This is a genomic window from Bacillus sp. (in: firmicutes), assembly GCA_017656295.1.
GTDB lineage: Bacteria > Bacillota > Bacilli > Bacillales > JACDOC01 > JACDOC01.
In genome coordinates this window covers 57672-115068 of sequence record JACDOC010000004.1, presented here as the reverse complement: position 1 = coordinate 115068, position 57397 = coordinate 57672, and the positions used below count along the sequence as shown (strand labels likewise).

At 37.7% G+C, this 57397-nt stretch carries 68 protein-coding genes, 1 pseudogene and 1 riboswitch (1 of these 70 running past the window's edge); of the genes and pseudogenes, 53 read left to right on the top strand and 16 right to left on the bottom strand.

Translation table 11 applies throughout. From position 1 onward, the window contains the following. Positions 1–227: 227 nt before the first annotated feature. A complete protein-coding gene (gene lexA / locus H0Z31_05940; GenBank protein MBO8176985.1) occupies positions 228–848 on the bottom strand; it encodes a transcriptional repressor LexA in 621 nt (206 codons plus the stop codon). A gap of 148 nt (positions 849–996) precedes the next feature. Here lexA and H0Z31_05935 point away from each other — a divergent pair, with 148 nt between their 5' ends. From H0Z31_05935 to H0Z31_05850, 18 genes are all read left to right on the top strand, one after another. After that, on the top strand, positions 997–1326 hold the full coding sequence (locus tag H0Z31_05935; protein ID MBO8176984.1) for a LysM peptidoglycan-binding domain-containing protein: 330 nt from the start codon (positions 997–999) through the stop codon (positions 1324–1326). A 14-nt stretch (positions 1327–1340) separates the two neighbouring features. Further along, a complete protein-coding gene (locus H0Z31_05930) occupies positions 1341–1988 on the top strand; it encodes a recombinase family protein (protein ID MBO8176983.1) in 648 nt (215 codons plus the stop codon). A gap of 66 nt (positions 1989–2054) precedes the next feature. Further along, positions 2055–2288: a DUF896 domain-containing protein gene (locus tag H0Z31_05925; GenBank protein MBO8176982.1), complete on the top strand. Its 234-nt coding sequence runs from the start codon at positions 2055–2057 to the stop codon at positions 2286–2288. Positions 2289–2498: 210 nt separating this feature from the next. Beyond that, positions 2499–4505 carry a transketolase gene (gene tkt / locus H0Z31_05920; protein ID MBO8176981.1) on the top strand — a complete coding sequence of 669 codons (2007 nt, stop codon included), beginning with the start codon at positions 2499–2501 and terminating at the stop codon, positions 4503–4505. 150 nt (positions 4506–4655) lie between these two features. Further along, on the top strand, positions 4656–5075 hold the full coding sequence (locus H0Z31_05915; protein MBO8176980.1) for a GNAT family N-acetyltransferase: 420 nt from the start codon (positions 4656–4658) through the stop codon (positions 5073–5075). Between the two features lie 79 nt (positions 5076–5154). Further along, a complete protein-coding gene (gene sirA / locus H0Z31_05910; protein ID MBO8176979.1) occupies positions 5155–5601 on the top strand; it encodes a sporulation inhibitor of replication protein SirA in 447 nt (148 codons plus the stop codon). Positions 5602–5681: 80 nt separating this feature from the next. Next, complete coding sequence (locus H0Z31_05905) at positions 5682–5894, top strand: YneF family protein (protein MBO8176978.1); 213 nt, start codon at positions 5682–5684, stop codon at positions 5892–5894. Between the two features lie 188 nt (positions 5895–6082). Next, positions 6083–6535, top strand: coding sequence for a phage integrase SAM-like domain-containing protein (locus H0Z31_05900; protein ID MBO8176977.1), 453 nt, complete (start codon positions 6083–6085; stop codon positions 6533–6535). A gap of 62 nt (positions 6536–6597) precedes the next feature. Continuing rightward, complete coding sequence (locus H0Z31_05895; protein MBO8176976.1) at positions 6598–6783, top strand: helix-turn-helix transcriptional regulator; 186 nt, start codon at positions 6598–6600, stop codon at positions 6781–6783. A 277-nt stretch (positions 6784–7060) separates the two neighbouring features. Then, entirely contained in the window at positions 7061–7399 is a 339-nt protein-coding gene (locus tag H0Z31_05890) for a hypothetical protein (protein ID MBO8176975.1), read from the top strand. Continuing rightward, positions 7396–7827, top strand: a complete 432-nt coding sequence (locus H0Z31_05885; GenBank protein MBO8176974.1) for a hypothetical protein — start codon at positions 7396–7398, stop codon at positions 7825–7827. Before H0Z31_05890 ends, H0Z31_05885 begins: the two co-directional genes overlap by 4 nt. 34 nt (positions 7828–7861) lie before the next feature. Then, positions 7862–8059: a DUF1653 domain-containing protein gene (locus H0Z31_05880; GenBank protein ID MBO8176973.1), complete on the top strand. Its 198-nt coding sequence runs from the start codon at positions 7862–7864 to the stop codon at positions 8057–8059. A 314-nt stretch (positions 8060–8373) separates the two neighbouring features. Then, positions 8374–8727: a n-acetylglutamate synthase gene (locus tag H0Z31_05875; protein MBO8176972.1), complete on the top strand. Its 354-nt coding sequence runs from the start codon at positions 8374–8376 to the stop codon at positions 8725–8727. Between the two features lie 229 nt (positions 8728–8956). Continuing rightward, on the top strand, positions 8957–9166 hold the full coding sequence (locus H0Z31_05870; GenBank protein ID MBO8176971.1) for a hypothetical protein: 210 nt from the start codon (positions 8957–8959) through the stop codon (positions 9164–9166). Positions 9167–9251: 85 nt separating this feature from the next. Continuing rightward, the gene (locus tag H0Z31_05865; protein MBO8176970.1) at positions 9252–9548 is read left to right on the top strand and encodes a helix-turn-helix domain-containing protein; all 297 of its coding nucleotides are present in this window, start codon (positions 9252–9254) and stop codon (positions 9546–9548) included. A gap of 8 nt (positions 9549–9556) precedes the next feature. Next, positions 9557–9937 carry a transposase gene (locus tag H0Z31_05860; GenBank protein ID MBO8176969.1) on the top strand — a complete coding sequence of 127 codons (381 nt, stop codon included), beginning with the start codon at positions 9557–9559 and terminating at the stop codon, positions 9935–9937. After that, positions 9919–10437 (top strand): IS3 family transposase, encoded by a 519-nt coding sequence (locus tag H0Z31_05855; GenBank protein ID MBO8176968.1) that lies wholly within the window; start codon positions 9919–9921, stop codon positions 10435–10437. The genes H0Z31_05860 and H0Z31_05855 overlap by 19 nt, the downstream gene beginning before the upstream one ends. Positions 10438–10537: 100 nt before the next feature. Further along, entirely contained in the window at positions 10538–10900 is a 363-nt protein-coding gene (locus tag H0Z31_05850) for a hypothetical protein (protein MBO8176967.1), read from the top strand. 1 nt (position 10901) lies between these two features. On the opposite strand, the gene H0Z31_05845 is transcribed toward H0Z31_05850, so the two are convergent. Further along, entirely contained in the window at positions 10902–11630 is a 729-nt protein-coding gene (locus H0Z31_05845) for an ISL3 family transposase (GenBank protein MBO8176966.1), read from the bottom strand. A gap of 135 nt (positions 11631–11765) precedes the next feature. Between H0Z31_05845 and H0Z31_05840 the strand changes: the two genes are divergently transcribed. The 3 genes from H0Z31_05840 to H0Z31_05830 all read left to right on the top strand — a co-directional run bounded on the left by H0Z31_05840 (position 11766) and on the right by H0Z31_05830 (position 15838). Further along, positions 11766–13514: an ATP-binding cassette domain-containing protein gene (locus tag H0Z31_05840; GenBank protein ID MBO8176965.1), complete on the top strand. Its 1749-nt coding sequence runs from the start codon at positions 11766–11768 to the stop codon at positions 13512–13514. Between the two features lie 3 nt (positions 13515–13517). Next, entirely contained in the window at positions 13518–15308 is a 1791-nt protein-coding gene (locus H0Z31_05835; GenBank protein ID MBO8176964.1) for an ABC transporter ATP-binding protein, read from the top strand. A gap of 281 nt (positions 15309–15589) precedes the next feature. Next, positions 15590–15838 carry a hypothetical protein gene (locus H0Z31_05830; protein MBO8176963.1) on the top strand — a complete coding sequence of 83 codons (249 nt, stop codon included), beginning with the start codon at positions 15590–15592 and terminating at the stop codon, positions 15836–15838. 114 nt (positions 15839–15952) lie between these two features. Here the strand turns inward: H0Z31_05830 and rsgA are convergent, their stop codons facing one another. Further along, positions 15953–16912, bottom strand: a complete 960-nt coding sequence (gene rsgA / locus H0Z31_05825) for a ribosome small subunit-dependent GTPase A (protein MBO8176962.1) — start codon at positions 16910–16912, stop codon at positions 15953–15955. Between the two features lie 378 nt (positions 16913–17290). After that, positions 17291–17482: an aspartyl-phosphate phosphatase Spo0E family protein gene (locus tag H0Z31_05820; protein ID MBO8176961.1), complete on the bottom strand. Its 192-nt coding sequence runs from the start codon at positions 17480–17482 to the stop codon at positions 17291–17293. A 252-nt stretch (positions 17483–17734) separates the two neighbouring features. Here H0Z31_05820 and H0Z31_05815 point away from each other — a divergent pair, with 252 nt between their 5' ends. The 3 genes from H0Z31_05815 to H0Z31_05805 all read left to right on the top strand — a co-directional run bounded on the left by H0Z31_05815 (position 17735) and on the right by H0Z31_05805 (position 19683). Continuing rightward, positions 17735–18442: a cytochrome c biogenesis protein CcdA gene (locus H0Z31_05815; GenBank protein ID MBO8176960.1), complete on the top strand. Its 708-nt coding sequence runs from the start codon at positions 17735–17737 to the stop codon at positions 18440–18442. Positions 18443–18702: 260 nt separating this feature from the next. Beyond that, a complete protein-coding gene (locus H0Z31_05810; protein ID MBO8176959.1) occupies positions 18703–19062 on the top strand; it encodes a response regulator in 360 nt (119 codons plus the stop codon). 138 nt (positions 19063–19200) lie between these two features. Then, on the top strand, positions 19201–19683 hold the full coding sequence (locus tag H0Z31_05805; GenBank protein MBO8176958.1) for a cytochrome c biogenesis protein CcdC: 483 nt from the start codon (positions 19201–19203) through the stop codon (positions 19681–19683). Positions 19684–19777: 94 nt separating this feature from the next. Here the strand turns inward: H0Z31_05805 and H0Z31_05800 are convergent, their stop codons facing one another. Further along, on the bottom strand, positions 19778–20371 hold the full coding sequence (locus H0Z31_05800) for a DUF202 domain-containing protein (protein ID MBO8176957.1): 594 nt from the start codon (positions 20369–20371) through the stop codon (positions 19778–19780). A 114-nt stretch (positions 20372–20485) separates the two neighbouring features. Next, positions 20486–20911 carry a DUF2621 domain-containing protein gene (locus H0Z31_05795; GenBank protein ID MBO8176956.1) on the bottom strand — a complete coding sequence of 142 codons (426 nt, stop codon included), beginning with the start codon at positions 20909–20911 and terminating at the stop codon, positions 20486–20488. 466 nt (positions 20912–21377) lie between these two features. On the opposite strand from H0Z31_05795, the gene H0Z31_05790 reads away from it, so the two are divergent. Beyond that, entirely contained in the window at positions 21378–21893 is a 516-nt protein-coding gene (locus H0Z31_05790; protein MBO8176955.1) for a hypothetical protein, read from the top strand. Between the two features lie 50 nt (positions 21894–21943). On the opposite strand, the gene H0Z31_05785 is transcribed toward H0Z31_05790, so the two are convergent. Then, a complete protein-coding gene (locus H0Z31_05785; GenBank protein MBO8176954.1) occupies positions 21944–22435 on the bottom strand; it encodes a hypothetical protein in 492 nt (163 codons plus the stop codon). Positions 22436–22826: 391 nt separating this feature from the next. Here H0Z31_05785 and H0Z31_05780 point away from each other — a divergent pair, with 391 nt between their 5' ends. From H0Z31_05780 to H0Z31_05745, 8 genes are all read left to right on the top strand, one after another. After that, the gene (locus H0Z31_05780) at positions 22827–24566 is read left to right on the top strand and encodes a carbon starvation protein A (protein MBO8176953.1); all 1740 of its coding nucleotides are present in this window, start codon (positions 22827–22829) and stop codon (positions 24564–24566) included. Positions 24567–24626: 60 nt separating this feature from the next. Beyond that, positions 24627–24896, top strand: coding sequence for a hypothetical protein (locus H0Z31_05775; GenBank protein MBO8176952.1), 270 nt, complete (start codon positions 24627–24629; stop codon positions 24894–24896). A gap of 12 nt (positions 24897–24908) precedes the next feature. Beyond that, positions 24909–25847, top strand: coding sequence for an ArsA family ATPase (locus H0Z31_05770; GenBank protein MBO8176951.1), 939 nt, complete (start codon positions 24909–24911; stop codon positions 25845–25847). Between the two features lie 442 nt (positions 25848–26289). Beyond that, complete coding sequence (locus tag H0Z31_05765; GenBank protein ID MBO8176950.1) at positions 26290–27114, top strand: protein-glutamine gamma-glutamyltransferase; 825 nt, start codon at positions 26290–26292, stop codon at positions 27112–27114. Between the two features lie 351 nt (positions 27115–27465). After that, entirely contained in the window at positions 27466–27681 is a 216-nt protein-coding gene (locus H0Z31_05760; protein MBO8176949.1) for a DUF1659 domain-containing protein, read from the top strand. Positions 27682–27724: 43 nt separating this feature from the next. Continuing rightward, positions 27725–27943 (top strand): DUF2922 domain-containing protein, encoded by a 219-nt coding sequence (locus H0Z31_05755; GenBank protein MBO8176948.1) that lies wholly within the window; start codon positions 27725–27727, stop codon positions 27941–27943. Between the two features lie 60 nt (positions 27944–28003). Further along, positions 28004–28150 carry a YvrJ family protein gene (locus H0Z31_05750; GenBank protein ID MBO8176947.1) on the top strand — a complete coding sequence of 49 codons (147 nt, stop codon included), beginning with the start codon at positions 28004–28006 and terminating at the stop codon, positions 28148–28150. Between the two features lie 168 nt (positions 28151–28318). Then, positions 28319–28558 carry a hypothetical protein gene (locus tag H0Z31_05745; protein ID MBO8176946.1) on the top strand — a complete coding sequence of 80 codons (240 nt, stop codon included), beginning with the start codon at positions 28319–28321 and terminating at the stop codon, positions 28556–28558. 63 nt (positions 28559–28621) lie between these two features. On the opposite strand, the gene H0Z31_05740 is transcribed toward H0Z31_05745, so the two are convergent. The 3 genes from H0Z31_05740 to H0Z31_05730 all read right to left on the bottom strand — a co-directional run bounded on the left by H0Z31_05740 (position 28622) and on the right by H0Z31_05730 (position 29676). After that, positions 28622–28747: a YjcZ family sporulation protein gene (locus H0Z31_05740; GenBank protein ID MBO8176945.1), complete on the bottom strand. Its 126-nt coding sequence runs from the start codon at positions 28745–28747 to the stop codon at positions 28622–28624. Positions 28748–28780: 33 nt separating this feature from the next. Further along, entirely contained in the window at positions 28781–28891 is a 111-nt protein-coding gene (locus H0Z31_05735) for a YjcZ family sporulation protein (protein ID MBO8176944.1), read from the bottom strand. A 182-nt stretch (positions 28892–29073) separates the two neighbouring features. Then, positions 29074–29676 carry a 1-acyl-sn-glycerol-3-phosphate acyltransferase gene (locus H0Z31_05730; GenBank protein MBO8176943.1) on the bottom strand — a complete coding sequence of 201 codons (603 nt, stop codon included), beginning with the start codon at positions 29674–29676 and terminating at the stop codon, positions 29074–29076. A gap of 196 nt (positions 29677–29872) precedes the next feature. On the opposite strand from H0Z31_05730, the gene H0Z31_05725 reads away from it, so the two are divergent. The 3 genes from H0Z31_05725 to H0Z31_05715 all read left to right on the top strand — a co-directional run bounded on the left by H0Z31_05725 (position 29873) and on the right by H0Z31_05715 (position 34418). After that, complete coding sequence (locus H0Z31_05725) at positions 29873–31015, top strand: exonuclease SbcCD subunit D (GenBank protein MBO8176942.1); 1143 nt, start codon at positions 29873–29875, stop codon at positions 31013–31015. After that, on the top strand, positions 31012–34143 hold the full coding sequence (locus H0Z31_05720; protein MBO8176941.1) for an SMC family ATPase: 3132 nt from the start codon (positions 31012–31014) through the stop codon (positions 34141–34143). The genes H0Z31_05725 and H0Z31_05720 overlap by 4 nt, the downstream gene beginning before the upstream one ends. 92 nt (positions 34144–34235) lie before the next feature. Further along, positions 34236–34418, top strand: a complete 183-nt coding sequence (locus tag H0Z31_05715; protein ID MBO8176940.1) for a hypothetical protein — start codon at positions 34236–34238, stop codon at positions 34416–34418. Between the two features lie 55 nt (positions 34419–34473). Here the strand turns inward: H0Z31_05715 and H0Z31_05710 are convergent, their stop codons facing one another. Beyond that, positions 34474–34995 carry a GNAT family N-acetyltransferase gene (locus H0Z31_05710; protein MBO8176939.1) on the bottom strand — a complete coding sequence of 174 codons (522 nt, stop codon included), beginning with the start codon at positions 34993–34995 and terminating at the stop codon, positions 34474–34476. A gap of 258 nt (positions 34996–35253) precedes the next feature. On the opposite strand from H0Z31_05710, the pseudogene H0Z31_05705 reads away from it, so the two are divergent. Continuing rightward, a pseudogene (locus H0Z31_05705) lies at positions 35254–35665 on the top strand (TlpA family protein disulfide reductase). A 112-nt stretch (positions 35666–35777) separates the two neighbouring features. Here H0Z31_05705 and H0Z31_05700 read toward each other — a convergent pair. Further along, positions 35778–35960, bottom strand: coding sequence for an H-type small acid-soluble spore protein (locus H0Z31_05700; GenBank protein MBO8176938.1), 183 nt, complete (start codon positions 35958–35960; stop codon positions 35778–35780). A gap of 916 nt (positions 35961–36876) precedes the next feature. Between H0Z31_05700 and map the strand changes: the two genes are divergently transcribed. From map to H0Z31_05670, 6 genes are all read left to right on the top strand, one after another. Next, positions 36877–37620, top strand: a complete 744-nt coding sequence (gene map, locus H0Z31_05695) for a type I methionyl aminopeptidase (protein ID MBO8176937.1) — start codon at positions 36877–36879, stop codon at positions 37618–37620. Positions 37621–37656: 36 nt separating this feature from the next. Continuing rightward, entirely contained in the window at positions 37657–37845 is a 189-nt protein-coding gene (locus H0Z31_05690; protein MBO8176936.1) for a hypothetical protein, read from the top strand. Positions 37846–38138: 293 nt separating this feature from the next. Beyond that, the gene (locus H0Z31_05685; protein MBO8176935.1) at positions 38139–39680 is read left to right on the top strand and encodes a BCCT family transporter; all 1542 of its coding nucleotides are present in this window, start codon (positions 38139–38141) and stop codon (positions 39678–39680) included. 192 nt (positions 39681–39872) lie between these two features. Continuing rightward, positions 39873–40559 (top strand): DUF421 domain-containing protein, encoded by a 687-nt coding sequence (locus tag H0Z31_05680; GenBank protein MBO8176934.1) that lies wholly within the window; start codon positions 39873–39875, stop codon positions 40557–40559. Positions 40560–41038: 479 nt separating this feature from the next. Further along, complete coding sequence (locus tag H0Z31_05675) at positions 41039–42025, top strand: acyltransferase family protein (protein ID MBO8176933.1); 987 nt, start codon at positions 41039–41041, stop codon at positions 42023–42025. A gap of 120 nt (positions 42026–42145) precedes the next feature. Further along, positions 42146–44341, top strand: coding sequence for an AAA family ATPase (locus H0Z31_05670; protein ID MBO8176932.1), 2196 nt, complete (start codon positions 42146–42148; stop codon positions 44339–44341). Between the two features lie 537 nt (positions 44342–44878). Here the strand turns inward: H0Z31_05670 and H0Z31_05665 are convergent. Both H0Z31_05665 and H0Z31_05660 read right to left on the bottom strand, forming a co-directional pair. Then, complete coding sequence (locus H0Z31_05665) at positions 44879–45265, bottom strand: Hsp20/alpha crystallin family protein (GenBank protein MBO8176931.1); 387 nt, start codon at positions 45263–45265, stop codon at positions 44879–44881. A 260-nt stretch (positions 45266–45525) separates the two neighbouring features. Beyond that, entirely contained in the window at positions 45526–46737 is a 1212-nt protein-coding gene (locus H0Z31_05660) for an MFS transporter (GenBank protein MBO8176930.1), read from the bottom strand. A 317-nt stretch (positions 46738–47054) separates the two neighbouring features. After that, positions 47055–47241, top strand: a riboswitch (cobalamin riboswitch). 267 nt (positions 47242–47508) lie between these two features. On the opposite strand from H0Z31_05660, the gene H0Z31_05655 reads away from it, so the two are divergent. Genes H0Z31_05655 through H0Z31_05620 form a run of 8 tightly spaced genes read left to right on the top strand, consistent with a single transcriptional unit; the run spans position 47509 to position 53155 of the window. After that, on the top strand, positions 47509–48069 hold the full coding sequence (locus H0Z31_05655; GenBank protein MBO8176929.1) for a bifunctional adenosylcobinamide kinase/adenosylcobinamide-phosphate guanylyltransferase: 561 nt from the start codon (positions 47509–47511) through the stop codon (positions 48067–48069). Between the two features lie 5 nt (positions 48070–48074). Continuing rightward, positions 48075–49565: a cobyric acid synthase gene (locus H0Z31_05650; GenBank protein ID MBO8176928.1), complete on the top strand. Its 1491-nt coding sequence runs from the start codon at positions 48075–48077 to the stop codon at positions 49563–49565. A 5-nt stretch (positions 49566–49570) separates the two neighbouring features. Further along, positions 49571–50377, top strand: a complete 807-nt coding sequence (cobS, locus tag H0Z31_05645; GenBank protein ID MBO8176927.1) for an adenosylcobinamide-GDP ribazoletransferase — start codon at positions 49571–49573, stop codon at positions 50375–50377. Then, positions 50335–50964 (top strand): histidine phosphatase family protein, encoded by a 630-nt coding sequence (locus H0Z31_05640; GenBank protein MBO8176926.1) that lies wholly within the window; start codon positions 50335–50337, stop codon positions 50962–50964. The genes cobS and H0Z31_05640 overlap by 43 nt, the downstream gene beginning before the upstream one ends. Continuing rightward, the gene (locus H0Z31_05635) at positions 50916–51389 is read left to right on the top strand and encodes a bifunctional adenosylcobinamide kinase/adenosylcobinamide-phosphate guanylyltransferase (GenBank protein ID MBO8176925.1); all 474 of its coding nucleotides are present in this window, start codon (positions 50916–50918) and stop codon (positions 51387–51389) included. The genes H0Z31_05640 and H0Z31_05635 overlap by 49 nt, the downstream gene beginning before the upstream one ends. Then, a complete protein-coding gene (locus H0Z31_05630; GenBank protein MBO8176924.1) occupies positions 51364–51945 on the top strand; it encodes a cob(I)yrinic acid a,c-diamide adenosyltransferase in 582 nt (193 codons plus the stop codon). The genes H0Z31_05635 and H0Z31_05630 overlap by 26 nt, the downstream gene beginning before the upstream one ends. Positions 51946–51947: 2 nt before the next feature. Then, complete coding sequence (locus H0Z31_05625) at positions 51948–52433, top strand: ECF transporter S component (protein MBO8176923.1); 486 nt, start codon at positions 51948–51950, stop codon at positions 52431–52433. Continuing rightward, a complete protein-coding gene (locus tag H0Z31_05620; protein MBO8176922.1) occupies positions 52430–53155 on the top strand; it encodes a hypothetical protein in 726 nt (241 codons plus the stop codon). The genes H0Z31_05625 and H0Z31_05620 overlap by 4 nt, the downstream gene beginning before the upstream one ends. A 367-nt stretch (positions 53156–53522) precedes the next feature. On the opposite strand, the gene H0Z31_05615 is transcribed toward H0Z31_05620, so the two are convergent. Continuing rightward, positions 53523–53666 (bottom strand): small acid-soluble spore protein P, encoded by a 144-nt coding sequence (locus H0Z31_05615; protein ID MBO8176921.1) that lies wholly within the window; start codon positions 53664–53666, stop codon positions 53523–53525. Positions 53667–53782: 116 nt separating this feature from the next. Here H0Z31_05615 and H0Z31_05610 point away from each other — a divergent pair, with 116 nt between their 5' ends. After that, the gene (locus tag H0Z31_05610; GenBank protein ID MBO8176920.1) at positions 53783–54043 is read left to right on the top strand and encodes a hypothetical protein; all 261 of its coding nucleotides are present in this window, start codon (positions 53783–53785) and stop codon (positions 54041–54043) included. 558 nt (positions 54044–54601) lie between these two features. Here the strand turns inward: H0Z31_05610 and H0Z31_05605 are convergent. Then, positions 54602–54751, bottom strand: coding sequence for a small acid-soluble spore protein O (locus H0Z31_05605; GenBank protein MBO8176919.1), 150 nt, complete (start codon positions 54749–54751; stop codon positions 54602–54604). Between the two features lie 329 nt (positions 54752–55080). On the opposite strand from H0Z31_05605, the gene acnA reads away from it, so the two are divergent. Beyond that, a protein-coding gene (acnA, locus tag H0Z31_05600) for an aconitate hydratase AcnA (protein MBO8176918.1) crosses the window boundary here: on the top strand, positions 55081–57397 show its 5' portion. Its footprint extends 398 nt past the window's final position; only the first 2317 of its 2715 coding nucleotides appear in the window; its start codon is at positions 55081–55083; its stop codon lies beyond the right edge, outside the window.

The window sequence follows — 57397 nt, the reverse complement described above, 5'->3', positions numbered from 1 at the left end:
CGCTACGCTCAAGTTTGGGTCTTGCCTGGCTTTTTGTCCCCGCTGGAGTCGCCGCCGTGTGAACAACTGTGCTAAAAATCAACAATGAAATAAAACATCCCTTTACAAAATGTGACGTTTAATGGTTTGTAAGTCCATGAACTACAAAATTGATCCAGTCAGTTATAGAAAATGAAATATCACATAAATAAAGCAAGTTCTTCGGTTAGAAGAACTTGCCATATTAATTAATGAATTTGACGGTATACACCAATCACTTTTCCTAAAATCGTTACATTTCGTAAAAAAATCGGTTCTAATGTTGGGTTTTCTGGTTGAAGGCGAATCATATCTTTTTCTTTAAAGAATCGTTTAACTGTTGCTTCATTATCTTCGGTCATTGCTACCACAATATCTCCGTTATTCGCTGTCTTTTGCTGACGGACAATAACGTAATCGCCGTCTAATATTCCAGCGTCAATCATACTATCTCCCATAACTTCCAGCATAAACACTTGCTCATCAGCTGGAGCCAGCCGTTCTGGAAGTGGAAAGTATTCCTCCACATTTTCAATGGCCGTAATCGGTTGTCCAGCGGTTACTTTACCGACAATAGGGACATTGACTACGTTCTGTTTTGGAATTTGATCTTCCTCTAAGTCGAGAATTTCTATTGCACGAGGCTTCGTCGGATCCCGGCGGATGAGACCTTTGCTCTCTAAGCGAGCTAAATGGCCATGAACGGTTGAACTTGAGGCCAAACCGACAGCTTCACCGATTTCGCGAACGGAAGGTGGGTATCCTTTTTTCCGAACTTCTTCTTTAATAAACTCTAAAATATCTTGTTGTCGCTTCGTTAATTTTTTCATCGTTACGCACCTCGATCTCACTTCTGTTGGTAATATTATAGCATGTCTTTCCAACAAATACAAACATAAGTTCGAGTTTTTTGTTGACACCAAACGGATGTTCGTACTATAATCAAATCGAACAAACATTCGGTTGGAGGGATCATGAATGATCAACCTGTTGTGGAAGAAATATTCTTATGTTATGATTCTATTCATCGTTTCGATGATTTTTGGAATAACGATGCTATTTATGACCGAAGACAAAGATGAATCGTTTATGATAATTGTTGTGAACGAAGGAGATACGCTATGGTCTCTTGCGGAACAATATGCCGAACAGCATCACATGACCAAAACGCAGTTTATTCAATGGGTTCAACAAAAAAATGAATTGAAAACTTCATCTGTCATTCATGCAGGAAATACGTTAGTCATCCCGGTAAAAGCAACAATTGACTCATCCCATCACCAATTTGCCTATGATTCTACTCAATAGACAAGGAGATGCTTATGAACGCGATTCTTTATTGCCGAGTCAGTACAACGAAAGACACCCAAGAAACCTCACTCGAACGGCAAGAAGAAGAATTACGACAGTTAGCAGATAAGTACGGATTTCACATTAAAGCTGTCATTAAAGATCAAGCAAGCGGCTATGAGCTTGACCGCCCTGGAATGATGGAGCTTCTCGATCGAATCAAAGAAGGTTCCATTGATGCCATTCTTATTCAGGATGAAACACGCTTAGGAAGAGGGAATGCGAAAATTGCTCTTCTTCATGTCATTATGAAAGAAGGCGTTAAAGTTTACAGTATGTCCCATCAAGGTGAGCTCCAATTATCGGAATCAGACTCCATGGTTCTACAAATAGTAAGTATGGTGGAAGAATACCAGCGAAAAATACATAATTTAAAAATTAAACGGGGAATGAAACGAGCCGTTGAACGCGGGTATCGACCGGAAAAAAATTTACCGCGTCATTCATCTGGAGGAAGAGATAAGAAGGAACTTCCGATTCAGGAAATTGTTCGTCTCAGGCAAAATGACCTTACATTTGAGGAAATTGCTGCAACACTACGGGGATTTGGCTATGATGTATCGAAAGCGACTGTTCATCGTCGTTATCAAGAGTATATAAAATCATTTCAGGAAAGCTAAACACTTGTCAAATAGCGATGATTTTTGTAAGATGACGATAGTCTAGAAAGGAAAAGGGGCAAAACAATGCTTTCAAAAGAGAAAATCGCTCGAATTAATGAACTTGCCAAAAAAGCAAAATCAGTCGGCTTGACCGAGGAGGAAGCGAAGGAACAAAGTCGCCTTCGTGGAGAATATTTACAAGCTTTCCGTCAATCCATGAAAAAAACGATTGAAAATGTACGCATTTTCGATCCAAATGGGGATGAAGTGACTCCGAAGAAACTTCGTGACATTCAATTGAAGAAAAAATATCATTAATTTTCCAACAAGCTCGAACAGAAAAAAATGGTTCGAGCTTTCTTACTTTTATTAGAGTTTGAACGAATTTAAGCTAATTTTTATTGATCAATAGTCTAAAGCTAACGTTTATATTGGTAAGACGTCTGATTTCTTATTCTTTTCGGTTGTTTTCCGTTGAAAAGGGGATTAATATTATAGAGTAAGGTTATTATAGAAAGGATGTATATCATGTTTGATAAAACGGATCAACTCGCGATTAATACGATTCGTACGTTATCGATTGATGCGATTGAAAAAGCAAATTCTGGACATCCAGGTATGCCTATGGGGGCAGCACCAATGGCATATACGCTATGGACGCGTTTTATGAATCATAACCCAAAAAACCCTCAATGGTTTAACCGCGACCGATTTGTCCTATCTGCTGGTCATGGCTCGATGCTATTATACAGTTTGCTTCATCTATCTGGATATGATGTAACAATGGATGACTTGAAAAACTTCCGTCAATGGGGTTCAAAAACACCAGGGCATCCAGAATTCGGTCATACTCCAGGAGTTGAAGCAACGACTGGTCCACTTGGACAAGGTATTGCTATGGCTGTCGGTATGGCAATGGCGGAGCGCCATTTAGCAAGTGTTTATAACAAAGAAAACTTCCCTGTAATTGACCACTATACATACACCATTTGCGGTGACGGGGATTTAATGGAAGGAGTTTCTCAAGAAGCAGCATCTTTAGCAGGTCACTTAAAACTTGGAAAATTGATCGTTCTTTACGATTCAAACGATATCTCATTAGATGGAGAACTTCATAAGTCTTTCTCTGAAAGTGTGAAAGATCGCTTCTTAGCATACGGATGGCAATATATTCGTGTAGAAGATGGCAATGATCTAAACGCGTTAGCCAAAGCCATTGAAGAAGCGAAAGCTGATCAAACACGCCCAACAATGATTGAGGTCAAAACGGTCATTGGATACGGTTCACCAAATAAAGCTGGTACGTCTGATGTACACGGCGCTCCATTAGGTGCAGACGAACTAAAATTAACGAAAGAAGCGTATAAATGGACATTCGAAGAAGATTTTTATGTACCTGAAGAAGTTTATGCTCGCTTTGAAGAAAAAGTGGTCATTCCTGGTTCTGAAAAAGAAAAAGAATGGAAAGCAATGTTTGCTGAATATAAAAAGGCTTTCCCTGAACTTGGAGAACAATTAGAAAAAGCGATAAAAGGTGAATTACCAGAAGGATGGGATAAAGACATTCCAGTTTACGAGGTTGGAACAAGTTTAGCAAGTCGTGCTTCTTCTGGAGAAGTGTTAAATGCGATTGCGAAAAATCTACCTTCATTCATCGGTGGATCGGCAGACTTAGCGGGATCCAATAAAACGACGATTAAAGGAGATAAAGATTTCTTACCAGGCTCCTATGAAGGTCGTAACATTTGGTTTGGTGTGCGTGAATTTGCGATGGGGGCAGCCATGAACGGGATGGCGTTACATGGTGGATTACATGTCTACGGAGGTACGTTCTTCGTTTTCTCTGATTACTTGCGTCCAGCGATCCGTTTAGCTGCGCTTATGGGACTTCCTGTGACGTATGTATTTACGCATGATAGTATCGCTGTTGGGGAAGATGGTCCGACTCACGAGCCGATTGAACAGCTTCCATCATTACGGGCGATGCCAAACTTGTCTGTTATTCGTCCTGCAGATGCCAATGAAACAGCAGCGGCATGGCGTTTAGCCGTCACTTCCAAGTCCACTCCTACCGCGCTTGTGTTAACACGCCAAAACTTACCAACGCTTGAAGGTACAGCTGAACGTGCACAAGAAGGGGTGGAAAAAGGAGCATATGTAATTTCACCAGCTGCGAAAGAAACAGCGGATGCCTTACTTCTAGCATCTGGTTCAGAAGTAAGCTTAGCCGTGGAAGCTCAAAAAGTTTTACGTGAAGAAGGTATTGAGGTAGCGGTGGTAAGTATGCCTTCTTGGGATCGTTTTGAAGCACAATCGGCAGAATACAAACAATCCGTTTTACCGAAAGAAGTGAAAAAGCGTCTTGCGATCGAAATGGCAGCATCTCTTGGTTGGGAACGCTACGTTGGTGACGAAGGTGATATTTTAGCTATTGATCGTTTTGGAGCATCTGCCCCTGGATCAACAATCATGAAAGAATACGGCTTTACGGTTGAAAACGTTGTAGCTCGTGTAAAGGCATTACTTAATCAATAATGTATTATCCGAGGGCGATTCGTTCGCCCTCTTTTTTTTATTAGGGGATTGGAGGCATACATAATAGCGCTAATAAAAAGACAAGAACTTTCACCATCCGAACGTGAAAAGTATCTCGAACTTTTATTACTTGCAGATGAAGATGAATGGATGGTTCGCTCTTATTTTCGAAAAGGATGGATGTTTCGTTTCACGGTCGAGGATGAAACAATCGGTGTTGCTCATTGTATACCAATAAATGAGACGACAGTCGAATTGAAAAACATAGCCGTCGTCCTGCAGTGTCGCGGAAAAGGATTGGGGAAACTAATGGTTCAAAATCTCTTACACTGGGCACAAGATAAAGGTTTTTGTGTAATGGAAGTTGGAACAGCTAACTCTAGCATAGATAACATCGCTTTTTATCAAAAATGTGGGTTTCGTATGAAAGAGATCAAACGGGATTTTTTTCGTGCGTATTCAAAACCAAATGTCGAATTCGGAATACAAGCACTGGATATGGTTATGTTTTCGTATGACCTCAAACATGAAAAAGTCAACAACTTCGACTACATTCGACAAAAAAAGTGAATCTTTCAAACAGCTTTTGACAACTTCTCCACGTTTCGTTTCGCTATAATAGAAAAAAGTGGACGTGGGGAGGAGAACGATGCGGTGTTATCATATTTATTCCATTTCGGAAGATATAGCGAACTTTTTTTATGGCCGTGAGCGATTGTTCTACAATTTATTTCATGAACACCAATATGCACCAAGTGATTTAAAACAAATTATTGAACAACAAATTCAATATATAACACTTCCCTTTCCTTTATTGCACCTGCATCGAATGATTTCTCAGCGATTGAGTAAACGAAGTGACTATGTTTCAGAAGGAAACGTGTATTGGATTGGTAGGGAAGATGAATCAAATCGAGCACAGTTAGAAATTAATAAACGGAAATTATTGTTATATGCTTGGGGAAGCTATGATGCCGAATCGTTTTTTTTTGAAGCGCTTCGACAAATGGACGGACGATTGTTAGCGATTGATTTGCAAAATGAACGGTATGGTTGGTTAAAACCGTTAAAAGAGAGGAATTATATAATTACTTGAGAAAAATGAATGGAAATATTGTATTATGTTACAAGGTTTAGTACACTGTATGGTAGACAACATGAAGGAGGAAATAGAAGATGTGGGATGTTATTCTAGTCGGTATTCTGGCGTTAATTGCCGGAGTAGCACTAGGATTTTTCATTGCTCGTAAATATATGATGAGCTATTTAAAGAAAAATCCGCCGATTAATGAACAAATGCTAAAAGTAATGATGATGCAAATGGGAATGAAACCATCCCAAAAGAAAATCAACCAAATGATGAATGCGATGAACAAACAAATCAAATAAAAGAAAGGCACTATAACCTTGATATGACAACATTTCTTGAAGGATAGACAGTTTTAAAATATCAGTTTTTCACAAACAATTTTTCAAAATTGGTTTAACTTTCATCACAATAACTGTCTAAATTGGTTTATCCTTCTCAAAAACCACTTTTTCTGTTGAAAGATTCAGCAGGGAAGGTGGTTTTTTTATTGTTTTTACGTGATGTATTAGAAGAATATTACTACTTTTGCACGATCAAAGGTTTTACAGAAAAAACGATGAAAAATAAACGTCAAGAATATAAACAACTAATCAACTTCTTAGAAGAGAAAAGAAGGCTAACAGAGTTAGAAAATATTACTCACTTTGATCTTAGTGCATATATTCGTCAGAAACAAAAACAAGGCTTACAACCTCAAAGTATCGTCTCGATGTATAAAATGATTTCAGCATTTTTTAATTGGTGTGTGAAAGAAAAATATTTGAAAGAAAATCCAATGGCAAAAGTACCTGTTCCAAAAGTTCCGAAAAAAGTTGTAGAAGGTTTAACAAGTGAAGAAGTAAACAAAATGATTAATTCATTTTCTTTTAATACCTATATCGAAGCCAGAAACAAAGCTATTATCGCAATGTCTTTTTGTTTTTCTTTTTTTTGTATGTGAAATTAATTTTTTTAGTTCATGTCATAAATTATCACGATTCAGGGGAGGGGAGTAAATGAAAAATGCGAGGAGATACAATACGCAAGTTGCGAAGATTGCAAGAGCTAAGCCAAGCCGATTTAGCAAAACAAATTGGTATCAGTCAATCATATTTGTCGTATATCGAATCGGGAAAAAGAACATCATCTGAAGAGATTATTAAAAAATTAATCGAGGAGTTTTATCCTTCGTTTAAGTTCATTGATTGACGTTATCGCCAACGTATAGTTGGTGCCCCTGTTTTCTCAGCGTCAAAAAAGAAATGGGAAAACACGTTAAAAACATCAGCAATAGATGTTTACCCATTATTCCTCCTATCACGGACAGGGGCTGTCTTTTAGACAGTCCTTTTTTGTCTGTGAAAAAACAATTCGAGGTGACACGTTTGAAAAAGAGGAAAAGAAATTTTGAAAAGATGCTTCGAAAGTTTTTAAGGGAATCAGATGAAAAACAGAAAAAATTAAAGAAAAGAAGGGAGAAAAGAAAATGAGAACTGTTAAAGATTTAACGGAAAAAGAGTTATACGATTTAGTGTATAGTGCGATCAGACGCTCAAATGGTGAGCTATGGGCTGGTCTGAGAGTGCGGATTAAAGGGATTGAAAATGATTTAGAGTTACTTAAAACGAAATTAGATGAATTAGTGAATGATGTTAAAGAAAAAGAAGAAAAGAAACTTCCGGCTTTAGGTGATATGTTTAAAGATAATTCAGAGTTAAAAGAAAAACTCTTTCCTGAATATGATTTTCCAAAACTTGGTGCACATTTGCATGGGTGGAAACCTGACGTTTCCCTTCCTGAACGTGAAGGAGGGGATACTGAGTGAAGATATATGTGTTCGAACACCAAGATTTTTTTCAATACTACGATGATGATTATTTAAAAGTGTTTTGGGCTGAAAATAAACACGATGCCGTTAAAAAATTAGTACATAACGTATCTAGTGATGAAGCTTATCGAGAATCTTTGCTTAGTGATGATGTGTGTTTGGAGCTTCCCTTTCCCTCCGACGATGAATACGAACGATATTTTGTTGAAAATGATTTACGTTATTGGTCCGTAAAAGAGTACGAAGTTGAGGAAGGGTCACCAGAAAGGAAACGGAGAAAGAGACAAAATATTTTGGATTTGGTTGTTACCTTAATTTGTACACCAGCAATAGGTTATGCTGTAAATATAGAAAACTGGATTATTGTTGGCTTCTTTTCTCTTGTGTTGTTAGCAGTTCAATTATATTTATTGTTTTCCGAATGACTTAGCTTCCCCATACAACAGAGGTGATTATAACGTGGAAAAGAAAAAATATAGGCACTATAAAGGTGACATTTATGAATTAATTTGTATCGCTAAACATACTGAAACTGAAGAAAAATTAGTTGTTTATAAAAATGAGAAAGGTGAAGAATTCGCAAGGCCATATGATATGTTTTTTGAAGAGGTAGAACATGAAGGAAAAATGGTTCCTAGATTTATGGAGATTAATTAAGAAGTTATAGAAACGTCTGTTATTTTTGTGAAAGAAAATTGGCAGAAAAACGGCAGATTTTTGGCAGAAAGAAGGCAGATTATTTCGTGTCAGACATGATACGATGGTATCGTAGATAATTTGTTGAAGCAGGGCGTCACTCCGATCGGGGTGGCGTTTTTATTTTAAATGCTCCATTAAAGAGTGTTGTTGATTTTCGTATTCAATTAAAGGACAGTTTAGTTGAAAAAATGTCGGTAAATTATGTAAAAAATATTCACACCAAGCCTTTTAAGTTGTTATAATTATCAAAAACTTTATTGGGGGAGATTTAATTGATTAACTACAATAATCGGATTTTTGTCTCTGTTGAAAATACCAGTAATGGTGAAGTTTCTTCAAAAACTTATTTTCATTACAAACAAGAGGGAAATATCATTACTGCTACATATTCGGGTGGTGAAATAGTAAGCGGAATGCTTATAGGAATAGTTAATAATGATGGTAGTCTAGAATTTAGATATAATCACGTTAATATCAAAAACGAGATTAGGGGTGGAAAATGTAAATCCATTCCTAAGATTTTGCCTGATGGTAGAATTATGTTATATGAAAAATGGCAATGGTTAGACACTGACTATAGTGAAGGGGAATCAATTGTCGAAGAGATAGAAAAGTTTCCTTCATAAAAATGAAGAACGAATGGAACTTCCATCATCTGTGGTGAAGTTCGCTTCATGGTTGGTTAGCGGGGCAGATTAGATTGATAGGTCCCCCCTTATCGATTTTTATTTTATTGTAAATTTTTTCAAATGAGTTAGAAAGATATGTTAAATTATAAAAGGGTAAATCTGAAAGGAAGATATTGAAGCTGAAATTGAGAACTTAAAATTTATTAGTAACGAAGAAGTAAATTTAGTGTGTGATGAGTTAGACCCTTATTACAAGGGAGAAAAGGATTTATCTGAAATGCCTAATTATAAAGAATTAGAAATGAAGTTAGAAAGAAAAGGGCTTCATAGGGATAAACTTATTTCAATTTTAGAAAACCTTTTTTTGAACGAAAGATATACTGTCGAAATCGAGAAACTAAAAAGCGGGATTAAATTTGCGAAAGAATATGTATAACATTGCACCTTTTGATATGATCCCCTTATAGTAGACAGAAAAAAGAAAGCACATTAATCTGTCTACTATGGAGGGGATTTTTTCTATGGGGAAAATACGAAAAACATATGATGTAAAGTTTAAAAAGAAAGCTGTGGATCTATATAAAAAAGAGGGCATGGGCTACAAATCGGTGGCTAAAGAGTTAGGGATTGATCATACCATGGTACGTCGATGGGTAGAACACTATGACAAAGAAGGAATGAAAGGTCTGGAGGAAAAACGCGGGAAGGCAAAAGGTCCAGGAAAAGGAAGACCGAGAACTCGTCCAGAAGATCCTGAAACGAAAATCAAGCGTCTTGAAGCGGAAGTAGAAATGCTAAAAAAGCTCTTAAAAATGTGAAAGGGGGAATGGAAACCGTACCAACTCATAAGAAGTTCGCCATCATTCATGAAATGGCTGGTAACCATATTTCTATTCAAGAATTATGTAAGATTGCAGGCGTGTCTCGAAGTGGATATTACAATTGGGTAAAACGGCAGAAACACCCTTCTCAAAAGCAATTAGAAGACGAGCAGTTAAAGAAAAAAAACGAGGAGTGCCATAAAAAACTGAAAGGAATCTACGGGTATCGGAGAGTCAAAGTCTGGCTTAAGAGAAAATACAAACTGAATATCAACCATAAACGCATACAAAGGTTGATGAAAGAGATGGGAATTCGTGCGGTGATCGGAAGAAACGGCCTTATTATGGGAAGAAAGAGCCTTATGTCATTTCGGACAATCATCTAAACAGGGAATTTCACGCGTCAAAACCAAACGAGAAGTGGGTGACAGATATTACATATTTGATTTTTAATGGGCAAAAGCTTTATTTGTCTGCCATTAAAGACCTATACAATAATGAAATTGTTGCCTACCATATTAGTCCAAGAAATGACATCAAACTGGTGCTTAATACTCTAAAAAAGGCCATAAAAAAACGTAATGTAAATGGACTCCTCCTGCATAGTGATCAAGGATTCCAGTATACATCCCGTCAATACAACAACTTACTTAAAAGATACAATATAAAAGCCAGTATGTCCAGAAAAGGAAACTGTTTAGACAATGCCAGCATGGAGAACTTCTTCAGCCATTTCAAGGCAGAGTGTTTTAATCTGCACTCTTTTCGCAAAGCCAAAGAGGTCAAGGATGCCGTACACAAATACATTCGTTTTTATAACCACCAACGTTTCCAAAAGAAATTAAATAACCTGAGTCCTTATGAATATAGGACTCAGGCTGCTTAAGTGTGCTTTTTTATTCCTGTCTACTTGACAGGGGTCACTTCAATTTGGGGGAGCTTTAAAGGAGTTAGGATTTGAGGAGGGTACATTCGCATTTAGTCGCTTGTCTTTCTTAATCAAATCAGTCAGTGATTATGAAGCATTTGTTTCTGAGTTTTATGATCGAAACAAAACTCAATTAGAAGACGTTGTTCAATTCCGTCACTGGAAGATTGATCAACTTAACCTTTCATACGAAAAATTTGGAACACTTTATCAAGAAAACAAGAAAAAGGCTCTCGAAACATTGTTCCAAGAGCCAGTTCATAATAGGTATTTAGAAAATATTGATAAAAACATTTTAACTGGGGTTTATACTTTACGTCAATTATTTGATTATGTGAAAGAGTATCATGAATGTATTTGGCTCTCTGTCAATTGTGGTGGTGTAAATATTTCCAATACTCTCTCTTTGGAAGGAATGTAGGTTAACCTACATTCCTTCTGACAAGTTGACGCCACAATATCTTTTTTCGTAATCGCTCAAAGCTTTTTATTCCATAAGACATTCGTTTGATTACCTTGGTTGTATTATTTACACCTTCAATATATCCGTTGTTAAATGGATACATGAAGGATTGTAAAATCTCTTGTTTCCACCTATTAAATGTTTGAACGACTTTTTTAAATGCTTCGTTTCCAGATTCCTCAACTCTCGTCATCCATGCTTCTAAACCTGTTTTGGCATCTTCCATTGTACTTGTTTTAAACCAGACATCTAGTTCATTCTTTAACTCATAGGCTTCCCTCAAGTCCGAATCAAGTGCCAAGAGTTCTTCTACTCGCTCTTTCTCTTTTTGATTGAGCTTAAACGGGGATTTCCATAAAAGCTCTTTATTTCTTTTCATTCGAATACGTTGTTCTTTATATAATTTATGTTGCACTTCTCGTCTTACTTGATCAAATGCCCAATAAGCTTGTCTCATAAAGTGAAATCGATCCGCAATAATAAGAGGATTCCCTAATTGTCTTTGAACAGCTTTCTTAAATGACTTGGATAAATCCATCACCACGATCTGTACATTCCCTGTATCACATTGTTTTAAATAGGTTTCAATCGTTTTTACACGTCGGTCTGGCAGAACATCCAAAACTTCTCGATTTTCTACATCGACAATAATCGTTTGATATTTTTCTCCTCCATGCACTCTGGTCACTCAGAGTGCATTTTTATTTACGTAAAATCTCTTAATTACCAATTCTTCTAATTCTGTAAATCTTTTCTTTTTTAGAAAAGTTTGATAAACTTATGCATTAGTCAGTGAATAATGAAGTATTCGGAGGATTCAACGATGAGAGTTTTTCTCGATTTAATGTGGTTTTTTAAACAAGAAAAAAAGGCATATTTAACGGGTATATTTCTTTTATGTCTTGTCGCTATTTTAGAACTTGTTCCACCGAAAATCATTGGCATGGTCGTAGATTCCATAAAAGAAGGTACATTAACGTTCAAGCAGCTTTTGCAATGGATGGGCATACTTGCGACAGTTGCTTTATGTATGTATGGACTCCGCTATTTTTGGCGAATGATGATCTTCGGTTCAGCGGTAAAATTATCAAAATTGCTCCGTAATCGTTTATATCATCACTTCACTTCGCTAAGTCCATCTTTTTATCAAAGGCGCCGTATCGGTGACTTGATGGCCCATGCGACGAATGATTTACAAGCCATTCAACAAACGGCAGGCGTAGGGGTTTTAACGCTTGTCGACTCGTTAGCGACAGGAGGCTTTGTCATTATCGCCATGGCAACGACCATAAGTTGGAAATTAACTTTGATCAGCTTAATCCCTATGCCTATTATGGCCTTATTAACTAATTATTATGGTACTTTATTACATAAGCGGTTTCACCTGGCCCAGGAGGCTTTTTCCTCTTTAAATGATAAAACACAAGAAAGTATTGCAGGCATTAAAGTCATTAAAACATTTGGTCAAGAAAAAGAAGATATTGAAGCGTTCCGGAAACAATCGGATGATGTGGTTCAAAAAAATATGTCAGTAGCTCGTATTGATTCTTTATTTGATCCGACCATTTCTATTATTGTTGGATTTTCTTTTTTCTTAGCCATTGTATTTGGTGCCCGTTTCGTTCTTCAAGGAGAGTTAACCATTGGGCAACTTGTTTCCTTTACGACCTACTTAGGTCTTCTCATTTGGCCGATGCTTGCTTTTGGCTGGTTATTTAATATTGTGGAACGGGGAAGAGCTTCGTACGACCGTGTCTCTAGCTTATTACAAGAACAACCAGACGTTCAAGACACGCAAAAAGCGATTGATAAGGTTCCGGCAGGGGACATTGAATATCGCTTAACGTCGTTTACCTACCCCAATGATACACAACCCGTCTTGAAAAATATTTATTTTACGTTAAAAAGAGGGGAAACGTTAGGGATTGTTGGAAAAACAGGATCCGGCAAAACGTCTCTAATTAAAGCGTTATTAAGAGAGTTTCCAGGAATGAAAGGAGATATTTTAATTGGCGGTTATTCTATTACGGAATACCAACTAGATGCCTTACGTGAGGCAATCGGATATGTCCCACAAGATCATTTTTTATTTTCGGCATCCATTCGCGACAATATCGCCTTTGCACGTCCACAAGCTAGTCAGAAAGAAATTGAAGAAGCGGCTCGGCTCGCCCATATACATGATGATATTGAGCAGTTTCCGGAAGGATATGATACGGTTGTTGGGGAGCGTGGAGTTTCTTTATCTGGAGGCCAAAAACAACGAATCTCCATTGCCCGAGCCTTGCTAATCAACCCAGAAGTGTTAATATTGGATGACGCGTTATCCGCCGTTGATGCGAAAACGGAAGAGCAAATATTACGTTCCTTAAAAGAAAATCGAGTCGGGAAAACGACCATTATTACCGCGCACCGATTAAGTGCTATTCAGCATGCGAATTTAATAGTAGTTCTTGAAAATGGAATAATCATACAAAAAGGAACGCATGACCAATTAATGAAGGAAGAGGGATGGTATAAAGAGATGTATGTCCGTCAACAGCTGGAAGAACTCGTTGAACATGGAGGGTAAAGGATGGAAAAAGGAACAGTAATGTCGGCGAAAGAACAAAGGAACGTTTTTATTCGTTTAATGAAGTATACCAAACCCCATTGGAAACCGATTGTATTTGCTTTTTTCTTATTAGCTTTATCAACCACAGGGGAAGTTCTTGGTCCGATTCTTGTTAAAATTTTTATCGATGATTACTTAACACCGCAATATTTTCCACAAGGGGCACTTGTGACATTAGCGGTAAGCTATTTAGGAATTCATTTTTTAAAAGTCATTATTTCCTATTTTCAATTGTTAAAATTTCAAGAGATTGCGTTAAAAATTATTCAGCAGCTTCGTATAGATGTGTTTACAAAAGTACAATCACTTGGTATGCGCTATTTCGATAAGACCCCTGCTGGGAGTATCGTTTCTCGTGTCACAAACGATACGGAAGCGATCAAAGAGATGTTTGTCGAAGTGTTAGTGACGTTTATCCAAAGTAGCTTTTTCTTAATCGGTGTGTTCATTGCTATGTTTAGTTTAAATGTGAAATTAGCGCTTTTTTGCACAGCTATTTTACCAATTATTTTCCTTATTATGCGGACATATCGGAAATATAGTTCGACCTTTTATACGGATTTACGCGAACGGTTAAGTCAATTAAATGCAAAGTTAAATGAATCATTACAAGGAATGGCGATCATTCAAGTGTTTCGCCAACAACGCCGTTTACGTGAAGAGTTTGGTGCGATTAATGAAAAACATTATGAAGCGGGCATGCGAAACATTAAATTAGATGGGCTACTGCTTCGTCCAGCGGTGGATGTCGTATATGTTTTTTCTCTAATTCTTATTTTAAGTTATTTCGGTATTACTTCGTTGAATAGTCCAATTGAAATTGGTGTCTTATATGCCTTTGTCAACTATTTAGATCGATTTTTTGAACCCGTCAACCAAATGATGATGAGGCTTTCTATGTTTCAACAAGCGATTGTCGCTTCCTCGCGTGTATTTAAATTGTTAGACGAAAAAGAAATGGAACCAGCGCAACAAGAGCAGCCAATTGAGATTAAACAAGGTGAAATCGAGTTTCGAAATGTTACATTTAGTTATGATGGGAAACGAAATGTATTAAAAAACATCTCTTTTACAGCAAAACCAGGTGAAACAGTTGCCTTAGTTGGTCATACGGGAAGTGGAAAAAGTTCCATCATTAACTTGCTTATGCGCTTTTATGAATTTGAAGAAGGCGATATTTTGATTGATGGACGCTCTATAAAAGCGTATCCGAAAGAAGAGCTACGAAAGAAAATGGGGCTGGTTTTACAAGATCCGTTCCTATTTTTTGGGACCATTAAAGATAATATTCGGCTATATAATGAATCACTTTCCGATGAAGAGGTGACCCAAGCGGCCAAATTTGTGCAAGCCCATCCGTTTATCGAACATTTACCAAATCAATACGACCATCAAGTGGTGGAGAGAGGTTCAACTTTCTCTAGTGGTCAACGTCAGCTGATTGCGTTTGCACGAACGATTGCGACCAATCCAAAAATTTTAGTATTAGATGAAGCAACTGCGAATATTGACACTGAGACAGAAGAGGCCATCGGAATTGCGCTAGAAAAAATGAGAAAAGGACGAACAACGATAGCGATTGCTCATCGGTTATCTACGATTCAAGATGCAGATCAAATTATAGTATTACATCAAGGGGAAATTGTAGAACGCGGAAATCATCAAGAACTACTCGCTATACGAGGGTTGTACTACAAAATGTATCTTCTTCAAAATGGGTTAACGGAGAGTATGGAAAATATCGTTTCTTAATAAATGAGAGCCGGCTCCTAAACGGAACCAGCTCTTTTTTGTTATGGTTCTGTTAAACGATACTGTTGATATTCTTACATTTCGCTTGTGGCAGACGCTTTCCGCGGGCAAGCCGCCCTTCGCTTCGTGTAAAATAACTTGCTAAAAATCAACAATGACATATAACATCGCCTTTGTTATAAATATGGTCCCAAGGATATCCCTCTAGGACAATGTACGGAATAAAGTGAATGGCATAAGTTAGAAATGGAAGAATCATAATTGAAAGGAGAATATGCTCGATGTTTCCATTTCCTGTAGAAGATTCTCGTAATTGGTATTGGGGTAATCCTCATCATCCTTACCATCATTATGATTACCATTACGGACATCCGTTTCATCACCACCAACATCATGATCTTCATCATTATGGATGCCATCATTACCCTTATGAACATCATTATTATCCACATACGCACCATGATGTTCATCAAGAGTATCATTATCATTACCCAATGCATGGGTACGGACAACAACCAACAGGTTTTTAATGGTAATCACCTAATTAAGAATAGAGCAGGGCGTTATAGAGCGAATACAATTATGGATTGCATTTACAGAAATAATAGACGAAAGTCCTATTCGTGGACTTTCGTCTTTACGATTTAATAACGTTTTTTATACTGGCGCATTTCCTTAGATATTGCTTTCCAACGGCGTTTTGAGTTGTGTTGAAGCCTTTCATTTTCTTTCCGAGCCACGTACGCTAACTCTTTTTGCAATTTACGATAGCTTTCTAGACGGTGAGGCGATAAGGAACCTTTTTCGATTGCGTTTCGCACAGCACATTTCGGTTCTGTATTGTGTTGGCAATCGTTAAAATGACAGTATTGTGCTAGTTGAATGATATCTTCAAAAGTTTCATCTAATCCTTCGTTGCTTTCCCATAATGATAATTCCCGCATGCCAGGAGTATCAATTACACAGGCACCCTCTGGAAGATGAAATAGTACCCTGTGTGTGGTTGTATGACGTCCTTTATTATCATTTTGTCTTACTTCTTGAACCGCTTGATATTCTTCTTTTAGCCAATAATTCATAAGGGTTGATTTTCCAACACCTGAAGAACCGACAAGAGCAATCGTTTTTCCTACTTGTAAGTATGCTGATAATTCATCCAATCCTGTTCCTTCGTAACAAGATATTGGATGAACAGGAACTCCTAAAGCTACTGAATGAACTTTTTCCACGTACGTTTCAACATTTGAACATAAGTCAGCCTTCGTTAAAATGATAACCGGATTGGCTCCGCTTTCCCACGCAAGTACTAAATACCGTTCTAAACGCCGCACGTTAAAGTCATTCGTTAGCGCCATGACAAGAAAGATGGTATCAATATTAGCGGCAATGACCTGTCCAGTTGTTTCCTCTCCAGCTACCTTTCGGATAAACTGGCTACGCCGGGGAAGGATTCCTTGAATGAATCCCTTTTTTTCTTTCGGTAATGCTTGAACAATGACCCAATCGCCAACGGCCGGGAATTCATGCCGCTCGCTTGTCATGTATCGAAACTTTCCGGAAAGCTCACATAAATATTCTCCATCGTTTGTTTGTACACGGTACATCCGTTTATGCTCAATGGTTACGCGGCCTGGAATAAATCCTTTTTCTTCCCAAGGAAGAAATTCTTGGTGCCACGTTGTATTCCATCCAAATTGTTCAATAGTCAATCCATATTCCTCCTCTATGATTGATTGGCATCATAGAGGAATCGAAACCTATGAGCGATGTCCTCCTATGATGCGCATAATTAGAAAATAATAGGGTTGTTTGTTCATAACGGCCATATGCATCGCTCCTTTCGATTCGAAAATATACATACATATTATCAATGAAAAATACTGGAAGCAATAGGCGAAGAAATAAAAAAAGACCAATGATATTGGACTTTTTTGGTAATTGGTATCAAGGGTCGATTGATGGAGATGGGGCGTGGCGATTAACTAGTTTACAGTTTGGGCTGAAAGCGAACGTTTTTCCTTTTTCAAATATAGGCGATTGTATACGTTTAATAATGTATCAAGTTCTTGACTATATTGGATGGCAATTGGTGATGATAGACCAGACTTTGCCACCACTTCAAATAATTCGTATCTCTTTTTTTCAATTTTTTCTAGTAACTCTTGTTTCGACACGGTCAGCTGTCCTTTCATTGTTTATTTTCAAATACTATGAAAAAACAGAACTAGAAATAATTGTAACAGAATATAGTTCAAGTATATCGAATAATGTTTCCAATTTCAAAGCAAAAATGTTATTACTTGTATGTTTTTTGTAAATATTGTTTGAGAGAAAGGGTGTCACAAAGTATTCACAATGGTTTTCTTTATGGAATCTATTATTATTTGCTAAAATATGAACATAGATTAAATAAAGGAGTGATTGACGTGACAGACGTCAATGTATGGGTAGCCTTAGGTGCAGGCTTTTTAAGTTTTATTTCTCCATGTTGTCTACCCCTTTATCCTGCATTTCTTTCTTACATTACTGGAATGAGTGTAAATGAAATAAAAGTAGAAAACGGGATGTTACAAAAAAGAAGTTTATTACATACCATTTTCTTTTTGATTGGTTTTTCAAGTATTTTTGTTGCTTTAGGTTTTGGGACGTCATTGATCGGAACATTTTTTATCCAATATAAAGACTTAATTCGGCAATTAGGTGCTATATTTATTGTCGTTTTCGGTTTAATCGTTGCTGGAGTATTCAAGCCGAAATTTTTAATGAAAGATTCCCGTATCCAATTTACGAACCGTCCTTCTGGCTATGTAGGATCCATTTTAATTGGTATGGCGTTTGCAGCTGGGTGGACACCTTGTACCGGTCCAATATTACTTTCTGTTATCGCTCTTGCCGCATCAAACCCTGAATCAGGACTATTGTATATGGTAGCTTATACACTTGGTTTTGCGATTCCGTTTTTCGTCATGTCTTTTTTTATTGGAAGATTGAATTGGATTCGTCGGCATAATGTTGCTATCGTCAAAATCGGTGGTTACTTAATGATCATTATGGGTATTATGCTTTATTTTGACTGGATGACGGACATGATCAGTTTATTGTCAGGCCTATTTGGTGACTTTAAAGGCTTTTAATAGGCGATTTTTGTCGGTAAGTTACCCATTGTATAAAAAGTAGGACCTTTGTTATAATTTTTATAAGTAAATACGATGAAAATATTGTTTATATTGGATATTTTTTGTAATAATACCCCTCGAAAGGAGTAGATGGGCCGTTAGCGAACATTTACAAATTTCGAAGGAACATCCATTTTTTTGAGGGGGAGATCAACATTTTTTTGAGGGGGAGATCAACATTTTTTTGAAATTGTTTAGGTTATTGAGGAGGAACATCGGTGGCAAGAGTGTTAGTAGTGGATGATGCGAAATTTATGAGAATGACGCTAACGAATATGTTAAAAAAAGGAAATCATGAAGTTGTTGGCGAAGCAGAAAACGGAAAAGAAGCGATCGAACGGTATCGGGAATTGCAACCAGATGTAGTGACAATGGATATTACCATGCCGATCATGACAGGGATTGAAGCAGTAAAACATATTTTAGAGGAATTTCCACAAGCCAAAATCATTATATGCTCGGCTATGGGGCAACAAAAGATGGTTGTAGAAGCGATTGAAGCAGGCGCGAAAGATTTTATCGTTAAACCATTCGATGAAACACGGGTCATCGAAGCAGTCAATCGAGTAGTCGGATAATAATTTTAGGGGCAAGAATCGTTCTTGTCCCTTTTTTGTTTGAATGTGGTAACATAGAGCGGTGATAGACATTTGTTGATGATTATGTTATATAGTAAAATTGAAAAATGAATAGTGAAACAGTTAGGATGATTACTTATGAACGTATTGATTTCATCGGTTATCGCCATTTTCATGGGATTTCTCATTTTATTTGTTCGAATGAAAGCTTCTAAAAAACCTGTAAATGCGAAAAAAATTATATTGCCACCGCTTTTTATGAGTACTGGGGCTCTCATGTTTCTTCATCCGATGTTTCGAGTAAGTTTTGCCCAAGTGGTAGAGGCACTCGTTGTTGGAATGATTTTTTCGATTTTCTTGATTAAAACATCTAAGTTTGAAATTAAAGATGGTAACATTTATTTAAAACGATCAAAAGCTTTTATATTTATTTTAATTGGATTGCTGATTATTCGAATCATTGCTAAGTTCATTTTGAGCACTTCCATTGATGTAGGAGAACTTAGTGGAATGTTCTGGATTTTAGCATTTGGTATGATTGTCCCATGGCGCATAGCGATGTATATCCAATACATGAAGCTGCAAAAAAAGAATGACTGGATAGTAGCAACCAAAGGATAAGAATAACGTTTGGTTAAGAGTTACCATTCCTTAACCAAACGTTTTTTTGTTTTTTACCTTTAGGAGAGATGAAGTTTATCGATAGAGAAAATGATTATTTTTTTCCATTGTTGGTTGTTGTAGGGTGAATGACTTTGTCAGAAACAGTGCCGCCTGCTTGCTTGACATGGTAGCGGATGGTTTTTCTTGAGTTGTACACATACCCATCCATGGGTATATCATATTTCCTTTTTGCTTTGGTGTGAAAAACAATCGAATGAGGAAGAGGAGAATGATCTTTCACATTATATACTATATCCATATGTTCAACATCCGACCATGGAATCCATGTTCCTTTCCAATCCGTTGTTTTATTCACATACACGCCATCCCTAGATGCATAGTAATAATCGTTAAAACCAATGAACGCAGTGATCAACGCTCCCAAAATAAGTACCGTGGCAGATCCTCTGCGAATGACCTTTGGAAGAAAAGAAAGGCCAATTAGAATAAAACTAATGCCTAGTAATATTTGGGATAGGGCTATGTAAATGTAAGATAACGATGTCGAACCAAAAAGAAAAACGCCATTTGGACGGAACAAAATACTTTTTATTAACCCTGATAGAAAAAGAGACGTGATAACGGAGGAAAGAATGAAAATAACTCCAAGCGCTATAAAAATGGTACGATTTGTGGGCTTTACCACAATGCCCCTCCTTTTTGTAGTTTTTGTCAAAATTTTACTATTGATAGACAAATAATATATTGATTTTTTTAAAAGTTCAAGTTTTAAAACAAAAAAGCTTGGAGAACCAAGCTTTTAGAATAATTGTTCATACGGTGTTATATCAATTTCTAATTCTTTTAATTTTTTACGTAAAAATTTATGATCTCGTTTCGGGGTAGCTAAAATATACCCTCGTATTACTAAATCTAACGTCATTTGATCGGCTTTTTCTTTTAGGGCAAGTTCTCCTATCTTTCCGGCAATTTTTTGGCGGGCAACATCCCGGAATAATTCAGGTACAGGGCTCACTAATTCCTCTAATAAAGCTTTTAGTTCACTTGTCCAAAGATGGCGCGTTTCTTTTATGTAATATTCTTCCCAGTCTAGATCGGACTTACCGTCGGCTTTTGGTAACCGTTTTAAAAATTTACGAAACATAAAATAGCCACCAATCGCAAAAGAACCAACTAAAATAAAAATCCAAATTAATATAAACCATAAAAACCAGCCTTCAAGCATAAAACAACCTCCAAGTATGATGTAGATCAATGATCCGTATGGTCCATTCTCGTTTTCCATTATAGACAATAGGAAAAAAGTGTTGCAAGAATATGTACTTTTTCAAATAAAATGGCTCTGTTAAACGATACTGTCATTACGCTTGTGGCGGACGCTTTCCGCGGGCAAGCCGCAAGCCGCTTCCCTCGCTACGTTCAAGTATGGGTCTTGCTTGGCTTCTTGTCCCCGCTGAAGTCGCCGCCTTTCGCTCCATGTGAATAGCTTGCTAAAAATCAACAATGACATTTAACGTAGCCAAAAAATAAAAACGAGAACAAAAATATATTCAGATAATTTAATAAATTACAACGAATTTAGAAAAACTTTACATTTTCTTTTTGTTTTGCTAATATTCTTATCGATCGCTTCAAAAAATTAGTATGTTTCATTATTGTGAAAAAATTTTTACTTGTGAGGTGGACGAATGATGAAAAAAATATGGGGGGCTACATTAGCGCTTGCCATTGTTCTTGGAGCTTGTTCCAACGACCAAACAGAAGAACAAAGTGCAAATGAACAACCTACAGAAGAAACTGAAACAGTAGATGCGAAGAAGGCCATGATGAATTTCTATATGGAAATGACGAACACGATTAATGAAAACGATACCGCATTAAATACATATCGTGAAGCGATGGAAAAAGAAAGTTCAGAGGAAATGGCACAGTTAAAAGAAGAAGCGTTAACATCAGCCGAAAAGGTTGTTGAAGCATTGCAAAGCGTCACGATTCCAACTGAACTGAATGCTTATGAAGAAACATTAAAAGAATCACTTGAAACAGTAGTTGGATCGTACGAAATGATCAAGGAAGAATTAACAAAGGAAGCACCATCTTTTGAAGCTGCTGACGCAAAATTTATGGAAGCCGATGAAAAAATTGCTAGCGTACTCGAAGAAGTTGGCTTACATAAGTCAAGCCTATACAATGATGTCAATATGTAAAAAAGTTCCAAGCTGACTCGAGAACCTTTGCCGAGTCAGCTTTTTATATATCAATTATTACTTTTAATGGATTCATTAAAGAAATTGTCAAATGAAGGATTCGTGAACAAGAGGGGGACAACATCAACTGGACCATCTTGTAAGTAAAGGTACGTAAGGCCGAATTCCTTGGAAACATATACATCTTCTTGTAAAAGGTAATGATCGTTTTTCCAAAGCGAACCTGTAATGATTTTGTTCCGGACACTAGGATAACCATTCAATGACATCCAAAAGCAAATGAAACTAGTAACAAAGAGACCCATCGCACTAATGAGTAGAATCAGACGTTTGGAGGACCATACGACTAATCCGATTCCGAAACATAGAAAAGAAAGAACAGAGAAGATATAACCTTGCAGGAGTATTCCGAACGCTGTTTCGTTGGTAAATTGGGCAATAAATATTTTCATAGGAATAATCGTGACAAATGGTAAGACGAAACTTGTGACTATTATTAGCAAGCCAAGTTGTGCTCTTAATCTTAACAAATGCCTTTCCAATTGAATTTTCCACCTCCACTATCTACGAATGCCAAATGGAAAGTACATGAATTTAGTTATACATATGATTAGATGTTGAAGTTATGATTCCTACTTGAGTCGCGATTATCTTTTAACTTGTGAACATCTTAGAAGTGAATCAGTCTTAAAGGTAAAAGGTGGGTGTCATTTTGATAATTTTTAATCAGTCTTAGTCTATTTTTGGAGGAATAGGAAAGTAAGTAGCCTATATAAAAGTAAAAGACGTTGCAAACAAAAATGCCCATTCTGTAGAAGGGGATTGTCGAAATTTATCGAAAATTTATTTCATAGAAAGTTCAGAAAATATTGACAATAGTCCATTTTTTTTCTTATGATTCAATTGAAACAGGTCAAAGAAAGGGGAGAGAAGATGAATTCGATTTGGTTGGCAGTCGCAGGTATGCTTGTGTTCACTTTAGGGTACCGGTATTACTCAAAATTTATTGCCGAAAAGATTTATCGGTTAGACCCGAACTATGTCACTCCAGCTCACAAATATAATGATGGAGTGGACTTTGTTCCGACTAGAAAGGTCGTGTTGTGGGGCCACCATTTCACTTCCGTTGCTGGAGCGGCACCAATTGTTGGACCAGCCATTGCGGTTTATTGGGGATGGCTACCGGCCTTTTTATGGGTTATTTTAGGGACTGTTTTTGCGGCTGGAGTTCATGATTTTGGGACGCTCGTGTTATCTGTACGCCATAAAGGGCAATCGGTCGGAACGATTACCAATCGGTTAATTGGTCGCAGTGCCAAAATGATGTTTTTATTTATTATCCTTATTTTGGTTCTCATGGTAAATGCTGTGTTTGCTTGGGTCATTTCGAATTTGTTTATTAAATTTCCGGCAAGTGTGTTGCCAGTGTTTATCGAAATCCCACTGGCGATTTGGATTGGCTATGCGGTATATAAACGAAAAAAAGAAATGCTTATACCATCAATTATCGCTCTAGTTATTATGTATGGAACAGCTGTACTTACAAGTAAAATTCCAGCCCTTCAAATCGACCTAGTGAAATATTTTGGAGGAGCAGAGAATACCGTATTATTTGGATTAGACGGCGTAGCGATGGCCTTTTTTGTCTGGATTGTTATTTTAATGGTGTATAGCTATTTTGCTTCGACATTACCAGTTTGGAAACTATTACAGCCTCGTGATTACATTAATTCCCATCAATTACTTATTGGGCTACTTATTTTATATTTAGGCCTTGTCTTTTTACAACCAAAAGTAACGGCACCAATGACGAATGCGAACGCCGATGTTTCTTGGTTCCCATTACTATTTATTACCATTGCGTGTGGAGCGATTTCAGGATTCCACGGGTTAGTATCATCGGGAACAAGTTCTAAGCAACTCGATAAAGAAACAGATGCTCGCTTCGTTGGGTATTTAGGTGCGGTAGGTGAAGGTTCGTTAGCCCTTATTACCATTATTGCCGTTACGACGGTATTCGCCACCCAAGGTGAATTTTTGGCTGCTTACTCTTCCTTTCAAGCTGCAAGCCAAGGAGGTCTTGGCAATTTTATTAACGGGGCTGCGTTGTTAGCAACAGGTATTTGGATTCCAGCTGATGTCGCACGTACGATCGTTTCCGTGATTGTTGTAAGTTTTGCCGCTACTACGTTAGATACGTCAGTGCGACTTATGCGGTACATTATTTCAGAGATCGGTGCAGAGTACAACTTAAAACCGCTAACAAAAATGCATGTCGCGACATCGGTTGCAGTTTTATCTAGTTTAGCGTTAGTGTTATTACCGAAAGGACCAAATGGTTTCGGTTCAGGTGGTTACTTATTATGGCCATTGTTTGGAACGAGCAACCAACTGCTTGCAGGAGTAAGCTTACTTTTAATTACCATTTGGTTGAAGCGGCTAGGTAGAAACTATTTATTCACCTTTATTCCGATGGTATTCATTTTCTTTATGACTCTGTGGGCAATGGTTCAACAAGTCGTCTATAAATGGTCATTCGTTGGTAATGATCCGAATATGCTGTTATTCGTTCTCGGTGGACTCATCCTGGTATTTGTTTTCTGGATCATTCTTGTGGCAATTGCTGCTTTTGTTAACCGACGCCCTATCGATCCAATTTCCACAGATATGTAATGTTTGAGGAATAGGGAGAGTTACCCTATTCCTTCTTTACACAAAAAAGGGGGTAGGAAAATGTCGATTCCTTTTTTGAAACAATTGAAAAATGCTATCGAAATTTACGATCAAATGTTAAAACAACCTCATCGTGCACAAATTCTAAGAGAAATTCGCGAGGAAGAAGATTTATTTATGCTGCTTTGTGCATCAGAAATGTTAGGGATTCCAAACCCGGCTTTTTATTATACATTAGAATTATATCCGCTGATAATTGAACGCTTCCATGAATGGCATCTTCGGATGGGAATGGAAAAATCACCACTTGATGGAATCCGATGTTGTTAGGGAGGATAAAAGATGAAACGAAAACTGTATTTTATAGGTGGAAAGGGAGGAGTTGGTAAAAGTACGACAGCAGCTGCTCTTGCCTTTACATGTAGTGAACAAGGATTAAAAACGCTCCTTGTTTCAACGGATCCTGCTCACAATGCGGCGGATTTGTTTCATATCAACGAAACGACACATACATATGTACAAGTTTCAAATCATTTATCCATCATAGAGTTAGATGCCGACATAGAAACTGATCAATATATAAGAGAAGTGAAAAAGAATATGAAAGGGCTTGTCAAAGGGACGATGATAGAAGAAGTGTATCGTCAGCTTGACCTTGTGAAAAGCTCTCCAGGTGCTCAAGAAGCGGCCGTATTCGACCGAATGGCCTCTCTAATTGTTGATGAATCGTCATTTGATGTGATTGTGTTTGATACAGCACCGACAGGACATACACTACGTTTACTTATGTTACCAGAATTAATGGGTGCTTGGATCGATGGGTTACTCCAACGTAGAAAAAATATGAAAGAACAATATTCACAATTCTTGTATGACGGTGATGTACCTGACGATCCGATATACGAAGTGTTAATGAATCGACGGCACAAGTTTACAAAAGTTCGAGATATACTTACGGATCAGGAACAAACGGAATTTGTTTTCGTGTTAAATCCTGAACGGCTTCCTATTGAAGAAACGAAACGAGCAATCGAACAGTTACGCGCCTTTCAGATGGACGTTCGTCATCTTGTCATTAACAAAGTATTACCAAATGAAGGATTGGATTCTTTTTGGGAACAACGAAAACAGGTTGAACAAGAATATTTACAAATAATAAAAGAAACGTTTGACAAAGTTCAAATGACGTTTATTCCTCTTTTTCCACATGATATTCGTTCGTTGGAAGATATCCGAAATTTCAGTGCCCAAATGAACCTCTCCCGCCTACACATTGTTTAGAGGTAGGGAGACTTCTCGGTTAACATGTTAAATAATTTCCGTTACAGGACATGTTGTACATAGATAGGGAACACCAATTTCCTTTTTATTTTTTTGTATTCATTGTCATACTCCACTGTTGGTTGCAAATCCAAGTAAAGTAGAGTCTCGTTTTTGTAGTTAACTTTACTAAAATGATTTGAGGATATTTGTTCAATATAAGGACATATATCCTCTCTTTTCTTACATAAGTAAATTTTTATTTTAAAATCGAAAATTAGTCTATTATTTATACAATGTACGAAACATATGTTTCAAAAAATTATCAGAGGATACCCCGTGTTCAAATTTGGTCATTTTACTTTAATTAATCATATAATTATTTATTAAACAGTATTTGGATTGCTGCAATTCTCTATAATCAATTTTAATCTCATTACCTAAAAAAGGGGAAAGATCATAAGTGATAAAAATTAATCAAAAATTGATAGATGTTAGTCAAATCAACCACGAAAATTTATCGTATGAAAAAACTAAAATCCTTGAATTAATGGGGAAATACAACAAGATTTATGAGTATGAAACAATAGAGCAGCTGGAATTCGAACTGTCGGTTAGGCTTCAAATCATTCAAGCAGCTGTTTTGTTAAATAATAGTGGAGTCCAATTTGCAACCTATAGTACATCTACCTGCAACGAAAACTATTGGAAACTTGAGAAAAATGGAGCCTTTGTCCTTAAACCAAATGTTTTACCTCGAACTGCGATTGAAGATATCTTCCTTAATGGAAGCAAGTATGCATTTGAATGTGCTACAGCCATGGTGATCATATTTTATAAGGCTGTTTTAGAATCGATTAATAAAGAGCAATTTAATCGCCTTTTTTCAGGTCTTTATTTATACAATTGGGTATATGACCAGGATCTTAATCTTCGTACTCATGAAGGAACGGATTTTCTACCCGGAGATTGCGTTTACTTCAAAAACCCTGAACATGACCCTAAAACTTCACAATGGCAAGGTGAAAATGCGATTATCTTAGATGAGAATCTCTATTATGGACATGGAATTGGAATTACAACGAGTCAAATCATTATTAATTTTTTAAATACAAAAAGAAAGAAAAATTCCAATAAGTCAGCATATCTTACAAATCATATTACACGTTTAAATTTTGATTATTTAAGCCCTTTTAGATTAAAAATATTCCGTGAAAGCCCCCTTATATATCAGCAGTTTTCCAATCTGATCATTTCTAAAATTGGTTCAACAACTTATTTTTTATAACACCTAAGATGTGGTATGGAAACGTCCTTTAGACATGGAATATGTATTCTCCTTTTTTTATCATTCGGGTCTGGATAAAACGTTGAGGAGTCTTTTTTTATTTTTTGGCTCTGTTAAATGATACTGTTGATATTTATACATTTCGCTTGTGTCGGACGCTTTCCGCGGGCAAGCCGCTTCCCTCGCTACGCTCAAGTATGGGTCTTGCGGCTTCTTGTTCCCGCAGGAGTCGCCGCCGTGTGAACAACTTGCTAAAATTCAACAATGAAATATAACATAGCCTACTTTTTAAGAAAAATGGTAACCAATCCTCTACCTTCTCCCTATATAAAAGGCGAAGGGGGTGAAGATATGGCACAAGCATTACTAGAAAATACGAAGCTTCGTCTCGTATTTGAGGCGGGAACGGATGAAGAAGGGAACGTCATTTATAAAACAAAAACGTATGCCAATGTCAATGAAGCGGCTACTGCTGACCAATTGTTTCAAGCAGCCAATGCCATTAGTGCTCTTTCAACTCGTCCGCTTGTCGGCATCAATCGAGAAGATCGCTACAACATCGTTTAATTATTAAAGAATAATAGGTAAATAGAAAGAGAGGAGGATAAAGATGGCTAAATCTTTAGAACTACAATTTTTAACTAGCGAAGGAAAAAAGGTGACGATATCAGTAGATGAACCAATTGAACCCGTCGACTCCATTCAAGTGAAACAGTCGATGGATCAAATTATTCAATCGGATGCCTTTTTAACACCGTCTGGTCCGCTCGCTTCCATAGAAGGCGCCCGCGTTGTCGAACGCAATGTGACAGAAGTAACGGTGGAATAATCATAGAAGGGACAAGGCGAATCCTGCTTTGTCCCTTTTGTCTCATAGGAGGGAGTATCGATGAACGAATGGATGAATATTATAAGTGAAGTGAGTTTTCCGATTTTTGTCAGTTTTTATTTGCTGTATCGTATTGAAACGAAACTTGAAGCTGTGAATCAATCGATTCAAAGTTTACCTGATCGTTTAAAAGGGATATGGAATTAAATACATGTTCAATGACTAAAAATCGTATTAAATGGACAAATTCCGCGAATGACTTTGTCCAAATACGTACCTGTCACATAGTTTATTAAAGAGGTGGTTAATTTTTATAAGGGAGTGTTTCTCGTGTCACAATATTATCATCATCTTTGTGCAAGAAATATCGGCAGGATGGTACAAATTCGGGATCGGTTTGGACGAGTTCATCGAGGAGTGATTCATCGGGTAAGTCGTACACACGTGTTTATTCGTCCTATTCGACCTGCTGTGCCAAGAGGTTTCGGTTATGGGTTAGGTTACCGTCGCTTTGGGCGTCCGTTCTTTCGAAGAAGATTTGCATTTGGAGCGGCCATTGGAATTGCTCTCGGTGCGATTATCGCATTTTCCTTAATCCCTTTCGCGTTTTTTTAAAAAACGTGAGCAAAAAAAAATGAACAGAGGAGAGACTTATTACAATCTCCTCTGTTTGCCCACTTAATACCCGAACCCGATGGCTCCGATAATGATTAACAAGATAAACAATACAACGATGAGCGCAAATCCGCCTGCATAGCGGCCATATCCAAACCCACCGCAGGACCCATAATATCCGTAATGCATGTATATCACCCCTTATTTCATTCATACAAATGATTAATTGAAGCCGTATCCGATGTAGCTAGATCCAACAATAATGAGTAAAATGAATAACACAACTATTAGCGCAAATCCGCCTCCGTAAAATCCACCTTTTCCGTCAGCCATAAATTTGTCTCCTCCTCATAAAATCTAATTACATCATCATCATATGTAATAAAGAAAAATGTGTATGGGTAAGTGCCCGGAATCTTGAATGTTTAAACTAATACAACCCCCCAGATAGCTTCCAGCTATTCTGAGGGGTTGTTTTGGTTGTAAAATATTTTAAGTGGAGACTTTTTAGGATGTTAATGGGACGAACGATTCCATTCGTTTTCTAATTTTATGAATGAATCATTAATTTTTTGTGTTGCATATTGCACAATGTCTTTTTGTTCATCATATTGTTTTAAGTCTATTGGTTCACAGATTAAAATGGTAATCTTTTTTTCTCTCACAAGCTGTCTCCAACTAAGTGGGCCATGATATACCGCAGGTAATATGGGGACATTTGCTTTGTTCGCAATCCAAGCCGCTCCTTTTTTTAGTGAATTATTCTCCATTGTTCGTGTTCCAGAGGGAAAGATGCCTACAATATGGCCATCTTTTAAACGTTTAATGGAATTTTTCATCACACCTGGTCCGGGATTGTTTCTATTGACCGGAAATGCATGCAAGGATGTTAACAATTTACCTATGAACTTATTTTGAAAAAGTTCTTGTTTTGCCATAAAATGAATAGGTTGAGGATACAGAGCTAGAGCAAGGAAAAGAATATCCAGCCATGTGCGATGGGTACATACGGCTACAAATGGACCCGATTTAGGAATCCGCTCGCGATAAACCACCTGATATTGAATACGAAATATTTTTAGTAGGAATACCAGAATCGTTTTTGCAAATCGATACATAGTTCCCTCCTGGTGATAAATTGTCATCTCATTGCTAAATCATAACATATGTTTCCAAAAAATGTGTAGTCATTTCGTTGATCAATAGGTATAATTAGAACAAATGTTCGAATTTCTTTGTACATAACTATTTACGACCGTATGGAACTATCGAATGGTTATTATAAAATAGTAGTAAAGAAGGGAGAGTACTAGAATGAAATTTATTCATACAGCCGATTGGCATTTAGGAAAGCTCGTTCACGGACTATACATGACGGAAGAACAACGAGTTGTCTTAGACCAATTCGTTCAACTTGTGGCGGAAGAACAACCAGATGCAGTCATTGTGGCTGGAGATTTATATGATCGTTCGGTTCCACCAACAGAAGCGGTTGAACTATTAAATGAAGTTTTTTATCGAATCAACGTTGAATTAACAGTTCCGATTTTAGCGATTGCTGGTAATCATGATAGTGCGGAGCGCCTCTCTTTTGGTTCGGCGTGGTACCGGCATCACAAGTTGTACTTAAGCGGAAAAATCGAACGGACATTAGAACCTGTTCGGATGAACGGAGTCAATTTCTATTTAGTTCCTTATGCAGAACCAGGCGTCGTTAGACAGCTGTTCGAAGATGAATCGATCCATTCACACCAAGATGCGATGCAACGGATCGTTGGAGAGATTGAATCAACGATGAATCCGAACGAACCAAACGTATTGATTGGGCATGCGTTTGTTTTAGGTGGAAAAACAACCGATTCAGAACGGATCTTATCCGTTGGAGGGAGTGGATGTGTCCACCAAGATGTATTTTCTCCTTTTACCTATACGGCACTAGGACATTTACATAGCCCAGACGCGATCCGTCATGACTCAATCCGTTATTCCGGCTCGTTGTTAAAATATTCGTTTTCTGAGGCAAAACAAAGAAAAAGCATTAGTATCGTTGAAATTGATGATGGTGGGAATCTACTAATAAATGAACGTACATTAACACCGAAACGAGATTTACGAGAGATTGAAGGATATTTAGAAGAATTGTTGGATCCATCTTTTTATCAAACACAACAAGTGGAAGATTATTTAAAAATCACCTTATTAGATGAAGGAGCTCTGATTGACCCTATACAAAAACTCCGTCAAGTGTATCCTAATGTGCTTCACCTTGAACGTAAATTAGAACGCCAACAGAAACTTTCTTCAAATCTACATTCCCATTCTCAGGAGAAAAAGTCAGAATTTGATTTGTTTGCTCAATTTTATGAGGAAATGACTATGACGGAATTATCTGAACAAGAAAGGGACGCCATGATTCAAATCATTGACGAAGTGAAAAAGGAGGAAGCATTCCTATGAGACCGCTTGAATTGACGATGCAAGCGTTTGGTCCATACGCTGGTACCGAAACGATTGATTTTCGAAAGCTAGGAAATCGGACGATGTTTGTCATCTCAGGTAAAACAGGGGCAGGGAAAACAACAATTTTTGACGGCATTTCGTTCGCTATTTATGGGAAAGCTAGTGGTGCTGACCGGGCTGGATCAGATTTACGGAGCCATTTTGCAAAAGATGATGTACCGACGGAAGTCTCTTTAACGTTTACCCTTCGTGGAAAAACGTATCGGATTTGGCGATCACCTCAACAACAAAAGAAAAAGGCAAGAGGGGATGGGTATACAATCGTTAACGCCCGGGCTGAGCTTTATGAACGGAATGAAAATGGAGAGGATATTTTAATCGCTGGAAACGTTCGAGAAGTGGATGAAAAAATAATGGATCTTATTCAACTTGATGCAAATCAGTTCCGGCAAATCGTGATGATTCCTCAAGGAGAATTTCGAAAACTACTAGTGTCTGATAGTAAAGATAAAGAAACGATTTTACAGCGCCTTTTTCACACCGAAATCTATAAAAAAATGGAAGAAAAGCTAAAAGAAAAAGCAAATGAACTAAAATCAAAGGTTGAACAAAAACATACAGAACAAATGGATGCATTAAAAAGCTTGCATGTTCTTCACCATGAAGGGTTACAACAAGTCGTCCAAGAAGGGGCGATTCATCACCCGGAATGGGAGAAGTGGCTTGTGGAAGAAATCGAATGGATGCAGGGACAATTAACGAATCTTTCTAAAATGAGAAAGGATAAAGAAAATGAACGCGACATGTGGCAGAAGAAAAAATTTGAAGCACAAGCCATTGTTCAACAATTTCATTTAAAAGAAAAGCTCGAACAAGAAAAACATCAATTAGAACAAAAACAACCAACCATTCGCCAACTTGAACAACAAATTGAGCAAGCTTATCGTGCCCAAACGTTACAAACTCAAGAACAATTATGCAAAAAAATTCGAACAGAAATTGATGAGCAACTTCTTCAACTAAAAAAAAGTAACGTTGAGTGGGAAAACAGAAAAAAGATGTTGCAACAGGCAATTGAAAAACTGAACGTGTTAAAGGAGAAAGAACCTACATATAAAGCATTAAGTGAAGAAAAAGGAAGGTTAGAGAACCTATTACCTTATGTAAAAAAGCTTGAAGAAACGAAACAGAAATTTTTCGCTGTAGAAAAGCAATGGAAAGAGAAAGTGAACGAAGAACAAGAAACGTTAAAACAATTACAATTGGTTGAAGGAAAAATACATGACGCCACCCTATATGAGAAAGAAGTAAGTTCCCTGCAACTAGAAAAGCTGGAACTCTCCAACAAAAGACAACAATTGTACCATACGTTAACGAAGGGAAAGCGACTTCAACAATTGATTCAAGAAGACCATTCGATTTCCAAACAATTAGAAAAGAAATTGGGATTACTTGCTCAATTAGAACGTGTGCGCAAGGATGATCAACAACTTGTAGAACGGCTACAAACCGAGTGGAAAAAAGGACAAGCCAGCCTTCTAGCTGCTCATCTTGAAGAAGGCGAGCCATGCCCAGTATGCGGTTCCGTGCATCACCCGCTTCCAGCAACAGGTGATAAGAGTGTGCCAAAAGAAGAGGATATAGAGGCAGCCGTTGAACAATTAAAACGTCGGGAAGAAGAAATACGCCAAGTGGAGCACCAAGTGTCTGAATTGAGAACAGAACATATTCGTATCCAAACATCTTTACAAGAAATTCAACGAGATGTGTATGAGCAAGATCCTGAGGCTAAGACATGGGAACTTGATGAATGGATGCAAATACGATTAAGTGACCAAGAAACGATGGAAGGTCGCTTAAAAGAAATCGCATTTAAATTAGAAGAAATTCAAGCCAAAATGGGACAATTAGACCATTGGAAACAGACATATGAACAACTGACCGCCCGACTCGAGAACATCCAACAGCAACGGGAAGAGTGGTATCATCAATACATGGAATGTAAAGCGCAAGTTCAATCGATGGAAAACTCTTTACCAGAACATTTACGCACAAAAGAAGCTTTTTACTCACGATATGAAAAGATTCAGGAAGACCTTCAAACGTACGAACGCCATTTAGAACAGACAAAAGAACAAGTACAGCAGTGGAAGGAAGCAGTATCAGCAGATGAAGCTAGAAAACAAGAGATCAAAAAACATATTCAAAGCCGTGAACAATCATTACAACACGAAAGAGAACTGTTCAAAAAACAATTAGAAGAACAAGGATTCACTTCCTATCAAGCGTATGAAAAGGCGAAAAAAACAGAAGCCGAACGAAAGGAAATGGAAACAACAGTTCGTGCATATTGGGAACGACTGACGTCAGTTGATGATCGCTTAAAAGAAGTTTCTGAATTAGTTAAAAATGTGGACAAGCCTAATGTCAAGGCAATTGACGAAAAACTAACGCAAATTGTTCAAGAAATCGAACAATATAGCGAACAGTATACATCGATGTTAGTAAGAAAAGAACATAATGAAAAGGTAGGGGAAAAACTCAAAAAACTTCGCGAACAAATGCAACAAATGGAAGTATCTTTTCAACTAATCGGGCATTTAGCTGATATTACGAAAGGACAAAATCGTTACCGAATGACGTTTGAACGATTTGTATTAGCTGCGTTTTTAGACGAAATATTACTCGTTGCAAATGAACGACTCCGCAAGATGACGAGTGGCCGGTATCAACTTCTTCGTAAAACGGACCGCTCCAAAGGAAATGTTCAGAGCGGTTTAGAAATATTAGTATTTGACCAGTATACAGGGCAACAACGACATGTAAAAACACTATCAGGTGGAGAAAGCTTTAAAGCATCGCTTGCGTTAGCTCTTGGTTTATCAGAAGTGGTTCAACAATATGCTGGCGGTGTGTCGTTAGAAACGATGTTTATTGATGAAGGATTTGGTACGTTGGATCCGGAATCGCTAGACCAAGCCGTTGAATCGTTAATGGACATTCAACAAAGTGGCCGCTTAGTTGGGATTATCTCCCATGTGCCTGAATTAAAGGAGCGGATTGACGCTCGGTTAGAAGTAATTGCAACAAAAGAAGGAAGTCGAACGGAATTTATCTTTCATTAATCTCTCACAGAAGGCTAGAAGATGTATCATTAGCAGGCGTTGGAATCCATGAAATCGAAGGTAGTCGTTTTTAGATGGAAAGGAGGCAACCGATGGAAAAAAGTTATATCATCGGTACACGGATATTTTTATTTGTGATTTCATTAGGTTTATTAACGATGACGTTTTTCTTCATTCAATTAGGAAAACCGATATTTGCCGTCATTTCCGCCATTATAGGTTTTCTTTCTATTTTGATGCAACTATTTGTCAATCAAAAAAGGCAAAAAATATAAACTAAAAGTGCACTTATACCATTAAGAAAAAGGAGCCCATGTTTTGGACTCCTTTTTATTCATTGTTCCAAATAATTTCGCCACATTGATTTTTTTCATCAAGTTCAACATGAAAATGATGTTTTTCGTAAAAATGAACAAGCCGGTCAATATGATCCCAATCACGCTTCGCAATTTCACCTGTAATGGTATGAATGTTTTGATTGGTCGCAATTTCTTTTAAATAGTTCATACATATAGAGCCGTATCCTTTATTGACTGGTCCACGAATGTCGTCAATGTGGATCGTATACTTATCTTCGTATTGGGCATGCAACGAAAAATCCCAAGTTCCTTGATAGGGTGTTTCACTATCTGTAACCATGATTCGACAAATATTTCCATCATCTTTACCGTAAACAACAACCCAATTTTCATGTTTATCTTGGTCAATTCCAAGTACTTGATATTTTTTTGCAACTTCCTTCAAATTTTCCTGCATACGAAATAGTTGGAACTCTAATGAATCTAAATCTTTTTGTAACTCGTCGGCATCCTTCTTTTTTTCCTTTACGAACCAAACTGAGGGATAAGACATCACGAACTCCTTTCTTTGTTTCATATTTGATTCCGTTCAGACTATACATTTTGCCATTTTACTAGAAGTTAACTATCAATGCAAATGAATCTACTATTTTTTATGTATGGATAAAAACCAAAAAGTGATAATCTATAATGAAAATTAAATTAAAATTACTATAAAAGATGAATATCAAAATATATTTAATATAATATACATAGATCTTCTTTACATGGTCATGACAAGGAGGAAGATAATGATGAAACTACTGAACCAATGCCTGAATTAACAGGGGCGACAGCTTGGATTAATGGAGAAGTATCAAAGGAGAATTAATGGGAGAAAAACCAACGTTAATTCATTTTTGGTCAGTAAGTTGCCATTTATGTAAAGAAGCGATGCCTGAAGTCAATAAGTTACGCGATGAATATGTTGACCGCTAAATGTTGTTGCCGTACATATGCCTCGTTCAGAAGATGACTTAGATTTAAATGTCATTGAAGCGATGGCGATGGGGCATGATATTACTCAACCGATTTTTGTTGATAACCAACATAAGCTAACGGATGCGTTCCAAAATCAATATGTTCCTGCCTACTATGTTTTTGATAAAGAAGGGAAATTACGGCACTTTCAAGCTGGTGGAAGTGGAATGCAGATGCTCGTAAGCGAATTGAACGAGTGCTAAATGAAGGATAGTCCCATTCAAAGAAGATCATTGATATAACCGATCATTCCTTATATATACACATGAAAAAAGACTTGTCCTAAAATGAAGGGACAAGTCTTATTTTTATTTTTTACTGTTCTTCAACTAATTCGTTAACAGAAACGGTTTTTTCTTCCATTGGTTCTTCTCGTAAATATATTCGAGCGGTTTCGTTTTTTTCGTTCACACTTTGAATGATAATTTGTTTTCCATTACATGTAACCGGAATAATATCAGGTGATTCTAAAATTTCTTTTGCACGTTGAACGTTCATTTTCATCCTCCTTCGCATTATTCATGAATAGTTTGAGTTTATTTTTAGATAATATGCATGATTGGCCGAGGAATGATGAACATTCATGGTATGAATAATAATCATTCAGTTACTTTTCCATTTCCCATGTTAGACAGGCTAAATATTCTATTTTTAGTTATGTCATTGTTGATTTTTAGCTACTTATTCACACGGCGGCGACCCAGCGGGAACAAAAAGCCGCAAGACCCATACTTGAGCGTAGCGAGGGAAGCGGCATGCGGCTTGCCCGTCGTTTAACAGAGTTTTTTTAAGTAACCTTCAGAAATCTATGTCGTTTGACAAAATTACCTTTGCGTCCATAACATAGCCTTAAAAAAAACACACCTGAATCCATCAGGTGTGAATGCCCGGTTGTTGATGAAAGGAGGAACAGTGAGTGAAAGCTATTAATAAATAGCTTACATCCTTCTTAAGGGATTGATGGATAGAAAAAAAAGAAAGGAATTGTGAGGGGGGATTTTTGAAGGATGGTTTTTATATATTTAAACCCTTTCTTTTGTCTATCCTATCCTATCGTATGACAGGGTACATAATGTTGTATCCACGCTTGTCCTTAGGTATCCGCCTTTTTCGAGAATTTTACAAGTCTTTTGAGTCATCCGTAGGGAAATCATGTTCTTCATATGGATCAATCGTTTTAGATTCAGTATGTGGTAAATTTTTCTTTAAAAAGAAAAAAATAAATGCAATGACAAGTAGTAAAATAACAATAAATCCTATGGAGATAAACCATTGTAAAACCAGTTGAACCACCTCCGAACATTTTTTTCGTTTATACATATATATGAGAAATGAAAAAGAGGTATCCCTTTTCATTTGGAAAAGGTTTCGTTATGATTATTTATTGGAATGAAATAAGTAAAGGAAGATGGCAATGATTATTCAGTCAGATTATGAATTGGATCAATTGAAAACGATTGGGCAAATTGTGGCCCGAATTCGAGATGAGATGAAAGAGGCGGCTGAGCCTGGAATTACAACAAAAGAATTAGATGAATTAGCTGGGAAGTTATTTAAACAATACGAAGCTGAAAGCGGGCCGAAAAAAGACTACAATTTTCCGGGTTTTACATGCATTAGTGTAAATGATGAAGTGGCCCATGGGATTCCCGGAGATCGAGTCATTCAGGAAGGGGATTTAGTGAATATCGATGTTTCTGGTTCTTATAACGGATTTTACGCAGACACCGGTATTTCGTTTTTAGTTGGAAAAGGAAGCCCTAAAATTGAAGAGTTGTTACAGGCCACAGATCAAGTGTTTCAAAAAGGACTTGAGAAAGCAAAAGCGGGAAAAAAACAAAATCAAATCGGAAAAGCGGTGATGAATGAAGCAAGGAGATTAGGCTTTCATGTTATCAAAAATTTAACAGGTCATGGTATCGGCCGCTCCTTGCATGAGGCACCTGAACATATTTTAAATTATTACGACCCTTGGGACCAACAGTTATTAAAAAATGGGATGGTTATAGCTTTTGAGCCTTTCGTTTCCTTGAAGGCAGAGATGGTCGTTGAATCGGGAGATGGCTGGACATACAAAACTCCCGATCAAAGCCTTGTTGCTCAAAAAGAACATACCATTGTCATTACGGAACATGAACCAATCATTTTAACTTTATAGATGCATGTACCATCTTTATTTTAAAGGCTATGTTATATGTCATTGTTGATATTTAGCAAGTTATTTACACGGCGGCGACTTCAGCGGGAACAAGAAGCCAGGCAAGACCCATACTTGAGCGAAGCGAGGGAAGCAGCTTGCACCTTGCCCGCGGAAAGCGTCCGCCACAAGCGTAATGTATACATATCATCAGTATCGTTTAACAGCGCCCATTTAAAAAGGTAAGCAACCATTCGTATGGCTGCTTACCTTTTTTCATGTTCTTTGCTCAAGATTATTGATTTTTTAAAGTGGGGTCTTTTGCTTTCATTATAAGAATACCTTATTCTATCATTTTTGGAATCATCTAAAATTAGAAATAAAAAATTTAAATAATATGTTTCAAATTGCGGGAAGATGGGTAATAGTTGTTTGACGCCCCATTTTAAATCAATGCCCCATGTATGCCCTTGTTAATTATCACCATTATTTACCGCTATATACTATATTCAGTTTAAAAGGGGGAGTGTGGACTAAACATGAAATATTTAATCGATTGGCCAACTTTTATTGGCGCTTTAGTAATTTTATTTGGAGTTACGATTCCACTTATTCTTTTTCCTGAACAAGGAGAGGCATTTGTTCTATCGTTAAATCGTTTGATCACCGAAAATTTTGGCGTTTTATATTTAGTGATGGGGCTAGTTGTTTTTATCTTTTTAATGTATATAGCGTTCAGTAAATATGGTCAAATTAAAATGGGAAATCAAGATCCAGAATTTTCTACAGCATCTTGGGCAGCGATGATGTTTTGTGCAGGGATCGGATCAAGCATTTTGTATTGGGGAACCATTGAATGGGCGTACTATTATACATCTCCGCCATTTGGCGCCAAACCAATGTCACAAGAAGCAATCAAGTGGGCAGCAACGTACGGAATGTTCCATTGGGGACCAATTGCGTGGGCGATTTATTGTTTACCAGCCTTACCCATTGCTTATTTTTATTACAAGAAAAAACGGCCGATTTTAAAAATTAGTGAAGCGTGCCGTCCGGTCATTGGGCGTTATGCGGACGGTTGGGCAGGAAAAGTCATCGATATCCTCTTTATGTTTGGACTATTAGGTGGAGCAGGTACGACATTAGCGATGGGGACACCGCTAATCGCATCCGGGTTGAATAAAATGACCGGACTAGAAGAATCAATGACAATGAAAACCATTATTCTATTCGTATGTACTGTTGTTTTTGCAATTAGTTCATATTCTGGATTACGTAAAGGGATTAAAGTATTAAGTGACGTAAATTTATGGTTATCCATCGGTCTATTGGCATTTATTTTTGTGGTAGGACCAACTGTATTTATGGCAGAGACTACCGTTTCTAGTCTGGGGATTTTATTTGACCATTTCTTTCGGATGAGTACTTGGTTAGAGCCATTCAATAATTTAGGCCCGTTCGAACGGACAGGATTCCCAGAAGGATGGACCGTATTTTATTGGGCATGGTGGCTTGTTTATGCTCCATTTATCGGGTTATTTGTGGCCAAAATATCAGCAGGACGTACTGTGAAAGAAATCATTCTAGGGACGATTTTCTACGGAACAATCGGTTGTGTACTATTTTTCGGTATTTTAGGTAACTTTGGATTATATTTAGAACTAACTGGACAATATTCCGTTGTGCAAGTCCTACAAGAACAAGGGGCTCCAGCAGCGATTATTGGAACGATTAGCCAATTGCCACTAAGTGAACTGGTGATTCCGGTCTTTCTCTTATTGGCCATTATTTTCCTATCTACCACCTTCGATTCCGGTTCATACATTTTAGCTTCAGTTGTTCAGAAAAAAGTCGACGATGAACCACTCCGTTGGAATCGATTATTTTGGGCATTTGCGCTTTCGTTATTACCGGTTACATTGATGTATATAGGAGGACTTTCAGCTCTTCAAACGGCAAGTATCGTTGCTGGTTTCCCGCTTCTATTCCTCACATGGATATTAGGTGTATCGTTTGTTCGGGCAGCCAGAAAGGATTTAGAGAAGCTAGCTACCATTCCTTCAAAAAAGCAGGCAAGCTAATGAAAAAATATCTGTTTGAAGGGGTTATAAAAAACTCGCAATCATAGTCGAGAGAATGGACTCTCGGCTGTTTTTATGCATTCAAATAAGAACGGGCCACAGGCAATTATTAAATTTGCATGAAAAGGCGTATGTTCTTTACGTATTACGTTCACAATGAAATAGGAACAAGTGACTAAGGAGACGATTCATGTGAAGTTTTTATTGTTGGTCATCGGGATGTTTCTTTTATATATTACATCCATTCGACTTTTAGGCAAAACTGCATTAGCTCAATTAACGCCACACGATTTTGGGGCTATCATTTTTTTAGCGTACATCGCGTGTGCACCTATTACCATTCATTCATATAAAAAAGCTTGCATCGCGATTATTGCATTAGTTATCGTCCATTTAGTCATTTCTAAATTAAATTTAATCAATCGTCTGACCAAATTTATTATCGGGAATCCCGTTGAATTTATTCAGCATGGGAAAATTAATATTTCAAACTTAAAAAAACAACGCTACCCATTATCTGAACTGTTATCTGCTATTCGGACTGCGGGATTTCCTTCAGTCGACCAAATAGAATATGCGATTTTAGAACCTAATGGAAATATGAGTGTGATACCAAAGCCTGAATACGCGCCCCTTTCTAAATATTTACTTCATTCTTCCGAAGATTCTCAGCCATTGCCGATTTCGCTCATATTGGAAGGGAAGATTCAGCATCAACAATTAAAAAAGCTCAATCGGTCCAATGAGTGGTTAATGGAACAATTAAGGAATAAAGGAGTGAATGATGTGAACAACGTGTTTTATGCGTACACATTAGGGGAAGATGGTCCTGTATATGTTCAATTAATCAATGAGCATCATAAAGATATATTATTATAGGCTATGTTATATTTCATTGTTGATTTTTAGCAAGTTGTTCACACGGCGGCGACTTTAGCGGGAATAATAAGACAAGCAAGACCATTACTTGAGCGTTGCGAGGGAAGCGGCTTGCACCTTGCCTCGGAAAGCGTCCGCCACAAGCGAAATGTATACATATCAACCGTATCGTTTAACAGACATTCATGCCAATTGACATTGGCACATCGATGAATGAAATAACAGTAAAAGTTATCCACAGTTATTTTTGGGTAGAGCCTTATTATAAAATATTTTTTCGAATAGAAAACAGTAAGACCAATCGCTGAGGACTTGGTCTTTTTTATTTATATAACATTTATTACATTCTGATGTTAAAAATGATTTGACAATAAATTTTTCATTATATATCATTGAATTTGCTGGTTTCAGCAGCTGGTTTTGTTACTATTTTCATTGATGATTAAAAAGCTTAATATTATTAAAGGATGGGTGAATACATGTCGAGAGAGCCTTACTTTGATAACGTTAAAGCCATCCTCATCATTTTAGTAGTTTTCGGTCACATTCTTTCAAAAATCATCTATGAAAGTGAATGGGTTGCTTCCATCTATTTGTTTATCTATTTATTTCATATGCCCGCTTTTGTTTTAGTCGCTGGATACTTTTCAAAAACGATAAAATCGCATAAAGATATCTGGAAGCTTGTACAAAAATTTTTAATTCCATATTTTATATTTCAAATCATTTACACCATTTATTATCAGTCGATGTTTGGGGATGATGTTGAATTTTCATTATTAACCCCAAGATGGGCGCTTTGGTTTTTGATTAGTATGTTCTGTTGGAATATTATGCTTCCATTTTTTCGGAAATTCCAATATGGTTTTTTGTTCGCTATTACTCTATCTTTAATCGTTGGTTATTTGGAAGATGTTAATGAGTGGTTTAGTTTATCAAGAACCTTTTTCTTTTTTCCGTTTTTCTACTTAGGTCACTTGTTAGAAAAAAGACATTTCGACTGGCTTAAAATGAGGCCGTATACAATTATATCTTCCATCGTATTCATGACATTGTTCATCGTTGTATGGTTCTATGGTGATATTGAATGGAGACACTGGCTATACGGTCGTGATCCATATACAGAAATTATGGATGGATCGGAAACGTATGGATTCGCGTATCGACTTTTTGCTTACCTTGTAATGGGGATGGCTACTTTTAGCTTCCTTTCCATTGTTCCGTCAAATAAATTAGCAATCACCAAAATTGGATCAGTTACGTTTATTATTTATTTATGTCATATGTTTATTGTAAAACTCGTTCGTGAGTCAGATTTACTTGTATGGATTAAACATTCTGAACAATATTATTTACTTTTTGTTCTTGCTTGGCTGATCGTATTTCTATTATCAAGAAAACCTATGGTTTATATGAACTACTTACTACTAGGGAAAGGCTTTAAGGTAAACTCTGAATCTTCTTAAATAAGAAAAGATAACGAAACGACTTTTCTTTGATGGAAAGTCGTTTTGTATTTTGGATGTCCTTTGAAACAGGAAGCTAGATTTGTATAATCGTATTGATATCCTAAAGGAGATTAACTAATGAAAGAAATATTTCGTGAATGGCTTATAGCATTAAAAGAGGAAATCAACTATATAAAAACAATTGGGGGAAAGGGTATAGATGTAGAGAATGGACGTTGTATCCATCAAGAAGTGGAACATGCAACCTATTCATTTACCTGTCCGAACGGTGCGATGTTGTTAGAAGGGGCACCTGTTCGTCTTGTAATAGGTGAACTTTCATGTTATGGAACGGTATTATCTTTCCTTGAACGAGAAGTCATTCTTCATTTAAATGGGTATGTTGGCGAAGAAGTAGCGGAAGCTGAACTAGTTGCGGAACCTTGGGAGCTTTTAGAAAAACTGCGTCAACGAATAAAAGAAATTCCTTCATCGAAGAAAAAGCTTCGTAGGGTAAAAAACATATTGTTTCCGCCTTCCTTAGATCGTACACCTAACAAAACGTTTAAACACCATATCCATGAGCTAGCTGTTCGTTCAAAATATAATCCGGTCACGTTTATATGGGGACCGCCTGGAACAGGGAAAACGTATACGTTAGCTCGAATTGCCCTACAAAAATATATGAAAAATCAGTCGGTTCTAATTTTAGCACATAGCAATCAAGCGGTAGATGTGATTATAGAAGAAATTAGCAGGTTAACCAAAAAATATCGTGGATACGAAGAAGGACACCTATTACGATATGGTGTGGTTGGCCAGAAACTAAGGCAGACGAATCCCGCCATAAGTGTAGACCATCTCGTTCGGCAAGCGTATCCTGACTGGGTAACAAAAATGGAAGCACTTACAGAAGAACGTGCGAAGCTTATGGTCCAAATGACAAAAGGACTAGCCTCTGTCAATGATTTGAAACGACTCGACAAACAACTATTACAACTAAGAGATCAATGGAAAAAAGAAGAGGAAAAAGTAATGGAAGAGGCTAAAATCATTGGGACGACGTTATCGAAAGCAGCTGTTGATCCTATGATTTATAACCGAACGTATGACATCGTTCTAGTTGATGAGGCTAGTATGGCATACGTTCCTCAAATCGCTTTTGCATCATCACTCGGAAAACGAATCATTGTATGTGGTGATTTTCGACAATTGCCACCGATTGCTTTATCGAATCATCCACTCGTTGAAAAATGGCTAAAAGAAGACATCTTCCACCATTCAGGAGTTGATAATGTGGTGGATCAAGGAAAGAGCCATCCTCATTTATATATGTTAACGGTTCAACGAAGGATGCACCCTGACATTTCCGCTTTTACAAATCATTATATGTATGGAGGACAAGTAACGGATGATCCATCAATAGGAGCAATAAGGGGAGAAATTACAGAAAAAGCACCTTTTCCAAAGTCCTCATTTTGTTTAGTTGACCATTCGGACATGGGGATATGGGGAGGAAGACACAAAGCATCCCGCTATCATTTACTTTCGGCCCTTCTTTCTCTTACTTGGATTGAACAAGCGAAAAAAAATCATACGTCTATTGGATACGTGTCTCCATATCGTGCCCAAACGAAACTTGTATCTTCATTTTTAGAGGAGCAAGAAGAACAGGGAAATCTCCATGTTTTAGCGGCAACCGTTCATAAATATCAAGGTTCAGAACGAGACGTTCTTTTTTTTGATACGGTAGATGGGGAAGGACATGGATATATAAGCCGTATGTTAACGGGCTCTAAAAGCGACCGATTGATCAACGTTGCTTTAACTCGATCGCGCGGAAAATGTATTTTAATGAGTGATGTCAAATTTTTAGAAAAATCTAGTCGATCACAACCGATTCTTCAGTCCTTAATGTCTTATGGAAAAACAAAAACATGGGTGCAAGTAAGAAAACAACTATCTTCCATGTCACAACTATCCACTGAAAAACTTCAATGGTGGGGGAAAGAAGGGAAAAGTCGATTTCTTCATGAGCTATGTACCGCTCAATCCGTCGTCCTTTCCATTGGGAAGGGGGATAGTTTTCCAATGGATTTTATTCAATACATTCAAGAAAAAAATGAACGAATGAATTGGACCATCGTGGCACAAGAACAATTATCTGATCGACATCCTCGTTTTGAGTGGATATTGACAGAGCATCCACTTTCGTACGTAATCATAGACGAAGAAACATTATGGATCGGAAACCCACGTTTTTCTGATGGTCCGTTTTATGTCCGGGTTTGTTCCCGAAAGTTTTGTGAAACCTTGCTTTCATTCGTTAAGTAAAAAAGACTTATTTTTAAATATATACGAACGTGTTTTCTATTTTCTGTTTAATTATGGTAAAATATAGACAAGCAAAGGTATACCATTAGGGGAGGTCGGCTACCCCCTCACCATGTACCGAAAGGGGGTGAGCTGATGTCCATTTTCGAATCATTAATGTTAATGATTTCATTTAGTTCTTTAGTGGTAGTGGTGTTGTCCTTTCACCAAAAAAAATAGACCTCCCTTAATGCCCGTGAGGAAAGGTCTATAGCAAGTTGTCTATCGGCCGATTCCGAAGAATCAACCTTTGCCTGCCGAGAGTGTGCCCGCACTCTCGGTTTTTTATTGACGCGCTAGCGAGTCAACATCATACGATGGGAGTCTCCATAAGGAACTCTCCCTCGTTCTCTATTATATGTTTTTCCATTTATAAAGATACCATAAACAAATGATGTTGCAAATCAATTTTGTAGTAGTTTTTACCTATTTTTTAAATGAATGTTGCAAAATTTTGAATTATGACTAGAGTTCATGTTTTCAAGTTCACTTTAAGCATTATTTTTTTCGTTGTAAACGATATATAGCTGAATGTGGGGAAGAGGAGGATGCTTTGCTGATGGTGATTTCTAATATGGATTGTTCTAATTTTGTAGAAAGAACTCGATTCGTTAATGTAAAGGGAAACTCAATTTTCCGAGAACGTTTACAATTTTGCTCGTGATTATATAAGTTGATAAACAATGTCGAATTTTCACGAACAATTTCGATTTCATCAACTTCCAACTCTTTTAACCACGCCTCAACAATAATAGAATGCTGTGTTTCAAAAAGGTCCACTTGAAATTCTGTACAATCAAGATAAGATGTATAAGGATCTTTAAATAATTGTTCAAACCAAGCTTCAAGATTATCCGTAACGGCATGTTCTTTACGTTCTGCCATTTGAAAATCCTCCATTTATAGCTCTGATTAGAAAGCTTTACTTTTATTCATCATATTCACTCGGAAGGAAAAAGTGAGGTTCGAACAACCATTTTCAATCATAAGGAAAAAAATAATTAAATGGTTCCAGATGGAATGTCTAATTTTTTAATTTCACGTAGCCAAATTATTTAGAAAGACAAAAGCTACTAAAAATAAGACTAATATAATTTCACGCATCCAAGTAATTGATGAAAAATAACAGGGGAAAACCCCTGTCATTACAATGTATACGATTGAAAGGAACTGGAGGTTGGTGCTTTGGATTTTTGTTTACGCCAATCGTTCCAAGTAAGGATATAGACTATGATAAAACAAATACTTGATAGTTGAAAGATGGTCATTAAGTTAAGGTAAGAAGATATGAAACCGAAAAATAAAGAACTGACGCCAATTCCTAAATCAATGGCAGAATAAAACATCCCGTTAGCAACCCCGCGACGTTCGGGGATGGTTTTTGATATGACCCATGCTTGTAGAGCGGGCATCATGGAACCATAACCAAGACCGAATAATACACCAGATAATATTAACCATTCGACCGAATTCGTATAAGATAGCGTCCAAAGTCCAGTAAATGTTAACATAGAGCATATCATCATTAAATGCCAAGGACCTCGGCGGTCAAACCATTTGCCTGTGAATGGACGAACGACTATTGCGGTGAGGGCATTAAATAAATAAAATAGGAATATTTGATCAATGTTTCTCTCATTTCCAAAAATAACAATAAACGTCACGATCGTACCATATCCAAATGCAGCTAAAAAGGTAATGAATGCTGGATAAGTACCATTTCGTTCAATCATTACACGAAAAAACGAGAACTTTTTCCACTGAAGCTTGTTTTGAAGAACAGATTCAGGCGTTTCGTAATGAACACTTGTTAAAATAAGAACGGCAACAAGCCCAATTACACTTGCGACACAAATTAATGTTTCAAATCCCCAATTTTGGTACAAAATGATTCCTAAACTTGGTGCAGCAATCATAGCCACAGTCATTGATAATGCAAAATATCCCATGCCTTCACCGATTCGTTTGGATGGGACAAGTTCAACAGCTGCTGTGCCGTTCGCTGTCGTTGACCACCCCCAAGCGAATCCATGAAGAAGTCGCAACCATAAAAACAATCCGATCATAGCGGCATACATATATGAAAAGGTAAGGAGGAGTAGGGCGGTAGCTCCAACAACAACCATCCATTTTCGTTTAGAACTACCTAAAAGAAATCCAATCAACGGACGAATCAATACAGCTCCAAACGTAAATAAAGATGTGACCAGTCCAACTTCTAACGGAGAGGCACCAATTTCTTTCGCTTGCGGTGGTAATGTCGGCAACAACATTTGAAAGCTCATAAACACAAACATGTTCCCAAGAACTAATAAAGTAAACGACTTCGTCCAAAGTCGCGTCTCATCACACTGCATAAAATAACTCCTCTCAAAAACTATTTCGAATCACGAAAAATATTATACTACGAGGAAACGAAAATAAAAAGAAAAACAACTTCTTCTACCAATATATAATTTCACGCACCCAAATTTTTATTTTAAAATAAATATAAAAAAGTAAATAAAGAGGAAAATCGGGTTTCCAACAGGGAAGCGTGAAGACAAAAGAAAGGGATTTAACCCTATAAATCAAAACCTTGTGATGATCAAACATGCCGAAAAGTTTTGAATTAGAATTATTATTTATATACAAGTCCCCCTTTATTACGTATAATGTTGAAAAAAGACAATTACATAGGGAATGGAAAATGGGTGCTGTTAGAAAGACAGCTTAAAAGGGAAGTTTGGTGAAAATCCAACGCGGTCCCGCCACTGTGAATGGAGAGCATCTTATAAGAGACCACTATGCATTTTGCATGGGAAGGTATAGGATGCGATGAACCATGAGCCAGGAGACCTGCCCATTTTCTAGACACCATTTTACCTACGAGGATAGGGGAGGTGTCGTTGGAAGGCGGTTCGCCTGTTTGATGCCGAATCGTAGCCATTTATTGGCTATTTTACTGAATATAACGACATCTCCCTTTTTATGTAGGAGATGTCGTTTTTTATTTCCTACTAGTAGCAAAAGACATGATTAATGAAAGGAAAAGTTGAAGTAATTCCTAAAAAAGCTCGCGCTGCTGTTCGGAAGATAGAAGAAAATGATTGATAGCTCAGTACGTTAAGGGAGTGGAAGGCATAGTGATGATATTTGTTACTGGCGGTGTGCGGAGCGGAAAAAGCTCGTTTGCCGAACAGTTGGCGGTGGAAATAGCGAGTGAACATCAGCTCCATCTACATTACATTGCGACAAGTGAAGGAACGGATGACGAAATGAGAAAACGTATTACCCTTCACCGCTTAGCACGAGAAAAAAGCCCGCTGCCGTGGAAAACATGGGAATTTCCCTATCCAAATTTACATTTGATTTCGAATTTTGGAAAGGAAGATGTAATTCTTTTAGATTGTCTTACGACATGGATGGGCAATGTTTGTTTTCATCAATTTGAATGTTCTCCACCATCAACTAGCGAAGCTTTTATGAATAGTACAGTTTTAAAGGTAATGAATACCATTGACGCTTTTTCTGCTCGTGTCCATACGTTCATTCTTGTCTCCAATGAACTATTACACGATGGAAACCTTGATGACCCGTATGTGTTTGCCTATCAGAGGATGATTGGCCTCTTGCATCAAAAAATAGTCAATCGAGCAGATACAGCATTTCTTGTAGAAACAGGAATAGCGCTAAAAATGAAGGGATGATGATGGTGAAAGGGATTATGATTCAAGGGACGGCTTCGAATGTAGGGAAAAGCTTTATTACAACGGGTTTTTGCCGGATTTTTTCCGATTTAGGATATAAAACTGCGCCGTTTAAATCACAAAATATGTCCAATAATTCGTATGTCACCTTTGATGGAAAGGAAATTGGCCGCGCCCAAGGAATACAAGCTGAAGCCGCCCGAACAGAAGCAACGGTTTATATGAATCCGATTTTATTAAAACCGAGAAATGACACACATTCAGAAGTCGTATTATTTGGGAAAAGCTATGACACGTTTTCTGGACAAGACTATCGTAATGACTTTTATGAGAAAGGATTATCGGTCATACAAACCGCATTAAATGATTTAAGTAACGAATACGATCTTCTTGTCGTTGAAGGAGCAGGAAGTCCTGTGGAAATGAACTTAAAAGATCGAGATCTTGTCAATATGAAAGTCGCCGAACTAGCAGATGTCCCGGTCATTTTAGTGACAGATATTGAAAGAGGGGGAGTATTTGCAAGCATTGTCGGGACGCTTGCATTGTTAGAACCTCACGAAAGAAAGAGAGTTAAAGGTGTGATTATCAATAAGTTTCGAGGAGATATCAGCCTTTTTCAAAGCGGTGTAGAATGGATTGAAAAACAGACAGGGATCAAAGTGCTTGGGGTGCTCCCTTACTTAGACGATCACCAAATTGATGGAGAAGATTCATTATCGATTCGGAAAAAAGTTTTAGATGATCACCTACTTGACATCGCGGTTATTCGACTTCCTTATATATCGAATTTTACAGATGTAGAGCCTTTTCTATTTGAAGAAGATGTGGCCATCCGATGGGTGGACCATGTTGATCAACTTGGACATCCAGACGCAGTGATCATTCCCGGGACTAGAAGCACGATTCACGATCTACAAACGTTAAAAAAACGAGGGTTGGATCAAGCGCTTGTCCAATATGTAGAAAACGGTGGAACCGTCGTTGGCATTTGCGGCGGCTATCAAATGCTTTCGGAAAAACTATTAGATCCATATGGAGCGGACAGTGGGGTACATGGGCTTGAAACGGAAGGAATCGGGTTGCTTCCAGTTCAAACGATTTTTTTCAAAGAAAAGAAGACAAAGAGGATAAAGGGGATGACCCACCCCACAGTCACCATAGACGGTTATGAAATTCATACAGGCATTACGCAAAAAGTACGAGACGATGAACGATTTTCTCCTTTTCTTTTTGATGAAAATGGTCAAGCGGCCGATGGATGGATACGTGAAGATGGGGCTGTGATCGGAACATATGTCCATCATCTATTCCACAATGATGAATGGAGAACCTTTTGGCTGAATCAACTTCGGCGTAAAAAAGGCCTTACAGAACAAAAAACGCTCTTAATTACAGCAAAAAAAGATAAACAGTATGATTGCCTTGCGGACCATATTCGGACGTACGTGAACATAGATGAGATCGTCAAGCTGGCAACGGGGAAAGAGGGTTAGACAAAGTGAAAAAGGCGCTACAGGATGCGAAAAACGGTTTTTTGCTTGCTCTTCAGTTTTTTTCAGCCATTCCGATCCATCGGTCGATCCCTATACAAAGCATAACGAAAAAAAGGATGATCCAATCATTTCCTCTTATCGGTCTTTTCATTGGCTTGATCCTTTGGGGGCTACTCTATTTGTTAGGTGTTTGGAGTCCCTTTTCCATACTGGCTGTCACTTTTATTGTGTTTTTAACTAGTATTTTGTTGACCGGAGGCATTCATGTTGACGGCTGGATTGATTGCAGTGATGCCTATTTTTCGTATCGTGATCGGGAAAAGCGTTTAGATATTATGAAAGACCCGAGAGTGGGGGCATTTGGCGTATTATCCGTTATCCTCTTGTTGTCGGCAAAATTTTTTGTGATGTATGAAACGATCGCCCGGATTGACGTAAAGCTATTATTTATCATGATTTCCATTCCTTTTCTTTCTAGGATTGGAGCAGGGTATTTACTTGTCATGGGTAAACCCGCACGTGAGGAAGGTATGGCGGTTTTTTTTAAGAATGGAGTCGGAAAACAAAATCTGATTGTCTATCCTATGTATGTTTTCGTTTTTTCTATCATTATCTATTCGTTTGTGAAGGAAGCTTTTTTCATCTATTGGTGGCTCGTATTTACTTTTATACTTTGGTTGATTTTTACTTACCGATTTATTATGAAACATTTCGGCGGAATCACAGGTGACATCATTGGCGCGAGTATCGAAGGGGGAGAAGTGATGTTATGGATCGTTCTGTGGTTGTGCTCTTATTACGTCATGGCCTAACAGAAGCCAATGTTTCCAAAAGGTATGTAGGCTGGAGTAATCCCCCTTTATGTCAAAAGGGAATGGAATGTTTGTTCAAAACGAAATCTAAAATCCCTCATTATGACACCGTCATCTCCAGTGATTTGGCACGTTGTACGGAGACAGCCAACATATATTTTCCAAATCAAACGATTCATTATTGGAAGGACCTGCGTGAGTTGAATTTTGGAGAATGGGAGAATCATACATTTGAAGATTTACAAAGCGACCCTCTATATAAAGAGTGGGTAGCCAACCCCGAAATAACTCGGCCTCCTGGCGGTGAAACATTCGCTGATTTTCGCCATCGAATGAACGGTGTGATCGATCGATTGTATCAGTTTATGATAGAAAAAGAGGTTTTCCATGTAGCGATCGTCTCGCACGGAGGCGTTTTGAGATATTGGCTTACGCAGTTTCATCCTGAACAAAAGTCATTTTGGGATTGGAAAGTTCGTCATGGAGCAGGATATGAATTTGTATGGAAGAATCTTGATTCGTTTAGGAGGGGAGAAAGGTGCATTTCGTTAAAGGAGGTGCCTTCAACGGAAAACGGAAATGGGTAAAACAAAAATATGGAGAAGATGTTGATTGGCGGTCGATGTATACGGCTAATCCCGATATTGCATCATGGGAGCAGTGTTTCTCTCATTCTTCTATTGTCGTACTGGAAGGGGTTGAGCAATATATCAAAAAAGCATTTGTTAACAATCATCCTTCATTTCAAAGACAAACATGGTGTGCATTTCTCGATACTTGGCGAAAGTGGGAAAGTGAAGATGAAAGAACCGTTATTTGGATAGGAACGGATGTAACGAAAGGAATTGTTCCGATTGATCCACTGGAAAGAACATGGCGCGACTACACCGGATGGGCCTATCAAGAATTGGTTCGATACTGCAACACCGTATCAGTTATTTGGTATGGGCTCGAGCAGCGATTAAAAAATGAGGAGGAGAATCAAGATGATCATTTATACAAGAACCGGTGATGAAGGGAAAACGAGTATTATTGGTGCACGTGTAGATAAAGATGATGTCCGTGTCGAAGCATATGGAACCGTCGATGAGGTGAACTGCTTTGTAGGTCAGGCTATTGCAGAGCTTGATCGAGAAAAGTTTGAAGATATTATTGCCGATTTGGTTAATGTCCAGCATGAATTGTTTGATTGCGGGCATGATTTAGCTAACGTGTCCAAGAAACGTGAATTTAAATTGAAAGAAGAATATGTTACCGCATTAGAGAAAAAAATTGATCAATATATAAGCGAAACGCCAAAGCTAGAAAGATTTATTTTACCCGGCGGCACAAAAGTTGCTGCTTCTATTCATATTGCCCGAACGGTGACGAGAAGAGCAGAGCGTTTAGTGGTGAAATTAATAAAAACAGGCGAACCTGTTCCTCAACTGGCTCTAAAATATTTAAATCGATTATCTGATTATTTTTTTGTGTTAGCGAGAGTCATCAATTTTCGGTCAAATGTAAAAGATGTTGAGTATGTCCGCAGTGCCGTTGTATTTCGTAAAGAAAAGAGAAAGGAAGAGTAAACATGAGAAAATGGGCGCAATTTTCCGTGTTTCTTGGATTAGCTGTATTAGGTGCGATGATCAAAATTCCTGTTGTTCTTGGTAGTATTGCGCTTGATACGTTGCCAGCACTCGTAGCAGCGGTTTTCTTTGGGAGTGTGTTTGGAGGAGCCGTCGGATGTTTTGGACATTTGTTATCGGCCATGACTGCGGGTTTTCCATTAGGTTTCTTTCATTTGTTAATTGGTGTTGAAATGGGAATTTTAGTCTGGTTGTTCGGCTTGTTGTATAAGAAATGGGGAAAATGGCTGGCCGCCATTGTTTTTTTCATAGGAAACAGTATCGTCGCTCCTTTGCCATTTTATTTTATCCTTGGAAAAGCTTTTTACAGTACGGTTGTTCCGGCATTGATGATCGGTTCAATAATTAACTTGTTCTTGACTTATTTGCTTATTCCACGGCTTACAGGGTGGATAAATCAAGTGGGCAGGGGAGAAGTAAAAGCATGAGAGATGTATTGTTTTTGCCATTAGCTCAAAATAAAGAGCTCGTCTTAGCGACAGATAATACTGGCGGGATTGGATTAAAGGAAAAAGATGCAGTAAAAGTAGATTATGAAACGATCGGCTATTTCGGGATGAGAGTAGCGATGCTTGAATGCTTATCGACAGGTGCTAAGCCATTGTTTGCGGTGGTTTACAATTTTTGTGGTGATGATCATTGGATGTCATTGATGAAAGGGGTAAAAAGAACGTTAAAAGAATTACATATTGACCATATCCCTGTTACTGGAAGTACGGAAAGTAATTTTTCTTTTGAGCAATCGGCGGTCGGTTTTCTAGCAGGGGGAGAAGTGGAAATAGAAAGCAAAAAAATCGCTCAAACTCCTCCTGATGCACAATGGGCGGTGATCGGGACACCGTTAGTTGGTCCGGATGTGTTGAATCAACAAGAACAAATTGCTCCTATTCAACTTTTTCAACCTATCATAGCGCTGGAAGAAGTTTATGAACTTATCCCGATTGGTTCAAAAGGGATTTTTTATGAAACAAACATGCTTGCGAACATGAATGGCATGAAAATAATTGAAATCGATACAGATCTAGATATCCATGCATCATGCGGTCCCGCAACGTGCTGGATTATAACGTATCATCCTGCTGGTGAAGCAAAGATTCGTTCGATTGCAGGTCCATGGTTTCATCGTTTACATCTGGTGAAAAGTGAATGACCAAAAAAATGATTAACTTAAGACGTATTTAATAAGAAAAATAAGTGTGTTTTTTTAATTGGCTCTACTCAAAAATAACCGTGGATACTTTTACTGTTATTTCATTCTTTGATGTGCCAATGACAATTGGTATAAATGTCTATTAACAATACTGTTTTGAAAGTTATTCACATGAAGCGAAAGGCGGCGACTCCAGCGGGAACAAGAAGCCGCAAGACCCTTACTTAAGCGTTGCGAGGGAAGCGGCTTGCGGCTTGCCCTCGGAAAGCGCCCGCCACAAGCGAAATGTTTAATTATCAAAATCAACAATGACATATAACATAGCCTTTAAATTAAAAGCTCGGTTATTGGATAACCGAGTGTGGCCTTACATATCATGACCAGCATGTTTCTTTTGCTTTGTGTGATTTCGATTTTTTACTTTGTGTGAACCATCTAATGGCGCAGGTTGGCCAGATTGTTCCCCTTTAGGTGCGTTTTTTCGCATATCTTTTGCGTTGTTTCGATTCATAATGGATCCCTCCTCTTGTATAGTGTTAACAAAAAGTGAGTTCTTATTCGGTATAGTCCAATCAGTTCTTGTTCATACTATTAATGGTAGAACATCATGAAGGAGCTGTATTCATCATGCCTTATCATAAAAATAAACAACAAGCATTCCAAGCCGCACAACAAGGTTATGAGGAAGCAAAAGATGTATTTAACCAGATCGTTCGAGATGATGCAAGCTATGGTCAACAATTAAAACATTTAAAACAAGAAGTAAATGAGGCGTATCAGCAAATCGAAAATGCATTAGAGGTAGCAAGTGAGCATCAACGAGTGCAATTAGAAAAATTCCGTTCGGATCTCCAGCAAATCGTTGAAGAGGTTAATAATGAACAATAATCCATCGGATATTTCCTAAAAGACCTCTAAATTCTTGTCATTTAGAGGTTTTTTCTTTTGGAAAGTTCTTGTTTTTTGATCTCATTAAAATCTTTTTGAAGAGAAGGAGAATCCGGGAAAAGTCGTTTTGCATCTAAAGACCAGATATCAATTGGCTCTGTTAATGGATGTTCGAGCGGTTTTCCCTGATATTCTTTAAGTTTGTTTAACCGTATTTGAATGAATTTAGGAAGATTTTCGAATTTTATACTCATAACAAAGCACCTCACTTATATGATTAAACAAATCTTATCGAACTCATTTATTTTCTTATATACATTTTATGCAAAAAATGAACAAAAACTCTAAACCGTAATTTTCACTAACCGCTACCATTTCAATCTGATTTCGGGTTATGTACAGTACGCTTTGTTACATCCAGATTCCCCCGAAAGTTGAAAATTCTTTTCTTATTATCAAACAGCTTGTAGACTTGTCTAAATAGTCTACAAGCTATTTTACTGTCAAACAAAATCAGAGAAAAGGAAAGTCCTCTTAAACATAACACTCAAATATCATTTATTGATTTTTCTTTCGCTTTTTATTGTTTTGCCGCTGAGCTTCCGTTAACGGTTCATTGGCAAATTCCTCGTTATAACCAGCCCCTTTTCCTTGTGCCTTCGCTGCATTCATCCCTTCGATAATATGATTGGCTTTTCGTTTGGCCATCTTATCACCCCCTATACTACGGGTAGTTTGAGACAATTTCGTTCAAAATAATCACAGCTCCAATGATTCGACAGCAAATATTTTTTTGCAATAATGCCCTTCTGGAAGTATGGAAACAGAAATATCCTTTCAAACCGCAAGATGATTAGTATTTATAAGTAAAATGAGAAAATACGAGATATACCATAAGCCGAACTTATCAAATGCAATAACTTTCTTGTTATTTACTTATGTCACATCTTGTATTAAGATGGAAATGTGAGAAAAGTTAGGATAAATCAAACTTTTCGGACAGCACGAAAGCATTATTCAATAGAGGGGGAAGTAAGATGGCAAAAAATGATGTGTTTAACGCTCGTGCTTCATTTGATCTAGAAGGCAAACGCTATCACTACTATCGTTTAAAAGCGTTAGAAGAAGCAGGAGTGGCCAAAATTTCTCGCTTGCCATATTCCATTAAAGTGCTACTAGAATCTGTTCTTCGTCAAATGGACGGACGTGTGATTACAAAAGAACATGTGGAAAATTTGGCAAAATGGGGTTCTGAAGAAGTAAAAGGGGCTGAAGTACCATTTAAACCTTCTCGCGTTATTTTACAAGACTTCACTGGGGTTCCGGCGGTCGTTGACTTAGCGTCTTTACGTAAAGCAATGGCAGATATGGGAGGAGACCCAGATAAAATCAATCCAGAAATTCCAGTAGATCTCGTTATTGACCACTCCGTTCAAGTTGATAAATACGGTACTCCAGATGCACTCGAAGCAAACATGGAACTTGAATTCGAGCGCAATGCTGAACGCTATCAATTCTTAAGCTGGGCGCAAAAAGCGTTCAAAAACTATCGTGCGGTTCCACCAGCAACAGGAATTGTACACCAAGTAAACTTAGAATATCTAGCTCATGTAGTACATGCCGTTGAAACAACTGAGGGTGATTTCGAAGCATATCCTGACACGCTCGTCGGTACAGACTCCCATACAACAATGATTAACGGTATCGGTGTACTAGGATGGGGTGTCGGTGGTATTGAGGCTGAAGCTGGAATGCTTGGTCAACCATCCTACTTCCCAATTCCTGAAGTGATCGGAGTCAAACTAACAGGGGAACTTCCAAACGGTGCAACGGCTACAGATTTAGCGTTAAAAGTGACGCAAGTACTTCGTCAAAAAGGTGTAGTTGGTAAATTCGTTGAGTTCTTCGGACCGGGGGTAGCAACGTTACCACTTGCTGACCGAGCGACTGTAGCAAACATGGCACCTGAGTACGGAGCAACTTGTGGATTCTTCCCAGTTGACAATGAATCTTTAGACTATTTACGTCTTACAGGTCGTCCTGAAGAGCACGTACGTTTAGTAGAAAAATACTTAAAAGAAAACGACATGTTCTTCACTCCTGATAATGAAGAGCCTATTTACACAGATGTAGTTGAAATCAACTTATCCGAAATTGAGCCAAACCTATCTGGTCCAAAGCGTCCACAAGACTTAATTCCGCTTTCTCAAATGAAAAAAGCATTCCATGACGCCATTAGCGCACCAGTAGGAAACCAAGGTTTCGGATTAGATAAATCTGAACTTGATAAAGAAGTTGTTGTAAAATTTAACGATGGCGACGAAGTGAAAATGAAAACAGGTGCGGTTGCTATTGCGGCCATTACTAGCTGTACGAACACTTCTAACCCATACGTTATGCTAGGTGCTGGATTAGTCGCGAAAAAAGCGGTAGAAAAAGGACTTCAAGTACCGAAATATGTCAAAACATCACTAGCACCAGGTTCTAAAGTTGTTACTGGTTACTTACGTGATTCTGGCTTACTACCATATTTAGAGCAAATCGGTTTCAACCTCGTTGGTTATGGTTGTACAACATGTATCGGTAACTCCGGTCCATTAAAAGAAGAAATCGAAAAAGCCATTGCCGAAAACGATTTACTTGTGACATCTGTTCTTTCTGGTAACCGGAACTTTGAAGGCCGTATTCATGCACTTGTAAAAGCGAACTACTTAGCATCACCACCGTTAGTTGTGGCTTATGCATTAGCGGGTACGGTTGATATTGATTTATTGAACGATCCAATCGGTAAAGATAAAGACGGTAACGACGTATACTTCAAAGATATTTGGCCAACAACAGATGAAATTAAAGATGTTGTGAAACGTACAGTTACACCGGAATTATTCCGTAAAGAATACGAACGCGTATTTGAAGACAATCCACGTTGGAACTCAATTAAAACAAGTAATGAGCCACTTTACAAATGGGATGAAAATTCAACTTACATTCAAAATCCACCGTTCTTCGAAGGATTATCAGCGAATCCTGACGAAATAAAACCATTAACAGGGTTACGTGTCGTTGGTAAATTCGGAGATTCTGTCACAACCGACCACATTTCTCCAGCCGGTGCGATCGGTAAAGATACGCCAGCAGGAAAATATTTACGTGAAAAAGGTGTAGAAATTCGTGACTTCAACTCGTACGGATCTCGTCGTGGTAACCACGAAGTGATGATGCGCGGTACGTTTGCGAACATCCGTATTCGTAACCAAATTGCACCAGGTACAGAAGGTGGCTATACAACTTACTGGCCAACTGGCGAAGTGATGTCTATTTACGATGCGTGCATGAAGTACAAAGAAAACGGTA

Coding starts and splice junctions, on each gene's coding strand:
- H0Z31_05930 (MBO8176983.1), top strand. CDS start 1,341: ATGAACGCGATTCTTTATTGCCGAGTCAGTACAACGAAAGACACCCAA.
- H0Z31_05790 (MBO8176955.1), top strand. CDS start 21,378: ATGAAAAAAATATGGGGGGCTACATTAGCGCTTGCCATTGTTCTTGGA.
- H0Z31_05780 (MBO8176953.1), top strand. CDS start 22,827: ATGAATTCGATTTGGTTGGCAGTCGCAGGTATGCTTGTGTTCACTTTA.
- H0Z31_05755 (MBO8176948.1), top strand. CDS start 27,725: ATGGCTAAATCTTTAGAACTACAATTTTTAACTAGCGAAGGAAAAAAG.
- H0Z31_05710 (MBO8176939.1), bottom strand. CDS start 34,995: ATGTCTTATCCCTCAGTTTGGTTCGTAAAGGAAAAAAAGAAGGATGCC.
- H0Z31_05675 (MBO8176933.1), top strand. CDS start 41,039: ATGTCGAGAGAGCCTTACTTTGATAACGTTAAAGCCATCCTCATCATT.
- H0Z31_05620 (MBO8176922.1), top strand. CDS start 52,430: ATGAGAGATGTATTGTTTTTGCCATTAGCTCAAAATAAAGAGCTCGTC.
- H0Z31_05735 (MBO8176944.1), bottom strand. CDS start 28,891: ATGGCTGACGGAAAAGGTGGATTTTACGGAGGCGGATTTGCGCTAATA.
- H0Z31_05640 (MBO8176926.1), top strand. CDS start 50,335: ATGGATCGTTCTGTGGTTGTGCTCTTATTACGTCATGGCCTAACAGAA.
- H0Z31_05720 (MBO8176941.1), top strand. CDS start 31,012: ATGAGACCGCTTGAATTGACGATGCAAGCGTTTGGTCCATACGCTGGT.
- H0Z31_05795 (MBO8176956.1), bottom strand. CDS start 20,911: ATGCTTGAAGGCTGGTTTTTATGGTTTATATTAATTTGGATTTTTATT.
- H0Z31_05685 (MBO8176935.1), top strand. CDS start 38,139: ATGAAATATTTAATCGATTGGCCAACTTTTATTGGCGCTTTAGTAATT.
- sirA (MBO8176979.1), top strand. CDS start 5,155: ATGCGGTGTTATCATATTTATTCCATTTCGGAAGATATAGCGAACTTT.
- H0Z31_05615 (MBO8176921.1), bottom strand. CDS start 53,666: ATGAATCGAAACAACGCAAAAGATATGCGAAAAAACGCACCTAAAGGG.
- map (MBO8176937.1), top strand. CDS start 36,877: ATGATTATTCAGTCAGATTATGAATTGGATCAATTGAAAACGATTGGG.
- H0Z31_05730 (MBO8176943.1), bottom strand. CDS start 29,676: ATGTATCGATTTGCAAAAACGATTCTGGTATTCCTACTAAAAATATTT.
- H0Z31_05835 (MBO8176964.1), top strand. CDS start 13,518: ATGGAAAAAGGAACAGTAATGTCGGCGAAAGAACAAAGGAACGTTTTT.
- H0Z31_05770 (MBO8176951.1), top strand. CDS start 24,909: ATGAAACGAAAACTGTATTTTATAGGTGGAAAGGGAGGAGTTGGTAAA.
- H0Z31_05740 (MBO8176945.1), bottom strand. CDS start 28,747: ATGCATTACGGATATTATGGGTCCTGCGGTGGGTTTGGATATGGCCGC.
- H0Z31_05725 (MBO8176942.1), top strand. CDS start 29,873: ATGAAATTTATTCATACAGCCGATTGGCATTTAGGAAAGCTCGTTCAC.
- H0Z31_05690 (MBO8176936.1), top strand. CDS start 37,657: ATGTCATTGTTGATATTTAGCAAGTTATTTACACGGCGGCGACTTCAG.
- H0Z31_05605 (MBO8176919.1), bottom strand. CDS start 54,751: ATGGCCAAACGAAAAGCCAATCATATTATCGAAGGGATGAATGCAGCG.
- lexA (MBO8176985.1), bottom strand. CDS start 848: ATGAAAAAATTAACGAAGCGACAACAAGATATTTTAGAGTTTATTAAA.
- H0Z31_05715 (MBO8176940.1), top strand. CDS start 34,236: ATGGAAAAAAGTTATATCATCGGTACACGGATATTTTTATTTGTGATT.
- H0Z31_05895 (MBO8176976.1), top strand. CDS start 6,598: ATGCGAGGAGATACAATACGCAAGTTGCGAAGATTGCAAGAGCTAAGC.
- H0Z31_05890 (MBO8176975.1), top strand. CDS start 7,061: ATGAGAACTGTTAAAGATTTAACGGAAAAAGAGTTATACGATTTAGTG.
- H0Z31_05860 (MBO8176969.1), top strand. CDS start 9,557: ATGGAAACCGTACCAACTCATAAGAAGTTCGCCATCATTCATGAAATG.
- H0Z31_05745 (MBO8176946.1), top strand. CDS start 28,319: ATGGTACAAATTCGGGATCGGTTTGGACGAGTTCATCGAGGAGTGATT.
- H0Z31_05670 (MBO8176932.1), top strand. CDS start 42,146: ATGAAAGAAATATTTCGTGAATGGCTTATAGCATTAAAAGAGGAAATC.
- H0Z31_05630 (MBO8176924.1), top strand. CDS start 51,364: ATGATCATTTATACAAGAACCGGTGATGAAGGGAAAACGAGTATTATT.
- H0Z31_05905 (MBO8176978.1), top strand. CDS start 5,682: ATGTGGGATGTTATTCTAGTCGGTATTCTGGCGTTAATTGCCGGAGTA.
- H0Z31_05775 (MBO8176952.1), top strand. CDS start 24,627: ATGTCGATTCCTTTTTTGAAACAATTGAAAAATGCTATCGAAATTTAC.
- H0Z31_05625 (MBO8176923.1), top strand. CDS start 51,948: ATGAGAAAATGGGCGCAATTTTCCGTGTTTCTTGGATTAGCTGTATTA.
- H0Z31_05760 (MBO8176949.1), top strand. CDS start 27,466: ATGGCACAAGCATTACTAGAAAATACGAAGCTTCGTCTCGTATTTGAG.
- H0Z31_05665 (MBO8176931.1), bottom strand. CDS start 45,265: ATGGCAGAACGTAAAGAACATGCCGTTACGGATAATCTTGAAGCTTGG.
- rsgA (MBO8176962.1), bottom strand. CDS start 16,912: ATGTACCGTGTACAAACAAACGATGGAGAATATTTATGTGAGCTTTCC.
- H0Z31_05830 (MBO8176963.1), top strand. CDS start 15,590: ATGTTTCCATTTCCTGTAGAAGATTCTCGTAATTGGTATTGGGGTAAT.
- H0Z31_05915 (MBO8176980.1), top strand. CDS start 4,656: ATGGTTCGCTCTTATTTTCGAAAAGGATGGATGTTTCGTTTCACGGTC.
- H0Z31_05935 (MBO8176984.1), top strand. CDS start 997: ATGATCAACCTGTTGTGGAAGAAATATTCTTATGTTATGATTCTATTC.
- H0Z31_05610 (MBO8176920.1), top strand. CDS start 53,783: ATGCCTTATCATAAAAATAAACAACAAGCATTCCAAGCCGCACAACAA.
- H0Z31_05865 (MBO8176970.1), top strand. CDS start 9,252: ATGGGGAAAATACGAAAAACATATGATGTAAAGTTTAAAAAGAAAGCT.
- H0Z31_05925 (MBO8176982.1), top strand. CDS start 2,055: ATGCTTTCAAAAGAGAAAATCGCTCGAATTAATGAACTTGCCAAAAAA.
- H0Z31_05750 (MBO8176947.1), top strand. CDS start 28,004: ATGAACGAATGGATGAATATTATAAGTGAAGTGAGTTTTCCGATTTTT.
- H0Z31_05805 (MBO8176958.1), top strand. CDS start 19,201: ATGAACGTATTGATTTCATCGGTTATCGCCATTTTCATGGGATTTCTC.
- H0Z31_05655 (MBO8176929.1), top strand. CDS start 47,509: ATGATATTTGTTACTGGCGGTGTGCGGAGCGGAAAAAGCTCGTTTGCC.
- H0Z31_05840 (MBO8176965.1), top strand. CDS start 11,766: ATGAGAGTTTTTCTCGATTTAATGTGGTTTTTTAAACAAGAAAAAAAG.
- H0Z31_05700 (MBO8176938.1), bottom strand. CDS start 35,960: ATGAACGTTCAACGTGCAAAAGAAATTTTAGAATCACCTGATATTATT.
- tkt (MBO8176981.1), top strand. CDS start 2,499: ATGTTTGATAAAACGGATCAACTCGCGATTAATACGATTCGTACGTTA.
- H0Z31_05660 (MBO8176930.1), bottom strand. CDS start 46,737: ATGCAGTGTGATGAGACGCGACTTTGGACGAAGTCGTTTACTTTATTA.